Raw genomic sequence first — 56,586 nt, 5'->3', positions numbered from 1 at the left:
GGTCGACCCGGATGCCGCGGACCTTCAACTCGCCGTCCAGCCTTCCCAGGTGGGTCAGCACGCCGTCCGGGGCACGGCTCACCCGGTCGCCGGTACGGAACCAGCGGACGCCGTCGGCGACGGCGAACCGCGCCGCGGTGGCCTCCGGCAACCCGTGGTAGCCGAGCGCCACCGCGGGCCCGCCGACCATCAACTCGTCCTGCTCGCCGATCCGTTCCAGGACGTGCGGCAGGGCGCGGCCGATCGGCACCCGGTCACCGGTCGCCCACGGCCGCACCCGCTCGGCCGCCAACGGCCCGTGCAGGTCGACGGCATGGGTGATCAGCGTGGTCTCGGTGGACCCGTACGTGTTGAGCAGCCGGATCCGGCCGCTGTCCAGCGCGGCCCAGTCGGCGAGCCTGGCCGGCCGGGCCGCCTCGCCCCCGATCACCAGCAGCCGGACGGACGCGGGGAGCGCCTGCCGCTCCTCGGTGAGGTGGAGCACCAGCTCGTTCCAGAAGGCCGTCGGCAGGTTCAGGACGGTGATCCGCTCGCGCTCGACCATCCGCAGGAACCGGGGGAACGAACCGGAGTGCGCCTCGGCGTCGAGCACGAGGGTGGCGCCTGCGGTGAGGGTCGGGAGGATCTCCTCGAAGCAGGTGTCCCAGTTCAGCGAGGCGAACTGCAGCACCCGGTCGTCCGGCGTCAGCCCGAACAGCTCACGCAGGGATGCGACGGCCGCGGAGATCGCCCGACGGGGTGTCACGACGGGTTTCGGCTGCCCGGTCGAACCCGACGTGAAGAGGAGATAGGCCGGCTGCTCCGGCTCGACCCGGTACGGCTCCCCGCCGCCGGGCCCGTCCGGCCGCGGTTCCGCGGCCGGATCCGCGGCCGGATCCGCCGGCTCGGGGACCGCTGATCGCGGCACGCCGACCAGGTCGAGACCCAGGCCCTCCAGGCCCCACCCCGCCGCACCGGGCTGCCCGTCCGGTGCGGCGGTGGCCGTGACGGCCGTGGTGACCGTGGCAGCCGTGGTGGCCAGCCCGGTGCGGCAGCCCACCGCCGCCAGCATCGCCACGCGACGCTGCGGCGGGAAGGCCGGATCGACCGGGCAGTACACGCCCCCGGCCGCCAGCACCCCGAGGAGCCCGACGACCGTCTCCGGCGCATGGATCGCCGGCACGGCGACCACGCCCGGACCGACCCCGAGATGCTCGGCCAACAACCCTGCCATCGCGCCGAGTTGGCGATAGCTCAGGCTGTTCCCGTGGCACTCGATCGCCGGCCGTGCGGAATACCGGCTCACGGTTTCCGTGAACGCGTCAATCAGGTCGGAAGTGGCCCCGTTGATGTTGCGGTAATTTGTCATGCCCGCCCCAAAGAATGCCCTGCGAGCCCTTGTCGGTGCTCGGCGAGCCGGGACTCTACCTTCGAACATGCGTAGCCACAATGGTTGTTGAGGATGTTGCTTCAAGGATGTGTGGTTGACATGTGAACGAGATGGGGCTTGCCCCGGCGGACCCCTGCGACTCCAGTGACTTCGGTGAGCAGTCGGTCGGCCACGCAGAGTTTCCCCTGCGCCGGAGCCCCGGCTTTTGTTGTGTGCATGCGATTGACATGGTCCGACAATTCCCGGAATGCGGGCAGTGATCACCGCTGCGAAGCCACCCCGCAAGTGATACGTACCAAAACGGTGCCCGGGCTCCAAACGATCAAGGCCGGGTGAGTGGACTCCCGGCACCCGCAGGGCGGAAAGGCCGCCGAAATCCCGCACCGAATGCGGCAGTCGGGAGGAATACCGACGGATTCCCGAGGAGCCGGCACCCCACGACCCACGTCTCCCGGCACCCCCGGTCCACCCCGCCGCCCCACCCGCCGGGCCGAACGCCGAGCCGCCCGCCCGCCAGGCCGAACGCCCCGGGCCGAACGCGGGCGGGGGCTCAGGCCCCCTGCGGGGCGGGCAGGCCGGCGCCATAGGCGTCGGCCATGGGGGAGGCGCCGGCGAGGAGGTAGTCGTGGATGCCCGCCAGGTAGGCGGCGCGGTCCACGGCGCCGTCACCGTCGGCGACCAGTGGGTCCCGCCGGTCGCGCCCGGTGGCCGCGGCCGCCCGGTCCACCCGGGCGAGGTGCTCGCCGTCGGAGATCGCGCCGTCGCCGTTCGCGTCCAGCATCGTGAAGATCCGCATCTCCGCCGAGTCCGACATCTCGTCACCTTCCCGTTCCAGCAGGACCGCACGGGCCCGACCCCGGCCAAGCCAATGGTCGGACGTGCACCGACCACGCAGGCACAGCGGCAGGCCGGCCGCGAACGATGCCCGCCCCCGGGGGAGCCGACGGCGACGGAGCCACACCAGGACGACTCCACGGATTCGGACAGAACGTCACATACCTTTTCGGCGAGGGCCGGTGCACGGGCAGGTGTGCGGCAGCCGGCTCCCGGCCGGCACCGCGCGGGCGCCCGGCACCGCCCTCGTCCCCGTCGTCTCGACCCGCGGCCGCGATGCCCGGATCCGGCCCGACCGGATACCTCGACCGGACACGCAGGCCTCCGGCGGGACGGCGATTCCGATCCCCCGAGGAGGCAGTACATCGTGCAGAAGCCCATCCGTCCCGCCCTGGCCGTCGCCACCGCGCTCGCCGCGGCGGCCGTCTGCGCCGCCCCGACCGCGTCCGCCACCGCGCGTGGCGGCGACGAGCACCCCCGCGGCGGCCACCACGCGGTCTTCGTCCAGACCGACGACCCCGCCGGCAACCGGATCATCGCCTACCGCCGCGCGGACGACGGGCAGCTGACCCAGGCGGGCTCCTACGACACGCACGGCCTCGGCGGCGTGCTCGCCGGGTCGGTCGCCGACCATCTCGCCTCCCAGGGGTCGCTCACCTACGACCCGCGCCACGCCCTGCTCTACGCCGTCAACGCCGGCAGCGACACCCTCTCCGTCTTCGCCGTGGACGGCGACCGCGTCGACCTGCGGCAGGTCGTCGGCTCGGGCGGCCGGTTCCCGGTGAGCGTCGCCGTGCACGACGACACCGTGTACGTGCTCAACGCCCTGGACGGCGGCTCGGTCCAGGGCTACACCGTCCACGACGGCCGGCTGGACGAGCGGGCCGACCGGCACCGCTGCCTCGGGCTCGACCCGGACGCCACGCCCCAGTTCACCAACACCCCCGGCCAGGTGGGCTTCACCGGCGACGGCTCCCAGCTCGTCGTGACCACCAAGGCGAACGGCAGCAACCTGCTGGTGTTCAACCTGGACCGCTCCGGATCCCCCGCCGACTCCCCCGTCGTCACGAACCTGCCCGGTGCCGTGCCCTTCGCCTTCGTGCCCAACGGCCGGCACGGGATCTTCCTCGCCGAGGCCGGCACGAACGCCGTCGCGACGTTCGCCGTCCACCCGGACGGCACCGCCTCGCAGGAGGCGATCGCGGCCACCGGCCAGTCCGCCACCTGCTGGATCGTCGCCGTCCGCGACCTGCTCTACGCGTCCAACGCCGGCAGCTCCACCCTCAGCGGCTTCCGCACCGCCGACCACGGCCGCCGGCTGACGGCCCTGGGCAACACGCCCACCGACCCCGGTACCGTCGACGCCGCGGTCTCCTCCGACGGCCACTACCTCTACGCCCAGACGGGGGTCAACGGCATCGTCGACGAGTTCGCGGTCAACGAGGACGGCTCGCTCACCCCGCTGGGCTCCCGGACGGTGCCGGGCGGCGCGGGCGGCGAGGGCATCGTCGCCTTCTGACCGGCCGCACGCCCGGACGTCCTGTCGCGGGCCCGATCGGCCGGCGGCAGGTCCGATCGGCTGGCAGCATCGCGGGGACCGGCGCGCCGGTCCCCGCATGATCGCGGTCCGGCGGCCGACGGGTTAGGTTCGCCCACGTGACCGGCAACGACGCGGTCCTGGCGCTGGTGGTGGCCACCGCGCTGGGTTTCGACTTCACCAATGGATTCCACGACACCGGCAACGCCATGGCGACGTCGATCGTCACCCAGGCACTGCGCCCCCGGGTGGCGGTCGCCGTCTCCGCGGTGCTGAACCTGGTCGGCGCCTTCCTGTCGACCGCCGTGGCGGCGACCATCGCGAGCGGGCTGGTCCAGAGCGGCGACGTGACGCTGGTCGTCGTCTTCGCCGGCCTGGCCGGCAGCATCCTCTGGAACCTCACGACCTGGTACCTCGGCATCCCCTCCAGTTCCTCGCATGCGCTCATCGGCGGGGTGGTCGGGGCCACGATGGCCGCGGCCGGCTCCTCCGCGATCAAGTGGCAGGGCCTGGTCTCCAAGGTGATCGTGCCCGCGACGCTGTCGCCGTTCATCGCCGGCACCGTCGCCGTGGTCGGCACCCACCTCGTGTACCGCTTCACCCGCGGCGTGCCCGACGGCCCGCGCGACCACGGCTTCCGGATCGGCCAGATCGGCTCGGCCTCGATGGTCTCGCTCGCCCACGGGACCAACGACGCCCAGAAGACCATGGGCATCATCACGCTGGCCCTGATCGCCAACGGCACCCTGGAGGCCGGGGCCACCGCCCCGACCTGGGTGATCACCTCCTGCGCGGTGGCGATCGCCCTGGGCACCTACCTCGGCGGCTGGCGGGTCATCCGGACGCTGGGCAAGGGGCTGCTGGAGATCGAGTCGCCGCAGGGCATGGCCAGCGAGTCGGCCTCGGCCGCGGTGATCCTCGCCTCCACCGACTTCGGCTACTCGCTCTCCACCACCCACGTGGCCACCGGGTCGATCGTGGGCGCGGGGGTCGGCAAGAAGGGCGCCGTGGTGCGCTGGAACGTCGCCCGCCGGATGGCGGTGGCCTGGCTGTTCACCCTGCCGGCCTCGGGCGGGGTCGGTGCCGCGGCCTACTGGGCCGCGAACGGGATCGGCGGGACCCTCGGTGTCGTGGTGATCTTCATCCTGGTGCTGCTGGCCTCCACCGCCTTCTACCTCGCCTCCCGCCAGCGACCCGTGACACCGGAGAACGTCAACGCCACCTGGACCGGCTCGGTCGTCCCGGAGCCCGAAGCCAACGAGGCCGCCCTGTGAACAGCTGGATCAACCTGGGCGCGCTGTGGCGGATCCTCGCGGTGGGCCTCCTCGCCGGCGCCGGCCTGCCGGCCCTGTTCGCCCTCGGCCTGCGCGCCCTCAACCCGCCGGTCCGCGCGGGCGGTGCCCCGGCCGGACCGTCGACCGGGCTGCCGGCCTCCGAGCGGCCCACCGCCGGCCTGCTGGGCCGCGTGGTGGCCGGGCTCTGCTTCGCCACGGTGCTGGCCGCGATCGGCTGGGGCATCTCCGTCATCGTCCACCACAGCTGACCGGGCCGCGGCCCGGCGCGGGCGTCAGCCGCTGCGGAGGACCCGGAAGGTCTCCGGCGCCGCCGGGTCACGGTCGACGACCTGGATCGGCGCCCACGCCCACTGCCACACGCCGACGCCCGGCGTGCGGGAGAACCGGATCCGCCCGCGGGTGCCTTCGACCGCCACGTCCGGCCAGGCCCCCGCCGTGCCGGCCCGGTCCGTCCCGTGGGTCCGCAGCACCTCGGCGAGGACGGCGACCGCGTCGTACCCCTCGAACCCGACGAAGGACGGCGCCTCGCCCAGCCGCTCGCGCAGGGCCGCCCCGACCCGCGCACCGAGCGGGCCGAGCCGCTCGGGCAGGTAGCGCAGGAACGGCACCGCGGCGCCGTCGGCGCCCAGCAGCGCCGCCCACTCGGCGAACTCGGGCTGCCCGGCCGGGGCGCCGATCATGACCTCGGCGAGGCGCCCGTCCCGGCGGACGGCGGTGACGATCGGCACCGCCGGCTCCGGGTGGCCGACCAGCAGCAGGAGGGCCGTCGCGCCCCGGCCGACGAGCTCCTCGCACACGGCCTCGGGGGTGAGCGTCCGCACGTCGAGTTCGACGACGGTGCCGCCGCGCGGCGCCAGGTGCTCGCGCAGGATGCGGACCCCGGACGCCCAGTAGACGCTCGGCTGGGTGGCGACGGCGATCCGGCGGTGGCCCGCGCCGAGGAGGAAGTCCGCGTAGAGCCGCCAGCCGCGGGACTGCGGCGGGGCGATCCGCGCGACCCACTCCGTCGGCTGCTCGGTGAGGGCGTCCAGCACCGCCGACGAGCAGAGGAACGGCAGGCCCAGGGCGTCCGCCCGGGCGGCGGCGGCCCGCGCGACCACGCTGTGGTACTCCCCCACCAGCGCGGCCACGCCCAGGCCGGCCAGCTCGTCCACCACCGCCGCGGCCCGCTCCGGATCGGCCGCCGTGTCCCGGACGAGCAGGTCGAGCGGCCGGCCGGAAATCCCGCCGGCCTCGTTGACCTCGCGCACGGCCAGTTCGAGCCCGGCCAGCAGGTGCCGCCCCGCCCCGACCCAGCCGGGCCGGGTCAGCGGGACGAGTGCGCCGATCCGGACGGACGCTCCGCCGGTCCGCTCCGGTCCGACCGACGGCGATGATGGCGTGTTCATGGGTCGGCGTCTCCCCTGCGACGGTTCGCTGGCGGCCTGCCAGGGTCACAGCGTGGCAGAGCCACCGCCGGCCATGCCCGCCAGGGCCGGTCTGCGCAGCCGGGCGGTCGGGGCGGGACCGTCGTCGAACCACTCCTCGTGCACGGCGGCGCGCAGGCCCGGCCCGACAAGCGGGTGGGGCGTCCGACCGGAATCCCTGGTCGGACGCCCCACCACGTCACGGTCTCCGGACGGCGCCGGCCCGAGTGATCAGATCGGCCGGTCCGGGTCGGAGAAGGTCAGGCCGCCGGCCGCGAGCGGGCGCCGGACCGGAGCGGTCTCGGGGACGGCCTCACCGGGCGGCTGGCGGAAGTCGGCGCCCTGCTCCACGGGCAACAGCCGGCGCCCACCACCCTGCGCGGGAACGGGCGCATCGGCGCTGGGCTCGGAAAAGGCGGGCAGCCCGAGGCTGCGACGATCAGGACTCATGCGGGCAAGTCTCGCAGGCCGAACGGGTCGGTGGCGCCAGATTTCCCGCCGACCGCCGTGGCGGTCGGCCGAACGCCCCCGGCGCGGGCCTGCGCCGGGGGCGGTTCAGAAGCCGGCAGTGTCGAGTTCGACGTCCAGCGGGGGCGGCAGCTGGAGCGGGACCCCGAGCGGGTGCGGCCCCTCCACGCCGGGTGTGGCCGAGCCGGCCCGGCCGGGACAGCAGGGTGCAGGTGCGCTCCTGCCGGTCGCCCGACCAGGCGGATCGGCGGTGTTCCGGTGCTCCTCGGCACGGACGTCGTCACCCGGGTGCCGGTCAGGCGGTCAGGCGTTCAGGCGTTCAGGCGGTCAGGCGGTCAGGCGGTCAGGGTGTGCCAGGGGCGGGTGGTGTGCTCGGCGGGGGTGCCGTCGAGGACGTGGGCGGTGCGGGCGGCGGGGTCGAGGAGGACGGTGGCCAGGCTCGCCCAGCGGTGGCCGGCCCGGCCGGCCGGGTCGGGGAGACAGGTCACCGGGGGCTCGCCCGGGCCGGTCACCAGGTGCTCGATCAACTCCTCGGCCCGCTGGGCGGGCCGCCGGGTGAGCCGGTCGTGCAGGAAGGCATAGCGCTCGCCGGAGTCGGGCTGGTAGAGCCAGGTCTTCTCGTGCTCGGCCGGGACGGGGGTGAGGAAGTGGTTGGTGCGCAGGTGGGTGCCCTCGGCCGCCTCGGGGGCTTCGAAGATCCCGGCCGGGCTGAGGTCGAGCAGGAGTGCGCCGTCCCGGTCGAAGAGGGTGAAGGAGCCGGAGGAGGTGAGGGGTGCGTCGTGCAGGATCTCCCGCGCGTGCTCGGCGCTCCCGGCTTCTTCGAGGACGAGCGCGGCAAGGACGTGGACGGGTAGGCCGCCGACGCGGTCGTCGCGGTGGCCGAGGATGTTGAAGTGCAGGGCGAGCCCGGCGCTGTTGACGCCGATCTTGGCGAGGATGCCGTGTTCGGTGAGGCCGACATACCGGTGGGCGCCACCGGCGCTGTCGAGGGTGTGCCAGCAGGCGGCGAGTTCGACGTGCCAGTCCCAGGTCTGCACCCCCAGGTGGGTGGTGGCGCCGTCGGCGGTCCGCAGGCGCCGCACGACGGTCGAGCACTCGCCGGGCGGGACGGCGCGGCTGCGGGCGAGGATCTCGGTGCGGGCGTTGAGTGCGGCGATCTGCCAGGGTTCGACGGCGGCGCCGTGGGCGATGCCCTCGATCTGTTCGCGCAGGGCGGGGCGGAAGGCGCCGACGGCGTCGAGTGCGCGGTCGGCGTCGTCGCGGACGGTCGTCGGTGGGATGCCGGCGAGGGTGAAGAGGCGGTGGTAGGCGTCGAGCGTGGCGTGCAGGCCGTCGGCGAGCTGCCGGCCGCGGGACTCTCCGCAGAGGCGGGGCTCGGCCGCGTCGACGGCCACGTGGCGGCGGTGCTCGGGGCGGGGGAAGGGGGCGGGGGTCACGGGGTGTGCTCCTGGGCGGCGTGGTGGAGGACGGTGCCGTCGACGATCGTGGCGAGGACGGGGTTGGCGGCCTGCTGTTCGGGGGTCAGGTCGAGGGGGTTGCGGGCGAACACGGCGAGGTCGGCGAGGTGGCCCGGCGCGATCCGGCCGAGGTGCCCGGTGGCGCCGGCGGCGACGGCCGGGGCGTGGGTCATCCCGGCGTAGGCCTCCCGGGCGGTGATCCGCTGGGCGGGTTGGACGGGGGCGGTGGCCGGTTGCTCGACGGGGCGGCGGAGTTGGGCGTCGGCGAGGGCGGTCCGCGGGTCGCCGACGCCGATGGGCCAGTCGGATCCGAGAGCGACGACGGCGCCGTGGTCGAGCAGGTCGCGGGTGCGCCAGCCGTGGGCGGCCCGGTGCGGTCCGATCCGGTGGGACCAGTTGTCGCTGTGGTCGGCCCTGGTCATGCGGGTGGCGTGGACGGGCTGGAGGCCGGCGACGACGCCGAGGGCCGCGAAGCGGGGCAGCAGGTCGTCGGGGATCGATTCGAGGTGTTCGATCCGGTGCGGGGCGGACGGGGCGTGGCCGGTCTCCTCGATCACGTCGAGGGCGGTGCGCACCGCCCGGTCGCCGATGGCGTGGGTGGCGGTGGGGATGCCGCGCTCGGTGAAGAACCGGACGGCCTCGCGGTAGCGCTCGACGTTCTTCCACAGCGGGTGGCGGTTCTGTCCGTGGACGTCGGGGTGTTCGAACCAGGCGGAGCCGTTGTCCGCGGTGCCGTCGAGCATGAACTTGGCGCCGGCCACGTGCCAGCGGCGGCCGGCGAGGGTCTGCTGGGCGGCGACGGCCTCCCAGACCTCGCGCGGGGAGTCGGCGGGGACGAGCGGTGAGCAGCGCACCCGCACCGGGAGGTCTCCGGTCCGCTCGATCTCCCGGTAGACGTCCTCGGAGGGGGCGGTGAAGTCCAGGGCGTGCAGACCGGTGAGGCCGGTCGCGGCGAACTCGTGCAGGCGGGCGGCCACGTGTCCGGCCGCGACGGGGAGGGGGACCTCGGGGTAGTGGGCGAGGACGAGGTCCATCGCCTGGAGTTCGACGACGAAGCCGGTGGGCCGGCCGTCCGGGCCGACGGCGATCCGGGAGGCGTCGTCGAAGGTCTCGGTGCCGGTCAGGCCGATGCGGTCGATCACGGCGGGGCTGACGACGAGGGAGTGCGCGTCGCGGGTCATGAGCGAGATCGGCACACCGGGGAAGTGCCGCTCCAGCGGGTGGCCGGTGGGCTCGGCGTCGAAGGCGTTGATGTCGAGGTTGAAGCCGGTGATCCAGACGGCGGGGCCCTGGTCGGCGAGGCGGTCCGCGATCCGTGCGCAGACCGCGTCGAGGGTGTCGAGGTCGGCGAGGTCGAGGCCGCTGCCCACCTCGATCGCTCCCCAGACGGGGTGGGCGTGGGGGTCGGTGAGGCCCGGGGTGAGGGTGGCTCCGGGGAAGTCGAGCACCTGGGTGGCGACGCCCGCCCAGTGGCGGAGGAGCTCGTCGCCGCCGACGGCGACGATCCGGCCGTCGCGGACGGCCACCACGGTGTCGGTGGCCGGGCCGGGGGTGCGGGCAGGGGTGCGGGCCGGGACGGGCGTGCTGGCGGGGGCGCAGGCGGGGCTGCGGGCCGGGACGGGCGCCGGGTCGAAGTTCTCGATCCGGGCGGCGCGCACGATGAGGTCGGCGTTCATGGTCGGTCTTTCAGTGCTGGGCGGTCGAGGGAGGGAGGGTGCCGAAGGCGCGGGAGAGGCCCCAGTAGAGGGCCGCCGCGCCGAGCACGCCGACGGGGACGGCAAGGTTGAGGCCGCCCATGGCCGCGGCGACGGGCCCGGCCCACGTGGTGGAGCCGGCGCAGAGGGTGGCCGCGGTGGCGCCGCCGAGGGTGGCGAGGATGTCCGCCCAGTTGACGCCGCCCCGGTACCAGTTGGGGCCGGTGCGGCTCTGGTCGTGGAGCTGCTCACCGTCGTAGCGGTTGCGCCGCAGCACGATGTCGGTGGCGTAGACGGCCATGCAGGGGCCGGTGACGACCACGACCAGCTCCATCATGGTGTTGACGGCGGTGAGGAAGTCGAAGACCAGGAGGGCGAAGAGCGTCATGGCGGTACCGATGGCGCCGACGACCAGGACGGCGATCACCCGGTGCAGCCGGACGCCGATCGACTGCATGGAGAGCCCGGCGCTGTAGGCGGTGAGGCCGTTGTTGGCCACGGTGTTGACGACCACGGCGGCGACGAAGAGAGGCACGAACCAGGAGGGCATGATGCTCTCCAGCGCGGCCTGCGGGTCGTTCATGTCCAGCGTGGTGGCCGCGAGGGAGCCGATCGCCGTGAACGCCACACTCGGCAGGAAGGCGCCGAACGCCGTCCACAGCGTGATGGCCCGGCCGCCGGTGTCCCGCGGCAGGTAGCGGGAGAGGTCTGGGCTGTTGGCGTACGACAGCGGCGCGGAGGCCACGATGGTGAAGCCGGACGCCAGCACGACGAGGTGGCCGAGGCCGGTGAGGGGTTGGGCCGGCGCGTACGACCAGTCGGCGTGCCCGAGGACCATCGCGCTCAGGGCGACGAACACCAGGGTGAGCAGGGCGGTCAGCGCGGTGTACAGGCGGACGATCGTCGCGTGGCCGAAGATCGCGACGAGGACGGTGGCGCCGGCGATCAGGCAGGCCACCGCGGCGTCCAGGGCCGGGGTTTCCGGCAGGCCGAGCCGGGTCGTCAGGCCGAGCCCGGCGACGGAGGCCGCCGACCAGTTCAGCGCGAGGTAGAGCGAGGAGATCAGCCACCCGGTGAGCGCGACGACGGCCTTGTTGCCGACGACCCCGTACATGGCGCGGGAGACGACGGAGCCGGAGGTGCCCGCGACGGGGCCGCTGACCGCGATGAAGCCGGTGAGCAGCCAGAACAGGTTGCCGGCGACGGTGACGGCCAGTGCCTCGGACAGCGGCAGCCCCATCAGGACGAGGGTGGCGCCGACGACGAAGCTCAGGTAGCTCACGTTGGGTGCGGCCCAGACGGCGAAGAGTTCGCGGGCCGTGCCGTGCCGCTCGGAGTCGGGCACGCAGTCGATGCCGCGGCTCTCGACCGCGCCGGCCCGGTCCTGCCCCGGTGGGGCCGCGAGCGCCGCGGCGGCGGTGGGAGAACGCTCCATGGATGTTCCTTCGTGGGGGGAGGCGGCGGCACCGCCCCGCCGCCGGGGGTCCGGGAGGGTACGGGAGGGCGCGGCCGGAGCGGCCTTCGCTTATTGGTGCCAGCACCAATAAGCCGTGGTGCGTCATCCAATAGGCTGTGGCGCATGACGTCAACCCCCCGGGTCGCACGGACGCGCAAAGCCCCCGAGGAGCGGCGGACCGAGATCCTCCAGACCGCCGCCCGCCTCGCGCTGGAACGCGGACTGGAGCGGGTCACGATGCAGCTCGTCGCGGACGAGCTGGGGGTGCGCCCGGGCCTGATCAGCCACTACTTCCCGAGCGTCGACGACCTGCTGTGCGCGGCGTTCGCCCAGGCCGTCACCGGCGAACGCGACGCCCTGCTCCCGCCGGCCGAGGCCGGCCTGCCGCCGGTCCGGCGGCTGAGCCTGCTGCTGCACCGCCTCGGCGGCGCGGACTTCACCGACCTCGGCAGGCTCTGGCTCAACGCCCGCCACCTCTCGCGCTACCGCCCGAACCTGCGGCGCACCGTCGCCGAGCAGGAGGCGGTCATGCGCGACACCCTGACCGCGGTGATCGAGGACGGCGTCCGGAGCGGGGACTTCTCCCCCGCCGACCCGCTCGGCGCCTGCCTGGTCATCCTGGTGACGATCGACGGGCTCGGCAGCTACGCGAACGACGAGTCGCCGTTCGGCCACCCTGCCCTCGACACGCTCGTCCTCACCACGGCAGAACGCGAACTCGGGCTCCCGGCCGGCACCCTGCGCGACGCCGGCTGACCGGGCCGGCGGCGCGCAGGGCCCCGCCTGCCGGGCCGCCCCGGCAACGACGGCGGGGCCCCGGGTTCGTTCACCCGGAGCCCCGCCGTCGTGCGTACGGGCGGCTACGACCGCAGCCGGACGCCGAAGCGCTCCGGCGCGCGGCCGACCCACTCGCGGCCCAGCGCCAGCAGGCTCAGGCCGAACATCAGCACCCCCAGGGGCACGTGGACCGACGGCACGTGCGCGACGCCCAGCACCACCTGCACCGACGCCAGGACGAGGAAGCCGGACGCGTACAGGACGGGGCGCCCCGGCCCGCCGCCGGGCCGCCACGCCAGGACGGCGGCGAGCACGTACAGCATCGCCGCGCCGTACATCACGCGCGCTCCGACGCTGTGCAGCACCTCGCCGCTGGAGGACGTCAGCAGCAGTCCGGCGGTGGTCGCCTGGAAGAACAGCGCCAGCGTCTGCAGGGCGACCGCCACCTGCCGGAAGCCGGTCCCGCGCCGTTCCGCCGTCGTCCTGGTGGCCATGACGCCGCCCCCTCTTCTGCCTCGCGGCCCTTGATCGATAGTGTCTCGGCAGTCCGACGACGCAGGCCCGCGAAATGTGAGGTGAGGACCGGCCTCACACTCCGGCGCGGTGTTTCGTCGAAGAACCGGGAACGCCGAAGAGCCGGAAACGCCGAAGAGCCGGGAACGGAGCCGGACGAACGAACCGAGGAGCGGTCACCACCATGAGCACCCCGTACGAGGCAGGGCACGACCGGTCCGAGCCGGCCCTGAGCGTGGTCGTCGGCGAGCGGCGCCACCTGATCAATCTCGCCTACCGGCTGCTCGGCTCGGTCGCCGAGGCCGAGGACGCCGTGCAGGAGACCTACGCCCGCTGGTACGCGATGCCGCGGGCGCAGCAGGACGCCGTCGACTCGCCCGGCGCCTGGCTGACGACGGTGGCCGGCCGCATCTGTCTGGACGTGCTCGGCTCGGCGCGGGTCCGGCGCGAGCGCTACGTCGGCGAGTGGATACCCGAGCCGCTGCCCGACCGGGCGGAGTGGTCCGGCGGGCGGCCGGGCGGCGGCCCCGCGGCACCGGCCGACCCCGCCGACCGGGTCACCCTCGACGAGTCGGTGACCATGGCCTTCCTGGTCGTCCTGGAGGCGATGACACCGGCCGAGCGCGTGGCGTTCATCCTGCACGACGTCTTCCGGTACCCGTTCGGCGAGGTCGCCGACATCGTCGGCCGCACCCCCGCGGCCTGCCGGCAGCTGGCCTCCTCGGCCCGCCGGCGCATCCGCGCCGCGCAGCAGCCGGCCGTGCCGACCGCCGGGCAGGCCGGCCTTCTGGTGCGCCGGTTCAAGGAGGCGTGGGAGGCCGGGGACATCCGGACCCTCGTCGGCCTCCTCGACCCCGACGCCACGATGACGGCCGACGGCGGCGGCCTGGTCGGCGCCGTCCTGCGCCCGGTCCGGGGCAGCGAGCGGATCGCCCAGTACCTGATCCACATCGCCGACAAGGCCCCCGGGCTGACGCTCCTGGAGCGGACGGTCAACGGCCGGCCCGGTTTGGTCGCCCAGCACTCCGGCAGCACCGTGACCGTGGCCGCGTTCGACCTCACCGACGACCGCATCACCCGTATCTGGGCGGTCCGCAACCCGGAGAAGCTCCGCTCCTGGACGGCGCACGGACCGGACGCGGCAGCTTCACCGGACCCGGCGGGCTGACCGGACACGGCGGCCCGGGCACACCGCCCGGGCCGGGCCCCACCACGCTCCTCGCCTCAGCGCCCCCGCTGCGCCGTGCGGGTCGCCCCGGCCAGCCAGTCCAGGTACCAGTCGCGGAAGCCGACCCGCCGCGCACCGGCCGTGACCGGCCGCAGGGGCGGGTCCGCGGCATGGCCGTCGACCCACAGGGTGCCGCGCTCCGGCCCGGTGACGACGAGCCAGGTGAAGTAGCCGCACCCCTGGTGGCCGAGACAGACCGCCCCCGCGGTCACCGCCGACCGGTGCTCCTCCCATTCCTCGTCCCAGGCACGGTAGGCCGCCCGGTACGCCTGCTCGTCGGGGAAGTCCGCTTCGGCGGGCTCGCGGGCGTCGAGCTCCTCCCACCCGCGCACCTGCTCCTCGGCGGACGGGAACGCCTGCCCGAGCAGCGGGTTGCTGCCGCGGACCCCCCGGCCCTCGTCCCAGTACCAGCCACGATCGTCCCGCCGGAGCGGAAAGACGCCGTAGTGGGGCCCGGCCCCGCCGGCACCGACGCCGAGGAGGAAGCCGCGGTAATCGGCGGGGAAGGAGACCCCGAGCTCCGTCTCGGCCGCCGCCACCTCGGCCTCGCGGAGCGGCGGCTCCAGCACGAAGTCGTGCCCGAAGCCCGGCTGGCGCGCCCCGAAGACCTCCGCGGCGTTCGGCGCGTCCCGCAGAGCCAGGACCCGCTCCCGCACCCCCGCCCAGCCCGCTGCTGTCCCTGTCCCCGCTCCTGGCCCCGCTGTCGCCGCCACCGGTCGCTCCCCTTCGTCCCCGGGCCGCCGAACCGGCCGCGGACGATCGTGTCAGCCGTGGCGACGGGGATCAACGGGGTTCGGGCGCGCCGGGACGCCCCGGGCGGCCGGGGTGGCGGGGGCCGTGGGCCCGGCGGGAAACCGGACGCGCCGCGCCGGAGCGGCCGGCACCGCCGCGCGGGGTCAGAGCGTGGCCGTGTCGATGACGAAGCGGTAGCGGACGTCGCTCCGGAGCACCCGCTCGTAGGCCTCGTTGATCTCGTCCGCGCGGATCGTCTCGATCTCGGCGGCCACCCGGTGCTCGGCGCAGAAGTCCAGCATCTCCTGCGTCTCGGCGATGCCGCCGATGCCCGAGCTGCTCAGGCTGCGCCGGCGGCCCGACAGCGCCTGGAGTGCGATCTCCACCCGCTCCTCCGGGAGGCCGAGGTTCACCATCGTCCCGTCCGTGCGCAGCAGCGACAGGTAAGCAGCGAAGTCGAGCGGGGCGGAGACGGTGTTGAGAACGAGGTCGTACCGGCCGGCCGCCTTCTCGAAGGTGGCCGGATCGCTGGTGGCGCAGTAGTGGTCGGCGCCCAGCCGCAGGCCGTCGTCCTTCTTCCTCAGCGACTGGGACAGGACGGTCACCTCGGCGCCGAGCGCATGGGCGAGCTGCACGGCCATGTGGCCGAGGCCGCCGAGCCCGATGACGGCGACCCGCTTGCCGGGGCCGGCGTTCCAGTGCCGCAGCGGCGAGTACGTGGTGATGCCGGCGCACAGCAGCGGGGCGGCCACGTCCAGCGCGAGGCCGTCCGGGATGCACACCACGTAGTTCTCGTCGACGACGATCCGCTCCGAGTAGCCGCCCAGGGTGGGCTGCCCGTCCCGGCCCACGGAGTTGTACGTCCAGACCGGGCCCTCGGCGCAGTACTGTTCCAGGCCCGCCCGGCAGTCGTCGCACTCCCGGCAGGTGTCGACCATGCAGCCGACGCCCACCCGGTCGCCCACCCCGAACCGCGTCGCACCGGGGCCCACGGCGGAGACGACGCCCGCGATCTCGTGGCCGGGCACCATCGGGAAGATCGCCTCGCCCCAGCCCGCGCGGACCTGGTGGATGTCGGAGTGGCAGATGCCGACGAAGGCGATGTCGATCAGGACGTCGTGCTCGCCGACGGCGCGGCGCTCGACGGTCGCGCGCTCCAGCGGGGCCTTCGCGGCGGGCGCGGCGTAGGCGGCAACGGTGGTCGTGGCGGTCATGGCGGTCTCCTGGGGAAGGGCGGCGGACGCCACGGGGTGGACGGGGGTCCGGCAGGGGTCCGACGGGGGGTCGGCTGGTCTCCGGGGGCGCCCGCCGTCACGTCCGGGCCCCGCCGGCCCGCAGCGAGCGGGTCAGCAGCACCCCGCCGACGATCAGCGCGATGCCCAGCCAGGCGGGCCCGGCGTCGGCGGCCAGGACGACGATCCCGACCGGCAGCAGGTAGCCGGCGAGCGGCACGAGCAGCGCGCCGGTCGTGGGCACCTCGGCGGGCCGGCCGGCGTCCCGGGCGATGCGCGCGCGGACCACCTCCGGGTACCACTCGGTGAAGCGCAGCGCGAGGATGATCGCGCCGATCTGGATGATCCAGCCGGTCCACAGGTTGTTCGGGTTGTGCAGGACCAAGTCCCCGTAGAGGCCGGCGAGGGCCGCGACGAGGAACGCCAGGCCCCACACGCCGGTGAGGAGGTAGTTGGTGCGGAGGAACTGCGGCGAGTCCCAGTGGGCGCGCGGTACGCGTTCCCGGGCGTACTGGAGGGTGAAGGGCAGCCGGGCGGCCATCGAGCCGAAGGCGATCGTCACCAGGGCGAGGTTGGAGACCTCCCCGGCGTACGTCTCCAGCCAAGTCAGCGTGCCCGCGGAGGCGAGCGCGCCGATCACCGCGAGGGCCGCGAAGAAGACGGCGTCGCAGACCTCCAGGATCTTCCAGGAGCTGCCCGGTGCACGGACCCGGCCGACGACGACCAGGACGACCGTCAGCACGAGGGCCGCGCCGACCGCGATCTCGAACCGGCCGGGGCCGACCAGGACGGAGAACACGATCCAGGGGGCCATCCCGAGGATCGGGCTGTCGAGTAAGCCGGCCGTGCTGCGCCGTTGGCTGGTGTCGGTGGCAGTGTTCACGAGAGTCCTCCCGGGGCCGACGCCCCCGCCCCTCCAGGATCGGCCCGCGGGCCCGGATGCCGCCACCGAGCGGGAGCGTCAGGCCGTCGGCGGCCCCGGCACCGCGCCCTTCCCCCGGCCCGGTGGCGGGCCGTTCCGCGGCCCCTTGCCCGGTGGCGGGCCGTTCCGCGGCCCCTTGCCCGATGGTGGGCCGTTCCGCGACTCCGTCGCCGGCCCCTTCGCAGGCCGCGGGCGGCGCAGCGCGGCGTAGACCGCCCAGACCACCGAGACGGCCGGGACGGCGACCACCGCGCCGATCACTCCGGCCGCGATGCTGCCGGCGAGCACCGAGACGGCGACCACCACCGGGTGCAGGTTGACCGCCCGGCTCATCACCAGCGGGTGCAGCACGTGGCCCTCGATCTGGCCGATCACCACGATCAGCAGCAGCACCACGATGGCGATCACCGGACCACGGGCGGCCAGCGCCACGATCGACGCGGCGAGCATCGCGATCGGCGAGCCGACCAGCGGGACGAAGGACGCGAAGAACTCCAGCACGGTGAGCGGCAGGACGAGCGGCACGCCGAGGAAGAACAGCGCGATGCCGACCATGATCGCGTTGCTCGCCGCGACGATGAAGATGCCCCGGGTGTAGCCCGCGAAGTTCTGCCACGCCACCCGGCCGCCCCGGTCCAGGCGGTCCTGCGCGCCGGCCGGCAGCTGGGCGGTGGTCCAGCGCCACATCTGTTCCCCGGAGTGCAGGAAGAACACCGACATGAACAGGGCGAGCGCCGCGCCCGTCACCACCTCGAACACCCGGCCCGCACCGCTGAGGGCCGTGCTGATCAGCGTCGAGCGGTGCGCGGAGACGAAGTCGGAGACCTTGCGCTGGAGATCGTCGAAGGTGCCCGGCGCGACCCGGAACGGTGCGTTCTCCAGGAACCTCTCCAGCCGGTCCAGGCCGCCCTGGAACTCCCGGCCCAGGCTGGACACGTCGGACGCCACGGTCTCGCCGATCAGCGCGAGCAGCCCGGCGGGCACCAGGATCGCCACGGCCAGGCCGGTCAGCACGGCGAGCGGGCGGGGCAGTACGCGGGCGACCAGATCGACCACCGGCCGGATCACGGAGGTGACCACCAGGGCGAGGAAGCCGGCCAGCGTGATCAGGTGGAACCGCCCCAGCACGATCAGCACCAGGTAGCCGGCCCCGGCGACGACCAGCAGCCGCCACGCGTGGTCCGAGAGCCGGCGCAGCACCGGACCGGCCCCACCGGCGGGCGCCGCGGAGGCCGGCCGACGGGGCCCGGGGCGCCTCACCTGCATGCCGCACCACCGACGCCCGCCGCCCTGCCCGGCGACCTGCCCGGCGCCCCGCCCGCCGGGCGACGTGCCGGGGCACGGTGGTGCGGCCGGGGACTGCTGGGGTTCGTAGGCGCCATGGATCATGGATAGCGGCTGGGAGCCCACCCGGGCTGTTCCCGCGCCGACGGACACCCCGTCGCCACCGCATCGCTCCTGCGACGGAGGACGGCCGCGGTCGGAGAGCGGTGGCGGAACCGCCCCACGGTCCGGGAGCGTCCGGTCGAACACGCCGAGGTCGGCGTCGACCCGTGCTCCGTCCGCCGCCGCGACCCCACCGCCGCGACCCCACCGCCGGCGTCCGCCGGCCGCGGGACGCTGTCACGACCCGCCTCAGGAGGCGGCGCGACGGGGGCGGCCGGCCTCTTCGAGGGCGTGCTGCAGCTCGTCGCGGGTCATGGTGGAGCGGTGGGGGATGTCGAGGTCGGTGGCGCGTTTGTAGAGGTCGGCCTTGGTGAGCCGGGAGAGTTGCTGCTTGCCGGTCGCGCTCTTCCGGTCCGTCGCCGGCCCGGTGGCCGGCGCCTTGGTGGAGGTGTTCTTCCTGCCGCCGGTGGCCTTCGGGGACCGGGACGCGGCCGCGGGGGCCGGCCGCCCGGCGGGCTTGCGCGGTTCCGCCGCGGGCTCGCCCTTGCCGGCGCTGTCGAGGCTGCGGCGGAGGGCGTCCATCAGGTCGATGACGTTGGTGGCCTCGGGGGCGGCGCCGGTGGAGACGGCGATCTCGCGGCCGGCGAGCTTGTCCTCGATGAGCTTCTTGACCTGGTCCTCGTAGGTGTCGTGCCACTCGTCCGGGTCCCAGTCGACGGCGAGCATACCGATGAGCTCCTCGGCCGTCCGCACTTCCTGTGCGGTCGGTGCCACGTCAGTGGGGAGGTCGTCGATCTCGCGACGGGGGTCGCGGACCTCGTCCGCGAAGTGCATGGTGTGCAGCTCCAGCAGGCCGCCCTCGGAGCGGACGGCGGTCAGGTACTCCTTGCCCCGCATCGCGAACATCGCCAGCCCGGCCTTGTTCGCGTGCTCCAGGGCCTGGACGAGCAGGGCGTACACCTTGGCGTACTCCTGGCCCTTCGGACCGAGGTAGTAGGTCTTGTCGAAGAAGATCGGGTCGACGTCGGCGAGGTCGACGAAGCCGGCGATGTCGATGGTGCGGGAGCGGCCGGGCGAGATCCGCTCCAGCTCGTCCGGCTCGACGACGACGTACTCGCCCTCCGCGACCGGGTAGCCCTTCACGATCTCGCCGAAGTCGACCTCCCGGCCGGTGCGCTCGTTGACGCGCTTGTTGCGGACCCGGTCGGAGGTGCCGCGCTGCAGCTGGTGGAAGCGCACGTCGTGGGACTGCGTCGCGGTGTACAGGGCGACGGGCACGGTCACCAGGCCGAAGGTGAGCACGCCGGTCCACACGGGTCTGGCCATGACGGCCTCCCTTCTCGCACCACGCCGGCTCCGGCGCCCGCCGGGCCACGCCCGCGGGCGGCGACGACGTCCTACCTGGCACTTGGGCAGCCGACCGCCCGCCCAAACCCCCGCCGCACGGGTATGACGCGCTGCGATCGGCCGGGTGCCCGCGTCGTGCTCGCCGGCGGCCGCGCGGGCCGCAGCCCGGCCGGCGGTCCCCACCAGTGCTCGCACCCCTGCCCGGGGCCTGTCAGGTCCGGCGGGCGGAGGCGGCGAGCCGGTCGGCGAAGGCGATGACGAGGTCCCGGAGTTCCTCCGGTCGCTCGACGACGAACGGCCGGTCCAGCGAGGCCAGCACCGGGGGCAACCAGTCGAGCCGCTCCGCCCGCACCTCGACGCGGTGCCACTGCTCGGGCTGCGGGTCGGCGGTCGGCGAGGCGGTCGGCGAGGCGGTCGGATCCGCGCCCTCCGCGGGCACGGGCTCCGCCACGCGCGCGACAGCGGCGGGAAGCCGGGCGCGGATCTGCTCGACCGTCCCGTGGATCCGCAGGGTGACCTCGTACCGGTACGCGGCCCCGGCCAGCCCCGCCAGGAGGCGCTCCGCCGGGTCGATCCCGGCGGGCGGCTCGAACGAGCCCGGCAGGGCCCTCGCGTCCGCGATGCGGTCGAGCCGGAAGTTCCGGTCCTCGCCGATGGCAGGGTCACTGCCCGTGACGTACCACCGGCCCGCGTGGGTGACGATCCCGTACGGGTGCAGGGTGCGCTCGCTGCGCCGGCCGTCGCGGTCCGTGTAGCTGATCGAGACGGGCCGGTGCCCGCGCACGGCATCGGCGACGGTGAGCAGGACGCCGGTCTCCGGGGCGGCGGTCCCGCGGGGCGGGGCCGTGAAGGCCAGGGCGGCGAGGACGGCGTCGAGCCGCCGGGCGAGACGCTCGGGCAGCACCCGGCGGATCTTGGCCGCGGCGGTCTCACTGGCCGTGCCCACCGCCGTCAGCACCCCGGCCCGGCGGCCGACGGCGAGGCCGAGCAGCACGGCGAGCGCCTCGTCGTCATTGAGCATGAGCGGGGGCAGGCGGTACCCGGGCGCGAGCCGGTACCCGCCGTAGCGACCCCGCACCGACTCGACGGGCACGTCGAGGTCGATGAGGTGGTCCACGTACCGCCGTACGGTGCGTCCGTCGACGCCCAGGCGGTCGGCGAGTTCGGCCACCGTCCGGATGCCGCCCGACTGCAGGAGTTCCAGGAGTGTGAGCACGCGGCCGGTAGGTCGAGCCATGGACGGATCGTAGCGGGGATACCGGACCGATTCTGTCCCCTATCTCCTCTAGCGTGCGAGAGGCAACGGTTCCACCAGCCCCACCGGCCAAGGAGATCACCATGGACCTCGTCTCGATCCGCATCATCACCGGCGACATCACCCGCCTCGTCGGCTTCTACGAACGCGCCACCGGCGTGCGGGCGACGTGGCCGACCGAGGACTTCGCCGAGCTCCGCACCACCGGCGGCACCCTCGCGATCGGCAGCACCCGCACCGTGGCGCTGTTCGCCCCCGGTGCGGCGCGCCCCGCCGACAACAACACGGTGATCATCGAGTTCCTCGTCGACGACGTCGACGGCGTCCACCGGGGCCTGGCCGGCTTCGTCGCCGACTTCGTCACCGAGCCCACCACGATGCCCTGGGGCAACCGCTCACTCCTGGTCCGCGACCCCGACGGCAACCTCGTGAACTTCTTCACCCCCGTCACCCCGGCGGCCGTCGCGAGGCTCGCCCGCTGACCACGGCGCATTCGAAATAGTAGCCATGGACATAGTAGCCATGTACTCTATTCGCATGAGCAAGGGTTCACCGGGCCCCACGCCCGGCTTCCTGGTATGGCGGCTCGCCAACAAATGGCGCGTCGCGGTCGATCGCGCACTGGCTCCGCTGGGTCTCACCCACGCGCAGTACTCACTGGTCGCGTCGCTGTACGGCATGCAGCGGGACGGCGAGCGGCCCAGCCAGCGCCGCCTCGCCGACCACACCGGACTGGAGGCGCTCTACGTCTCGAAACTGGCGCGCGCCCTGGAGTCGGCCGGCCTGATCGGACGCACCCGTGACCCGCGCGACCCGCGCGCCGTCCAACTGGCCCTCACCGAGCAGGGTCTGACCGTCACGCAGCAGGCCGTCACGGTCGTCCAGGGGCTGCTCCAGCAGTTGCTGGAGCCGCTCGGCGGGCTCGACGACCCGCGGACGCGCGCGTTCACCGACGAACTGACGGCCCTGCTCGACGCACCTCTCGCTCCATCCCAGCCGAACGACGAGAGCACTCAGGGGACAACACCATGACCACCACCGCCACCACCGCGTCCACCACCACCGCCGCGCCCCTCGCCGATGCCCGCATGCTCGGCCTGGCCCACTACGCCGCCCGCGGCGTCCTGGAGCACGTCCTGACCCGGCACGGCATGACGTTCCAGCAGCAGGTCGCGCTGCGCGCCGCCGTCACCGCCGAGGAGCCGCAGACGGCGGACCACCTCGCCGCCCGGATCCAGGACACCCTCAAGACCGGCCCGGCCGACGCCCGCGCCACCCTCGACGAACTGGTCGCCGAGCAGCTGCTCGTGGTGGACGGGGCGCACCTGCGCCCCACCGACGCGGGGCGCGAACTGCTCGCCGCCGTGGGCGCGGACACCGCCCCCGTCACCGCCCGCGTCTGGGGCGGGATACCCGCCGAGGACCTCGCCGCGGCGGGCCGTGTCCTCGCACTGGTCACCGAGCGCGCCAACGCGGAGCTTGCGGCACTGACCGCGTGAACAACTGCCGACCCCCCTCCCGGGCCGCCAAGGAGGGGGGTCGGCGGCCTTGCGGGTTCGTCCTTGGCCCTCTCCCGGACTACGCGCCCTTGGGGACGCCCGGGTACCACTCGGTCCAGCCGTCCCACGGGGTGAGGGTCCGGGACCAGGTCACGTTGTTGCTGTCGACCGAGCTGATGGTGAAGTTGAAGTCGCCCTGGTGGTTGAGGATCTTCACCTGCTTGACGAAGGGGCCGCCGCCCAGAGACCCCCACTTGCCGTTGTCGTCGTTGATCCAGACCGCGTGGTCCATGCCGATCACGAAGCGCGCTTCGCCCTTCGCCGTCTTCATGACGGTCTCGCCGGAGCCGTAGGCGAACCCGCAGTAGAAGAGCCCGCCCAGGTGGGAGCAGGTCTTCCCGACGACGACCGGCTTGTCGGACGCCGCGGCGGCGGGGGCGACGGCCAGGACGGCGGCCAGTGCTGATGCGACGGCAGCCGCACTTCGGATCTTGTTCATGGTTCTCTCTCACGGCAGGGCTGTGCACCGGAATCGGTGATCAGGATGCGAACCACCCTGTCTTCGTTGTCGACGCCCGGTCAAGCTGCGGCCGCCGCCGCGGCGCAAGTCCGGGCAGGCTCTGCCCGATCGTGCAGAGCGACGTGCCCGCACCACGCACCGACCGCCGGGGCAGCCGCCCCAGCTCGGCCAGGGGCCGAGGGCCCCGGCGCCCGGGCCGCGCGGGTGCGCGGGCCCGGGCACCGGGGCGGCCGTCATGCCATTCGGTCGCGCCCCTCGTCAGCCATCCTCAGCCCTCGTCATCCCTCGTCAGCCCTCGTCATCCCTCGTCAGCCCTTGGTGGCCGCCTGGGCGGTCTCGGCGGCGAAGCCCCAACCCGGGGCGGCGTCCCAGGGGATGTCCATCGCGTCGTCGGTGGCGTAGACGTAGCCCGCGCCGCGGGCGAAAGCGGTGTCCAGGGTGGTGCGCATGGCCGCCGTGTCCGGTGCGTCGTACACCAGGTGCCAGAAGGCCGTGCCGCTGGGATCGAGGGAGGCACCGGCGTAGTACCCGGCGGTGGCGTTGAAGACGTTGCCGCCCAGCCAGGCGCCGGTGTAGTCGGCGTACGTCCCCTCGAAGGTCACGAAGACGTCGGCCGTGCGGTGTCCGGGCTCCAGGTAGCAGTCGGCTACCGCGGTGCCCGGGTTGTCCACGACCAGCTCCTGGGCCTGCGGCGAGACGGCGTAGACGGTCTCCTGGACGTACGCGCGCAGCGCCGCGTAGTAGTCCCGGGTGGCGTTGCCGGCCCCGCAGTCCCGGCCGGACTGGTCGAAGAAGATGCCGTCGACGTGCAGCCGGTGGTCGGCGGTCCTCAGGTAGTTGTCGACGGTCGCCCGCACGACGGACTGCGGGAGGGTGCCGTGGGCCGTGTCGACGTAGCCGAGCACCCGGGTGTGCGTGCCGTGCGCGGTGACGGCGGTCCGCAGGGTGTCGGCCTGCGCCTGCCAGCCGGCGTCGAACGGGGCGTAGCCGTTGTAGGGGTTGAGGATGAGGATCGACGGCGCCGGGCGGGTGGTCGGCAGGGCGGCCAGCATGGGGTCGCCCGGGAGCACGTAGGCCGGGACGGCGACCTCCAGGCCCCGCGGTCTCTCGGTGGTCACCGCGGCGGCCCCGCCGGGGGACGCCGACACGGCGGCGGCCAGTGCCGCGCCGGCCAGGAGTACGGGCAGGGTCTTGGTGAACGAACGCATCGTGTCCCTTGATCGGAGAGGGGAGTCGCTCGAGGGAGATCGCGGGGGGGCTCCCCCGTGGTGCCCGGGCACGGCTGTCTCCGCACCCCGCGTCCCCCTCCGCCCGGCCCGGGCGGGCCGAACGCCCCCATTCCTACCGGTCCCGCCCCCTCAGCGGTGGCCAACTTTGAAAGAACAGAAGGAAGTTCGCGCAAGCACAGTTCTCCCGTCGGCCTGCCGGGAGGCATGTGGTCCGGAGCACGCCGGGGCCGACGGACGGGCGCGCCGAGGGGCCGCTTGACCCTGACGCCGCGTCAGGGCGCATCGTGGGTGCCGTGGAAGAGCACCTGACCGTGGGGCGTGTGGCCGAGCTGGCCGGCGTGAGCGTCCGCACGCTGCATCACTACGACCGGATCGGCCTTGTACAGCCGTCCGCCCGGACGGCTGCCGGGTACCGCGCCTACTCGGCGGGCGACGTCGAGCGGCTGCGGGAGGTACTCGGCTACCGGCGGCTGGGCTTCGGACTGCGCGCGATCGCGGATCTGGTGGACGACCCGGCCACCGACGCGGTCGCGCACCTGCGCCGGCTGCGCGGTCTGCTGCAGGGGCAGCGCGACCGCGCGGCGGCCATGGTGCAGGCCATCGACCAGGAACTGGAGGCACGGGCCATGGGAATCAGGACGACACCGGAGGATCAGTTGAAAGTGTTCGGCGCCCAGCTGTACGAAGCCATCGGCTCCGCGTACCCGGCGACGCGGCGCACCGAGCCGCGGATCGCCGCGCGCGTCTGGGAGGCGCTCGGGGACGCCCGGACGGTGCTGAACGTCGGGGCCGGCACCGGCTCCTACGAGCCCCCCGACCGCGACGTCACGGCGGTGGAGCCGTCGGCGGTCATGCGGGCGCAGCGCGCCGCGGACGCGGCGCCGTGCGTGGCCGCCCGCGCGGAGCGCCTGCCGTTCGCCGACCAGTCCTTCGACGCCGCGATGGCGTTCAGCACCGTGCACCACTGGCACGACCCGATCGCCGGACTGCGCGAGATGCGGCGGGTGGCCCGTCGCGTGGTGGTGTTCACGTACGACGCCAGTACGACCGGCTGGCTCCAGCGGTTCTGGCTCACCCGCGACTACCTGCCCGAATTCGCCGACCTCCTGGCCGGCCGGCCTTCACTGGCCGACATGACCCGCGCGATCGGGGGCCGAGCGGAGCCGGTGCCCATCCCGTGGGACTGCGCCGACGGCTTCTTCGAAGCCCACTGGCGCCGGCCCGAGGCGTACCTCGACGAACAGGTGCGCCGTGCGGTGTCGGTGTGGACCAGGGTCGGTCCGCGGGCCGAGCGGCGCGCGGTGGAGAGCCTCCGCGAGGACCTGTCCTCGGGGCGGTGGGCCGAGCTCAACCGGGACCTCGTCGCCCACGACGCGGCGGAGCTGGGTCTGCGCCTGCTCGTCGCCTGAGCCGGGTCGCCCCGGAGGTGACGGCCCACGGCGAGGAACGTCCCCGACTGCCCGGTAGCAGGAAATTCTTCGGCGTGGGCCGCTGAGTAACCCTCACTTCGAGCGGTCCAAACCGAAAAATTTCCTGCCACCGGCGCCGATGACCGGTCAGGGCCGTCAGGGCCGGTCGCCGACCCGCAGTTCGGTGGCGAGCCGGCGGCGCCCGCCGCTCAGGGTCTCGGCCAGGACGGCGCACGTGGCCAGCGCGGCGAGCGCCACGGCCGGCAGGACGGCCGGCCCGGCTGCCGGGTGCAGGCCGGGCGGCACCGGCATGCCGACCAGTGCGGACAGGTCGACGGCCGACCCGAGGAGAGTGACGGCCAGCAGCCCGCCCAGCGCCCCGCCGGCCGCGGCCGTGAGGGTCTGCGGCAGCGTCTCGGCAAGGATGAGCACGAGGCCCTGACGGGGCCGCAGACCCATGGTGCGCAGCCGGGCGAGCACCGTGGCCCGCTCGGGGGCAGCGCGCAGCAGGGTCAGCAGCAGCGCAAGCAGGGCGAGCGCCGCGGCGGCCGCGACCGCCCCGCCGAAGAGCCGGCCGGCGGTGTGCTGGAGCGGGTCCTTGGCGAGTTCGGCGGTGACGGCGGCGCTGCTGCGGCTCACGTAGCCGTTGCGCAGGGCGTCGGGGTCGTTGCCGACCATGGCGGTGGAGGCGGTCGGCCCGGGCGCGGAGCTCCGCGCGTTGGGGTCGGCGAGGGGCGAGGGCGGCAGTCGGCGGACGAGTCCGGCAAGGGCCGGCTCGTCGATCCGGCCGACGGCGAACCAGTCCGTCACGCGGCCCAGCTCCGGCAGCGCGGCGGTGGCCGCCGGGGCCGGCAGGACGACGAACGGCCGGGTGGCGCCGGGCAGCGCGGGGGTCGCCTCGACCGTGCCGGCCCGCACGGTGAGCACCTCGCCGCCGCTGGGCAGGCGCAACCGGTGGCCGCCCGGGCCGAGTTGGCGCGCGAGGGCGCTGCTGAACAGCGCGGGGACGGCCGGCGCACCAGCGGTCGACGCACCAACGGCCTGCGCGGCCGGCGCACCAGCGGTCTGCGCAGCAAGCACCGCCGGGTCGAAGGTGCCCACCCCGACGGTCCGGGCGATCCGCGCGTAGGCCTGCGGCTCGGCGACCACCACCGTCACCTGGGTGGTGTCGGGGTCGACGCCACTGGCGACCCCCGCGACGCGTTCGAGCAGGAACGCCTCGCTCTCCAGCCGGACGGCGGTGGCGGCCGTCACCCCGGGCAGGGCGGCGGCGGCCGGGGCGAAGTCGGCCGGCAGCGTGCGGCCGGCCGGCGCCGCGACGGACGCGTCCGCGCCGACGACGAGCCGGGCCGCCCGCTGCCGGGCGAGGTCGACGCCGCCCAGCACGGTCGCGCCGAACCCGGCGGTGGTGACGGCCAGCACCAGGGCGACCAGTGGCAGCGCGGAGGGGCGGGAGCGGCCGTCGCCGCCCCGGGCGACCCGGGCCAGCCCGAGGAAGGCCACCGCCCCCGCGCCGCGGCCGGTCGTGCGGGCCAGGAGCCCGGCGAGCACGGGCAGCAGCCGGGCCAGCAGCAGCGCAAGGGTGAGGGCGATCAGCAGGGGCGCCGCGACGAGCAGCAGGTCGGGGCCGTCCACGGGCGGCGCGGCGCCGCGCCGCCGGACGCCGGTCACGGCCGCCACGGTGAGCGCCAGGACGAGGAGTTCGGCGATCAGCCGGCCGCGCCGGGCGGCCCTGCCGGGGTGTCGGCGGGCCGGTGGCAGGGCGGCCCGGACGGGGGCGGTGAGCAGCGCGAGCAGGGTGGTGACCAGCGCGGCCGTGACGGCCGCCGTCCAGCGCGGGGAGGGCAGCAGCCACAGAGCAAGTGCGGTGGCCGCCGGCGCGGCGGGCAGCACCGTCACCGCGCCCTCGCCGGACAGTCGCAGCAGGAGGCCGGTGCCCGAGCCTCCCCGGGCGCGGAGCAGGCGGAGTTCGGCGCCGCGCCGTTCGGTGGTGAGGGCGGTGGCCAGGGCGAGCACGATGGCCGCGATCCCGGCGACGGCCGCCGGTCCGATCAGGGCCAGCGGCGCGACGGCGGCCTGCCGGAGCACGCCCCGCTCCAGGTGGCCCGGCAGCCCGGAGGTGATCCGCAGGTCGTGACGGTCGGTGACGTCGATCAGCCGGGCGGCGGTGGGCCCGGTCAGGTAGGAGGCGACGTCCCGCCGGACGTCGGAGAGCCGGTCGGCGCGCAGCGCGCCGGTGTCGACGGGGAGCCGCCAGAAGTCGCGTGCCTGGCGGCCCCAGGTGGCGAGGGAGCGCAGGTCGTCGCCGCCCACCATGCCGGCGGTGTGCCAGTTCCGGACGTTCGGGTCGTCGGGCGAGTGGTGCAGGCAGGCCCGGTCGGTGCAGGAGAGGTCCGCCCAGTACGGGTCGGACGGGTCGGTGACGTCGTAGAGGCCGACCACCCGGACGCTCCGCACGGGCGCGGCGTCGTTGTCGAGGACGGCGCCGACCCGCATGCCCATGGTGTCGGCCGCGGCCCGGCTCACGGCGATCGGGATCGGCTCGCCGGGCGCGGTGGTGCCTCCGGCGGGCCAGGCCCCGGCGACGAGGGTGCTGTGCGCGGTCATGTCGTACAGGTGGAGCAGCTGGAGGGTGGGCGGCGTGCGGCCGTCGGGGCGGTCAAGACCGGGGGTGGTGAGCGCGTGGATCTCGGCGGCGCGGGCGCCGTAGACCGGGCCCGAGGGCGCCAGGGGGAGGCCCGCGCCGGCGCCGGCGACGAGGTCGCCGGCCACCTTCGCCAGGTCGGCCGCAGTCTCGGCGCGGCCGGGGACGGGAGCCGCGGTGACGAGCAGGCTGGTCTCCAGCGGGCCGCGGTCGTGGAGGTAGGCGCGCAGCGCGGCGTCGGCACTGCGGTCCATGGCGCGCGGGAACGCGGCGGCCAGGAACACCAGGGCGAAGGCGAGGGCGGCGGTGAGCAGCGCGGCCGGGGGCTGCGCGCGCAGCCTGGTGCGGACCCACGGGGCGGGCCGGTGGGCGCCGGTGGGCGCGGTGCGGGCCGTTCGGGCAGGCCTGGTGCGGGCAGGGCTGGTCACATGGTCCTCTGTCGGACGGGACGGTGGTCACCGACGGTGCGTCACGGGGTAGCGGACGATGCTGTCAGAGCGGCACCCGGAACAGAAGGGACCGGTGCGAAGTATGTGCCGAAAGGGCAGCGGCGGCCCGGCCGTCGGGGCAACGGCCGGGCCGCCGCTCGGCGGTGACCGGGCCGTCCCTCGGCGGCGACCGGCCCGGGCCGGGCCGGGGCCCGGGTCAGCTCCCGGACGACGGGGCGAAGCGGGCTACCAAGTCCCCCGCGGTGATGCGCTCCAGCGTCTCCGGGGCGGCGTCGACCGGCCCCGGGTAGAGCCGGTAGGCCGTGCCGGAGAGCTGCTCCGGAGCCGGCACGTCCCCGTCCACCAGGGCGACGAGCGCCCGCCGCCCGGCGAGCAGCCGGGTGAGGTGCGCGGGAGGCGCGGCGTAGTCCTCGTCCGGGTCGCGCAGGGCCCGCAGGCGGGCCGCGAAGTCCGCCACCGGCTCGGCGGCGGCGCGGCGCCAGGCCCGGACACCGCCCGCGCCGTCCCGGTCGCGGACCAGGATCTCGTCGGTGGTCGCGGCGGCGAGGGCGCCGGCGAGGTCCCAGAGCGTCGCCCGGCTGCCCGGGGAGAAGTGGGCGAGGACGTCGGCGCTGAGCCGGCCGACCTCCTCGTGGTAGCGCCCGACGCTGTGGAAGCCGCCGTCGGCACCGGTGTTGAGGTCGGTCCAGGTGTACCGGCGGTCGGCCAGGTCGATGATCATGGGGACGCAGACCTTGGCGTCGCCCGCGAGGTCCAGTCGCTGGCGGACGGCCTTCGGGTCGTAGTGCCCGCCGCCCGGACCACCACGGCCACAGCTCCCGTCGCGGTTACCGCTCCCGCTGCCGTTACCGCTGCCGTTGCCGCCGCCGAGCTGGAGGAAGCCGGCGAAGGCGTCGGTGAGCTACTCGAACGCGACGTCGTTGTAGCTGAACACGATCATCACCGTCCCCGGAGTGGACGGCCGCGCGGTCGCCGTGCACCAGGGCGGTGTAGTCGCAGAGACCAGGTCGGCGGGGGCGTTGGCGAGCAGGGCGGCGAGGTCCTCACGGTCCTGCGGGGAGAGCGGCGTGCGGCGCGCCAGCAGCCGGTCGAACTCGGCCGTGGCGGCGGTGAGCCCGTCGTCCTCGATCAGCCGCAGCGGGCGCAGCACCTGCTCGCCGCCGAACGCCTCGGCCGCCCGGTGGCCCTCCCGGTTGTCCTCACCGAGGAAGGGCTCGGCAGCCAGCGGCGTGTCGCAGACCGGGCACCGGCCGCCGCGGCCGGTGGCGGCGAGCCCCTCGTGACAGCCGGCGCAGAGCAGATGGGCACAGGGGGCGAGGGCTCCGATGCCCGCCTCGGCGGCGGCCTTCCCGCAGTGCGCGCACGGCTGGCGGGGCTGGTTGAGCAGGAAAGCCCGGATCTGGCGCGAGTAGAAGACCTGCGCGTGGTCGGGCACCGCGTCCGGGAACCGGCGGAACAGCGCGAGGTGGCGGCGGTCCGCACCGAGCAGGTGGTCGATCCGGGCCAGCAGCCCGTCCCCCACCCGGGCGAGCGGGAGCGGCGCCAGCCTGGCCAGCGCACCCCGGAGCCGGGCTGTCAGCAGGTAGCCGCGCTCGGCGAGGTCGGCGTCGAGGGCCACCAGGCCCCGGACGCTCCAGGGGTCGGCGGCGGGCCGCAGATCGCCGGGCGGGACGCAGACCGCGCCGCGCCGGCGGAGAAGGAAGCACGTCGCGGAGCCGCCCCGCGGTGGCACTCCAGCCGAGCCGCTCCGCGGTGCCCACCGATTAATCGCGGACCACTGCCGGGCGTTCAACTGTGCTTCTGGTCAGGTGAGTTCGGCACAAAGCGGTACGGCGGTACAGGGGTGCGGCGGCACGGAGCACGGCGGACGCAGACGGCGGACGCAGCCGGTGGCGGTGGCGGTGGCGGAGAACCGTTCCCGTGGCGGGTGCGTCCGGAGGGGCATGAGTATCCCAGTTGATGCAAGGTCCGGGCGGGCGCCCGGAGTTCGGGGGCCGGCCTTCCTGCGCGGGGTCGCCGGGGTCGGGGTCGTGGTGCTGGGGCTGGCCGGCGGGTACGGGACCGCGGTGCTGGTGGCCGCGGCGCGGGCCTACTGCGATGCGGCCTGGGAGCCGCAGCACCGGTTCGCGTTCACCCTCGTGGAGTGGCCCGGCCTGGAGGCGCTGTTCCTGGTCGCGGCGGTGGCGGCGTGGGCGGTCTCGCGGCGGCTGACGGCCGGGCTGCCCATCGCCTGGCGGGGGATCGTCCCGGCCGTCCTGGTGCTGCTCACACTCGCGGTGCTGGCGGACGGGTCCTTCGCGCTGATGGGCACACCGAGCGGGTACCACGGCGATTCGGGGCTCTGCCCGAGCAGCAACGTCCCCCCGTGGTGGCCGTCCTGGCTGCCCGCCTGAGCTGCCCCTCCGTACCCGGGCCGGCACCCTGCGTACCGGGCCGTCGGACGGCCCGGCGCCACGAGCCGGGGCCCGGCGGGACGGGTACCGCGCGGACGGGCGAAGGCCGCCACCCCGCTCGTCCGGGGTGGCGGCCTTCTGTCAGGGGAACCCCCGGGACCGGCCGGATAATCCCGAGGCGCCGGAATGTGCCGGCCGCGCCCGCCGTCACCCGCCCTCGACCGGCGACGCCGGCCGCGCCGGCCCGCCCGCGCCGCTCACGGACAGCGATCACGCCGAACACGCCCTGCGACGCCGGTGCCCGTCCGCCCCGGGCGACCCGAGGGCCCCGGACCGCCCGGTCGGCCGACGCGGGCCAGGGCTGCGCGGCAGCACAGCCACGGGACAGCGCAGCACCACGACGGCATCAGCCCGCGGCCCGCTCCGACCGGGTCAGGTTGACCCCGGTGCCCGGGTGGAAGACGTGGATCCGGTCGGTGTCGAGCCACAGCTCCAGGGCGGCGCCCTCGGCGGCCCGGGTGGCGGTGTTCAGCCGGGCGACCACCCGGTGCTCCTGCATCCCGGTGTCGGCCCGGCCGGAGTCGGCGGCGAGCTCGGCCAGCTCCGCCGTCCGGGCGGGGCCGCCCTCCTCGGCGAAGTGGACGTAGACGTCCGAGCCGACGGACTCCCGGACCTCCACGGTGACGCTGCCGGTGATGCCGCCGCCGTGGGCGTCGACCAGGGCGGCGTCCTCGAAGTCCTCCGGGCGGATGCCCACGATGAGCTCGCGCGGCGCGTCCGCCGTCTCCAGGGCCCGCCGCTTCCGGTCGTCCAGCGGGAGGCTGCCGAGCGAGGTGCGCAGCACGTTCTGTTCGAGGGTGGCGGCGAGGAAGTTCATGCCGGGTGAGCCGATGAAGCCCGCCACGAAGAGGTTCACCGGCGCGTCGTACAGGTGCTGGGGGCTGCCGACCTGCTGGACGACGCCGCCGCGCATGACGACCACCCGGTCGCCGAGGGTCATCGCCTCGACCTGGTCGTGGGTGACGTACACCGTGGTGGTGCCCAGCCGGCGCTGGAGGGCGGCGATCTGGGTCCGCATCTGGACGCGGAGTTTGGCGTCGAGGTTGGACAGCGGCTCGTCCATCAGGAACACCTTCGGATCCCGGACGATGGCGCGGCCCATCGCGACGCGCTGGCGCTGGCCGCCGGAGAGGTTGGCGGGCCGGCGGTCGAGGTGCTGGGTGAGGTCGAGGATCCGGGCGGCCTCGTCGACCTTGGCGGCGATGACGGCCTTGTCCACCTTGGCGAGCCGCAGCGCGAAGCCCATGTTCTCGCGCACGCTCATGTGCGGGTAGAGCGCGTAGCTCTGGAAGACCATCGCGATGTCCCGGTCCTTGGGCGCGCGGTCGTTGACCACCTGCCCGCCGATCCGCAGGGTGCCCTCGGTGATGTCCTCCAGCCCGGCGATCATGTTGAGGGTGGTGGACTTGCCGCAGCCGGAGGGGCCGACCAGGATCACGAACTCGCCGTCGGCGATGGTGAGGTCGAGGTCGCGGACGGCGAGCGCGCCGTCCGGGTAGCGCTTGGTGATGCCGTCGAGGACGATCTCGGCCACGGTTCGCCTTCCTGGTCCGCCCGGCGGGGCGGTCTCATCCCTTGACTGCGCCGGCGGTGAGACCGGCGACGATACGGCGCTGGAACAGCAGGACGAAGATCACGATCGGGACGGTGATGACGACGGCGGCCGCGGCGATGGAGCCGGTGGGCTGCTGGAACTGCGAGCTCCCGGTGAAGAAGGCGATCGCCGCCGGCACCGTCCTGGCCGAGGTGGTCGAGGTCAGCGAGATGGCGAACAGGAAGTCGTTCCAGCAGAAGATGAAGACGAGGATGCCGGTGGTGAACACGCCCGGCGCGGCCAGCGGCGCGATGACCAGCCGGAAGGCCTGCCACGGTGTGGCGCCGTCCACCTTCGCCGCCTTCTCCAAGTCCCAGGGGATCTCGCGGAAGAAGGCGGACAGCGTGTAGATCGCGAGGGGGAGCGAGAAGGTCATGTAGGGGATGATCAGACCGGCCCAGGTGTCGAAGATCCCGAGCGCCCGTTCGATGGTGAACAGCGGTGAGACGAGCGAGATCGGCGGGAACATCGCGATCAGGAGCGACACCCCGATCAGCAGCCGCTTGCCGGGGAACCGCAGCCTCGCCACCGCGTAGGCCGCCATGGTGCCGAGCACCACGGCGATGGTGGTGGCGATCACCGAGATCCCGATCGAGTTGATCAGGGCGCGGGTGAACTCCGAGGTCCGGAAGATCCCCCGGTAGTTCTCCCACGTCCACACGCGCGGGACGAAGTCGCCGTCGTCGAGGGTGCTCGGCGCCTTGAAGGAGAGCGCCACGATCCACCAGACCGGGAAGAGCGCGTAGAGGACGACGACCAGGTTGGCGAGGCCCCAGCCGGTCAGCGCGCGGGACCGGCCGCTCATCGGCGCTCCGGTTCGCCGCCCGGCGCCGCGGCGCCGAAGACCCTGATGAAGACGAAGGAGATGATCGCCACGCAGAGGAAGACCAGCACCGAGATCGCCGATCCGATGCCCAGGTTGAGGGCGGTGAAGAGGTTGTCGTAGCCGAGGATCGAGACCGATCCGGTGTCGTTGGAGCCCCCGGTCAGCACGTAGATGTTGTCGAAGATCCGGAAGGCGTCCAGGGTGCGGAAGAGCAGTGCGACCAGGATCGCCGGCTTCATCAGCGGGAGGACCACCAGCCGCATCCGCTGGGCGAACGTCGCGCCGTCCACCATCGCCGCCCGGACGGTCTCCTGGGGCACCAGGGCGAGGCCGGCCAGCAGCAGCAGGGCCATGAAGGGCGTCGTCTTCCACACCTCGGCCAGGATGATCAGGCCGATCGCCTGCCACTGGTCCGTCAGCGGGGCGCTCCCCTCCGGCAGCAGGGCGGCGAGGTAGCCCACGCCCGGCGTCCAGGCGTACTGCCACGAGTAGGCGGCGACCACCGTCACGATGCCGTAGGGGATCAGGACGGCCGTGCGGACGGCGCCGCGCCCGAAGACCGCCCGGTGCATGACCAGGGCCAGCGCCATCCCGAGGACCAGCTCGACCGCCACCGACACCACGGTGATCAGCACGGTGACCCAGAGCGCCTGCCACCAGAACGGCGAGGTGAGCACCGCGCCGTAGTTGGCGAGCCCCACCCAGTGGGCGTCCTGGGGGAACCTCAGGTCGTAGCGCTGCAGCGAGAGGTAGACGGCGTAGGCCACGGGGTAGGCGGTGACGGCCGCCATGACGAAGGCGGCCGGCGCGCAGAGCAGCAGGCCCAGCCGGCGTTCCTGCCGGGCCCCCTCGGACAGCTCCGCGGTCTTCCGCCCGGCGGTGCCGCCGGGCGCGGTGGACGGTCTCACGGGATCAGCCCCTTGGAGCCGAGCGCGTCCTCGATCTGCCCGCGGAGGCCGGCCACGGTGCTCTGCGGCCGGATGTCGGCGGGCGGCGAGAGGGCGTGCGCGATGGCGATGGACACGTTCTGGTAGGCGGGGGTCTGCGGCCGCACGCTCGCGGTGTCGAGGGCCGCCAGCACGTCCGCGGCGAACGGGTAGCTGGCGGTCAGCTCGGCCGCGCCGTAGAGGCTGCGCAGGGACGGCGGCAGTCCGCCCCGGAGTGCGTTGGTGAGCTGGTTCTCGCGGTCCCGCAGGCACAGGGTGGCCTCGAAGGCGAGGTCCGGGTGGTGGCTGTAGGCGCCCACGGCGAGGTCGATCCCGCCGATCGTGACGGTGGCCGGCCGGTCGGGCAGGACGCCGGGGTAGGGCGCCCAGCGGAAGTGCGGGAACAGGTCGGGCCGGTTGGCCTTCATCGACGGGTAGACGAAGGGGTAGTTGAGCTCGAAGGCGGCCGTGCCGGACTCCATCGCCAGCCGGTTCTGGTCCTCCATCTGGTTGGGCAGGGAGGGATCCGCGGCCGCCGACACGGCCGTGTCGTGCATCACCGCGGCGGCCGCGACGGCGGGCGGGCCGAGCGAGGGGGCCTTGGCGTCCGGGGTGAGGATGGACCCCCCGGCACTGGTGACCAGGGTGTTGAACCAGACTGTCAGCCCCTCGTACTGGGCGCCCTGGATCTCGACGTAGTGCGGCTTGCCCTGCTTCGCCAGCGCATCGGCCTGGGAGAGCATCTCCGTCCACGTCCGGGGCGGGGCCGGCACCAGGTCGTCCCGGTACCAGAGGAGTTGGGTGTTCGAGTTGTACGGTGCCGCGTAGAGGCGCTGCTGCCAGGTCGCGGTCCGGACCGCCGCGTCGAGCGTGTCGGCCGTCGCCCGCTCCTTCACCGGTCCGGTCCACTCCCGGATCCACCCGGCCTGGGCGAACTCCGCCGGCCAGGTGACGTCCAGGCCCAGGATGTCCACGCCCGCGTCGTGCGCGGCCATCCGGCGCACGAGCTGCTGGCGCTGACCGTCGGCGCCGCGCGGCAGCTTGTTGTACGCGATGCGGTACCGGCCGCCGGACTGCCCGCCGCAGCGGTCGGCGGCCTCCTGCAGCGCGCCGGAGTCGTCGGGGAAGTTGTACCAGTTCAGCGTGACCGGCCCGGTCTGCGCGCCGCTCCCGCAGCCCGCCGTCCCGCCGACGACCACACAGAGGCCGGCCACGGCGCTCAGCCACCGGGAGCGGAAGCGGCGGACCCTCGGCATCGCTCTCCCGACGTAGGGCTGCACGGACCACCCGACCCTAGCCACGTGCGCACGGCCGACGGGCGCACCACACCCGCCCGCCAGCCGGACGGAGCAACCGCCCGGCGGCGGGACGGCTCCCCCGCGGGTCGGCAGCGTCAGCTCATCGACGGGCCGCCCCCTCGCCCCCGGCTCGACGGGGTGCGGTCGGACCTGGCGGAGAGGTCGGAGAGGTCGAGGCGCCAGTCGTTGCTGCGCATCACGGCACCGCTGCCGGCCGGGTACTCGAAGTCGCAGGCGCCGCGGAGCGTGAAGCCGAGGCGGTGGCAGAGGGCGTTCGAGGGGGCGTTCTGCACCGAGGGAAAGGCGTGCAGGCCGCTGGGGGCGCCGGCCCGGCGGGCGGCCGACCGCACGACAGCGATCAGGGCGGCGCCGGCAGCGGCGGCGATGCCCCGGCCCTGGTGGGGCGGGAGGACGTTCCAGCCGGTCTCGTAGATCTCCTCCCCCTGCCAGTCCCGCCGGTGGTAGGCGATGCTGCCGACCGGCTCGGCGCCGAGCAGAACGGCGAACATGCAGCCGCGGCCGGTCTCCGGCAGTGCGAGGTAACGGCGGTGCCGGGCGAGCAGCTGCTCCTCCGACTCGGGGCCGCCGACGTGGTGGCGCATCTGCGGGGTGTTGATGCTCCGCAGCAGGCCGAGCGCGGACTCCGACCAGGGCTCCAGATGAACGTCCATGCAGCGCAGCCTCTCAGGCCTCGGGGCACCGGGCACCTCCTTTCCGGCCGGTGCCCCCGTGTGACGGCTCCGACCGGCTCCGGGACGCCCTCGCCGCCCGCCTCGCCGATCCGGAGGAGGACGTCCGGGTGGAAGCCGCCGTACGGCTCGCGCTCCGGGACGATCCGCGGGGGGCCGCGGGTGTCCCCGGCTGCTCAGACGGGGGCGGACGGCGACGCGGGCACGGTGCCGGGATCGTCGGGCAGGCCGGTGACGGCGACCCTGGGCAGCGCGTACGGGTGTTCCGCCCGGAGGTAGCCGATGAGCTCCTCGCGGACCCAGCACCGCAGGTCGAAGGCGTCGGAGGCGTCGCGGGCGGTCATCAGCGCCCGGACCACGATCGTGGTCGGCGTGGTGTCGACCACCTGGAGGGCGCAGCCCTTGCCGTCCCAGAGCTCGGTGCGACGCAGCCGTTCCTCGAACTCCTTGCGCAGCTCGGCGACGGGGGTGCTGTGGTCCAGGTGGAGGAGGGCGGTGCCGGTCATGCTCGGGTCGTTGCGGGACCAGTTCTCGAACGGCTTGCCGGCGAAGTAGGAGACGGGCATGACGATGCGCCGCTGGTCCCAGGTGGCGATGACGACGTAGGTCAGGGTGATCTCCTCGACGGTGCCCCAGTCCCCCGCCACCACCACGTTGTCGCCGATCCGGACCATGTCGCCGAACGCCAGCTGGATCCCGGCGAACAGGTTGGCCAGGGTGCTCTGCGCGGCCACGCCCGCCACCAGGCCGATCAGGCCGGCCGATGCCAGCAGGCTGGCGCCGACCGTCCGCACGCCGGGGAAGGTCATCAGCATCGCGGCCAGGGCCATCACGGCGATCGCCGCGCTGGTCACCCGGCGCAGCATGCCGGTCTGGGTACGCGCCCGCCGGACCCGGGCGGGATCGCGCGGCCGGGTGGCGTAGCTGTTGAACGAGGTGTCGATGAGCAGCGCCGCGACCCGCGAGCCCAGCCAGGCCGACCCCCCGATGGCCAGCAGGACGACCAGGTGCCGGGCGGGCTCGCGCCAGTCGCCGGAGAGGCCGATCCCGGGCTCGACGCCCAGCAGCAGGGCCGATCCGAGGGCCAGCAGGAACGGTGGCCGGCACCGGCGGAGCAGCGCCCAGGCCGGGTTGTCGGGGCGCCGGGCCGCGGCCCGGCGGACGAGCACCTCGGCGACGCGGTCGAACAGGAGAGCAGCACCGGCTGTCGCCGCCACCACGGCCAGCGGTCGGATCACGCTCCACCAGTGCACGGGCCGGTCCTCTCGTAGGCGTGTCGTGCTCCGGCCGGACGGCCCGGGCACGGTGGGCCGTCTGCCCCGATCCGGGCGGACGTAACGCCCGTGCGAGCCGGCACGCGGCCGCACCTGCCCCGGCGGATGCGGGTCACACCTGCCCGGGGCGGGTCGGCCCGGTGGGCCGGCCCGCCTCGGGGGGCCGAAGGCGAGCAGGGGTCAGGGGGTCGCTGTGGGCGAGGGCGTGGGTGTCACGACCGGTGGGCCGGTGAGCAGGGTGCCGTCGTCGGCGTACGGCCAGCCGTTCGGCACGCAGCCGTGCAGTCCCTTGATCTGCTGCATCATCACCGGCGCCGGTGCCCCCGGGCCCGGGCACTCGACGTGACCGTGTCCGAGGAAGTGGCCGACCTCGTGGTTGAGGGCGAGCGCGTGGTAGAGCTCCGGCCGGCCGACGTAGAACTCCGACAGCTCGACCCAGCGCTTGAGGTTGATGACGACCTGTTTCCCGGCGGAACAGTTCACCCAGCCGCCCGTCTCCAGCCCGTACTGGCCGCAGATCCGGTCCGTGGACGCCGGGGTGGCCAGGTAGACGGTGAAGTCCACCGGGTCCTCGGCGACGCGCTGGAACGACCACGCCCCTCCGGCGGCCCAGCCGCGCTGCACGTTCCCGAGCACCGCGTCCACCTCGGCCGCGAACTGCCCGGGGCTCTCCTTGAGTCCGTCCTCCGCCCGCACCTTGTAGCGGTAGAGCTGCTCACCGGTGCCGAAGCGGGCGGAGCCGCCGGCGGCCGTCGTGAACGCCAACGGCTTCGGCGGTTCGGCCTTCCACGGGCTCCACCACACCAGACCGGCCGTCACCGCGGCGACCACGACCGCCGCAACCACCCCGTACCCCGCCCGCCACGTCCGGGCCCGGGCCTTCACACCGTCCGCCGGAGGGAGGCACCGCGTATCGCGGCCCGGCGGTGCCGGCCGCCGGTGACCGGCCGGACAGGGGGCAGAACTCGTTCGGACGTGGTGGTCCGGTAACTCCTGGACATAACGGTGCGGCAACTCCTCGAACAGGACCCGATCGACGGACGGGTCGACAGACAGAGCGACAAACAGGTCGACGAACAGGTCGACGAACAGGTCGGGAATAGAAGAAACGGTCGGAACCGTCCCAATGGTTCACAACACCAGAACATCCGCCGCATTCGCCCCCTGTCCAATCCCTGCCCGATCCCTGTCCGGTCTCCCGGAACACCCCGCGGCCCCCGGCCACCGATGCTGTCGGTGCGCCGCGGGACGATGCCGCGGGGCGGGACCACCTCCGACAAGGACGTCGCCATGCAAGCGGGCGGTTGGCTCGACGTGATCCACCTCACCGACGGCCCCGGCCTCGGCGGGCGGAGCGTCAACGTGCGCGTGCAGGGCCGGAGCGCGCCCGGCGCCCTCCTGGGCCTCCGCGGCAAGGGGGCGGCGGTCGCCGGGAAACTCGCTGGCGGGCTCGGTCCGCACGACCGACCATGGCAGCATGAGTGATCAACCTGACCGATGGACCCGGGCGACCGTCTACCCCGACATGTGGCTCGACCCGGACGACGACCCCCGCAACAGCGAAGGGGTCAGCCCCGACGGCGAACTGGCGACGCTTCAGGACTTCCTGACGAACTACCGCCTGACCCTGCGGATGAAGTGCGAGGGCCTGGACGCGGAGCAACTGGCCCGCCGGTCGGTGCCGCCGTCGACGATGTCGCTGCTCGGCCTCGTCCGGCACCTCGCCGAGGTGGAGCGGGACTGGCGCAACTGGATCACCGACGGCGATCCGCTGCCGAAGCTCTACGGCAAGCGGGACGCGGACTTCGACGACGTGGTCGCCGAACAGGCCGCAGTCGACGCCGCGTTCGCCGATCTGGCGCGGGAGCAGGCCGCGACCGACGCCGCGCTGGCCGGGCACCCGGACCTGGGTGTGCGGTTGGGGAAGGACGGGGTCGCGGTGCGGGAGCTGCTGGTGCACCGGATCGACGAGTACGCCCGGCACTGCGGGCACGCCGACCTGTTGCGCGAGTGCATCGACGGACGGGTCGGCCAGTGACGTCCGGCTCGCCCCAGCGGTCGCCGTGAGGCGCGGACGGGGCGGAGGTGCGACGGGCCGGGGGTGGCCGGGTCGGGCGGGGCGGCCGGGTCGGGCCGGACTCCTGCGGAGCGCCCGCCGGCGGTCCGCTTCTCCCGACGTCCCACACCCCCCGGGGGTAGGCCGGGAGAGGCCCCGCCGGACACCCCCCGGGCCGGGCCACGGCCTCCGGGCAGGGGCGGGCCGGCCCGGCGGAAGGGGGCGGCCGGCGTGGCTCCCCGGATTCCGTCGGCGGCCTGCTCTGGTTCGTTCGCGTCCCGATGTGGTGAGATGTGCCCGTCAAGAGGTGAGGGCCGCTGACGGGGGTGCGGGTTGAGGAGTGGACGACGGCTGCGTGCGGTCGGGCTGGACGCGGGTGCGGTGCACCTCGCTGCCGTGGGCCTGGTCCGGCTGGCCACGGACGAGTGCCTGGGCGAGGGGTCCGGTGCACGGCCGGGCGGCGTCCCGGGGTGGGTGTGGCAGATGCGGGCGGTCGCGTTCGCGGACACGTGGCTGGCCTTCGCCGAGTCCACGGCGCCGGGAATGCGGGTGCCCGCGGGGGCGGTCGTGCGGTCGGTCGTGGCCCGGGCGGCGGAGCTGGTGCTCCAGGCCCGCGGCGAGGACGCCCCGGCCGCGCTGGAGTGGCTCGGCCGGCAGTCGGCCGAGGCGCGGGAGCGGGCCCGCCTGGAGGACGTGGCGCATGCGCCCGAGCCCGCCGCGCTCGCCCTGGTCTGGCACGGCGTCCAGGTGGTCGCCGGTGACGGGGATCACGACGACGCGGCCGGGGACTCCCACGACCGGCACATCGCCGAACGCTGCGAGGTGTACGTCCGCGAGCGCCATCGCCGCCAGGACACCCTCGCGCTGCTGCTGAGCTGCGCCCGGATCGCCGCCGCCGCACTGGTGGAGGTGAGCGACGGCGACCCGGCGCGGGCCGGCCGGTGGCTGGAGGAGGAGGCGGCCCGCTGCATGCTGCACAGCGGCCCCGTGCCGCTCTGGGTGCCCGGCCGGCCCGGGCACCCCGCGGACTGAGACCGCCCGGGCGACGGCCCGGCGGGGCCGGGGCGGGCCACCTGGGCCCGGCCCCGGCCGCGCCGCCAACCCTTTCGCGCCGGGCCTGTGGGTCAGCCGGCCGCCGACGCCGGGCCGGCGACCGGGTAGCCGAGGCGGCGGACGGCCGGCGCCGAAACCACCTGGACGGCGCCGGCACCCGGAACGGCGACGTGGACGAATCCGCCCTCGATCGCGAACCGGACACCGGTCAGGCGCTCCCGCAGGGCACCGTCCGCATCGGTGAGGGCGTAGCCGGGAACGAGCTCGACCTCGGCGTCCTCCTGCCAGTGCAGCCGGGCGTTCACCGGACGGCTCCGGCGTCCGCCACCGGCAGGGCCTCCGGATCGACGGCCGGATCGACGGCCGGAAAGTCGAGCTCGGGCTCGGCGAGGTGGTTGAAGTAGTTGGACAGCGTGTTGAGCGCGACGTGCGCCACGATCTCGGCGAGCTCCGCGTCGGTTACCCCGTCCTGCCGGGCCCGGTCCAGCAGCTCGTCGTCGACCCGGCCGCGGCTGCGCACCACCGCCGCGGCGACCCGCAGGACGGCGCGGGCGTGCGGGTCGGCGTCCTCGGCCCGGCGGGTGGCCAGCAGCTCGTCGTCCGTCATCCGCAGCAGCCGGCCGCCGCGCAGCGTGTGCGCGGAGACGCAGTAGGTGCAGCCGTTCTCCTGTGCCACCAGGAGGGCCAGCTGCTCGCGCAGCCGCTCGGTGAGGACGCCGCCGGCCAGCGAGTCGCGCAGGGCCAGGTAGCCACGCAGGGCGGCGGGACCGTTGGCGAGCGAGGCGTAGAGGTTGGGCACCCGGCCCAGTTGCCGGCGGGTCGCTTCCAGCAGGTCGCGCTGCTCGACCCCGGCAGTCTCCGGCGTCAGCTGCGGCATGCGCGTCATGGCGTCCTCCATCGTTGCGTCGTCCATCGGTCGGTCCGTCGTCCGGTCGGTCCGGTCGGTCCGGCCAGTTCGGCCAGTTCGGCCGTCCGCCGAGACGGTACTGGTCGTTCCCGTTGGCAGGACGGTACCGATCGGTTCCGTTAGACGTCAAGGGACTTCCCGAAAGTCGGAACCGATCGGTACCATCACCCCATGGCAACCCAGGCGCGCGCCCGACTCCTCAGCACCGCCGAGGACCTCTTCTACGCCGAAGGCATCCGCGCCGTCGGCGTGGACCGCATCCTGAGCGTCTCGGGTGTCGGCCGGGCCTCGTTCTACCGGCACTTCGCGAGCAAGGACGACCTGGTGGTGGCCGTGCTCCAGGGCCGTGACGACCGCTGGCGCCAGTGGCTGCGCGAATCCGTCGAGGCCCGCATGCTGCCGCCCGAGGCGCGCCCGCTGGCAGTCTTCGACGCCCTCGCCCAGCGGTTCGCCCGCCAGGACTTCCGGGGCTGCGCCTTCATCAACACCATGGTCGAGGCGGCCGACCGGGAGAGCCCCGCCCATCACGCCGCCGCCGCGCACAAGGCCGCCGTGACCGAGTACCTCGACGTGCTGCTCGCCGAGGCCGGACACCAGGACCACACCGAGCTCGCCGGACAACTCGTCCTGCTCGTGGACGGCGCCATCGTGACCGCCGTGCGCGAGGGCACCGCCGAACCCGCGCTGCGCGCCCGCCGCGTCGCCGCAGCCCTCCTCGCCGCGCACCGGGGCTGACTCCGCGGTCGGCCGCACCCACCCCGGGCCGCCCGACGGCTCCTCGGGCGGCGGTCCGCCGGCGGTCCGTCCGCGGTCCGTAGGCGGCGGCCACCCGAGCGTGCTCCGCTCGGTTCACCGGCGCCGCCGTGCTGTTCTTCGCACCGGAACGATCGGCGCGAAAAATCGTGCACTCTCTTGTTTATTATGTGATCACATGTGTGGTGGCTGTGGTGCTCCACGCATCACAGGGGTGGGGTTCGGCCTGTCCGCATGTCAGGCCCAGTTTCGTACAGGAGACATACCATCAACACCGTTGTCCGCAGGGCCGCACGCGGCACTGTACCCGTCGTCGTCACCGCTTCCGTGCTCGCTGCCGGCCTCGCCGCCTGCGGCACCGTCGAGCAGCTTTCCGCTGCTCAGAAGGTTTCCAAGGCCTTCGACAAGCTCGGTGACAGCAAGTCCGCCGGCATCACGGTCTCCGTGGAGGCCTCTCCCGAGCAGATCGTCGCGTTCGGTGACGCCACCGGCGACAAGATCGAGCGGAAGACCGCCGAGGCCCTGTCCGGGCTGAACATCTCCGTCGCGGTGGCCTCCGACAAGCCCCTCAAGGAGCTCGACTCCCTCAAGAGCCTGCAAAGTCCGGACAGCTCCGGGAACGTGACGCCGGACAAGTCGCTGCGGGTTTCCTACGTGCTCGCCGACAAGAAGGGCGCCGCGCTGCTGGAGTACCGCCAGGTCGACGCCAAGGCGTACCTGCGCGCGGATGCCAAGGGCCTGGTGCAGCTGGTCGGCGAGGACCCGGCCGAGGTGGACAAGGCCGCGGCGGACCTCCCCGCCGAGCTGAAGTCGGTCAAGGACGCGCTCGCCGGCAAGTGGGTCTCCCTCGACCTCCAGGAGCTCGCCGAGTCGGCCAAGAAGACCGACGGGACCAAGAAGACCGACGGGACGGCGCCGGGCGCGCCGTCCGGCCGGCCCTCGCTGGACCCGGACACCGCCAAGCAGCTGACCAACTCGCTCAAGGACGTCCTCTCCCGCACCGTCACCTTCGAGGCGAAGGACAAGAAGGACGGCGCCGAGCACGTCCTGATGAGCGCCCCAGCCCGCCAGTTGGTCGACGGGGTGCTGCAGGCCGTCAAGCCGCTGTCGTCGAAGTTCCCCGAGCAGTTCGACAAGCTGCCGTCCACCGCCCCGGCCGACGTGCCGAACCGCAACATCGGTGTCGACCTGTACCTGAAGGGCGGCCGGTTCTCCTCGGCCACCTTCGACTTCGCTCAGCTGGAGCCGAAGGCCGGCCCGGGCGCGGCCTTCCCGGTGAAGCTCGCGTTCAACGAGTCCGCCCCGACCGTTCAGGTACCCGCCGACGCGGTCAAGCTCACCGAGCAGGACCTGCAGAACGCCCTGCTCGGCCTCCTGAGCGCGGGTGACGACGAGGACGCCCCGGACGCAGGCCCCGGCGCAGGCCCCGGCGCAGGCCCCGGCGCCGGCCCCGGCGCAGGCCCCGCGCCCACTGCCGGCGCGCCGCTGACGGCTGCCCAGGCCAAGGAGCTCACCGGGCTCGGCCTGAGCGAGGCACAGATCCAGATCTTCAGCGAGCTCGGCCTGAGCTACGAGGAGATCAAGAGCTTCGCCACGAAGAGCTGAGCTCCTCGCGCCCTCCCGTCGGGGCCCGGGCGGCCGGTTGCCACGGCCGCCCGGGCCCCTTCCTCGTCCGTCCGCTAGTCTTCGGCGGCACACCGATCAAACGATCAACGAGGAACCACCTTGACGACCCCGCAGTCCCCGTCCGTCGGCGACTACCCGACCGCCGACGAACACCTGACCGTCGACCAGCACCCGACCGCCGACGATCACCCGGCCGCCTCCGAGCCGACGGCCGCGGCCGACCGCACCGCCCAGGACCCCACCCAGGAACCCGCCCACGACGACCTCCCCGAGGAGGCCGGGCCGTCGCGCGGCCGGCGGTTCGGCTCGCGCCTGTGGGGGCCGCTCCTCCTCGTCGCGGGGTGCGCGGCCGCGCTGTTCGTGGCCGCCCAGGCAAGCAAGGAGGAGCCGGCGGCCGCGTCGGCGGGCAGCTGCCTGCACGCGCTCGGCACCAGCGCCTCGTCGCGGATGACGGTCGTCGACTGCACGAAGGCGGAGGCGGAGTACAAGGTGATCCAGGTCTTCCGGGACGCCACCCACGCCCACCCGTGCGACTCCGTGCTGGGGCTCGGGGTCTTCGGCTCCTACACGGAGGAGCGGAAGTCCAGCATCGTCACCCTCTGCCTCGGCCTGAACGGCGACCGGCCGGGCGGCCCGATCGACGACATCCCTGTCTGGGCCAAGGAACACTGAGGGGCTGCCGCCGCCCGTTGCCCCGGGCGGCGGCCGACGGCGGCGGGCCGTCCTGCGGTCAGCCGGCGTTGCGGGTCCGGCGGCCGGCGAGTGCGGTCAGCGAGCCGACCGTGAGGCGCGGCGGCTGCCGGAGGTCGCGGTCCGGGCGCAGGCGGGTGCGGAACGCGGCCCAGGTGAGTGCGCCGAGGACGAAACCGTAGCCGGCGACCAGGCCGTGCCCGTTCTCCTGGGCGAACCACATCGCCAGGCCGAGCACCGGCACGCCGAGCGCGAGCAGCCGCTCGGTCCGGACCGGCCGGTGGCCGGTGCCGTCGTCGTCGGTGCCGCCGTGCAGGAACAGGGCCGCGGCGAACGTCGCACCGAGGAAGTAGGTGGCCCCCGAGCTGCCGGCGAAGTTGCGGGGGTCGGTGCTGTGGGAGGTCTGGCCCCACAGGGCGTCGATCCGCTCCGGCAGCAGGATGCCCGCGGCGAACAGCCCGAGCGTCAGCGGCGCACCCCAGAACCAGTCGGCGAAGGCCGCGACGGCGGCCAGGGTGGCGATGTTCCAGGCCGCCCCGCCGAGGCCGCCGTTCTGCATGAAGACCGAGGTGACCACCCGCCACCAGCCGGACTTCGCCGGGTCCGCGTCGAGCGCCCCCATCGCGCCCGACCAGCAGAGCTGGAGCGCCACCCCGGCGAGGGCGATCACGGTCAGGCCGACCGCCGCCCAGGGGATCCGCCGCCGGCCCAGCGTGCCCTGGCCGACCAGGGCCAGCCCGCCCTTGAAGATCAGCACCATCAGTGCCGCCGTGGTCACGTTGAACAGCAGAACGTCCATCGCCGTGCTCCCCCTTCGGTCCCCGTTGCCGGGCCCCGCCCCCAAGCACTGCCCCGAGTACCGCCCGGGAGCACCGCACGCGGGCACCGCCCGTTTTTCGATCATGACAGTAGCGTGACAAGCGGCATTTTCAAACACCGTTCGAACGCTGGTCCCGCTCGCTAGACTGCGCCTGTGAAGCTGACCGCAGACCGGATCGTCGACGCCGGCATGGCCGTGTTCGCCGACGCCGGCTACCACGGCCTGTCCATGCGTCAGGTAGCGGAGCGGCTCGACGTGCACGCCGGCAGCCTCTACTACCACGTGCCCAACCGGGCCGCCCTGCTCCAGCTCATGGCCGACCGGGTGGCCCGGCAGGCCTACGAGGCGGGCACCGCCGCGCTCGCCGCACTGCCCGGACAGGCCGGCTGGCAGGCGCGGGTCAGGGCGCAGGCGGTGGCGCTGCGCCAGAGCATCCGCCGGCACCCCGGCGGGGCGATCATGCTCGCCGGCAGCCCGAAGACGCTCAGCCCGGGCGCACTCGCACTGATGGAGCGTCTGCTCGGCACCCTCGCCGAGGCCGGCGTGCCCGCGGAGGACTGCGGCACCGCGGCCGACACCCTGCTCAGCCACGTCACCGGCTATGTGCTCCAGGAACAGAGCGACCCGCCCGTCGTCCCGGTCACCCCCGAGGACGCCGCCGCCCTCCACCGGCGCTTCCCCCGCACGGTGGCGGCGGCCGGCCACGACCAGGACGAACAGTTCACCCGCAGCCTGGACCTGCTCTGCGCCGGCATCGCCACCCTGCTCGGTGGAAAACGGCTGGCCACGGGGGGTTCGGAGGGGCGAGACTCCACCGGGTGATCACCGAGCCGACGCTGCCCGTACCGCCCCCCGTTCCCGTGCCGGACCCGCGTTCGTCGGGCTGCGCGCCCGACTTCGCGGGTATGCAGGAGGTGGTCGGCGGGCTCGTCGTGCCCGCCCGCGCGCCCCGGCACGTGGCGAGCGCGCTGGAGACGTCCCGTGAGCTGATCCGGCACTCCTACTACCGGTACGAGTTCGGCACCGTCGCCGTCACACACGCGCTGCTCGCACTGGAACGGGCCCTGGCCGATCACTTCGCCGCGCCGGTGGGCGGGCACCGGGCCGAGCACCGGGCGGCCGAGCACCAGCCAGCAGGGCACCAACCGGCCGAACACCGGGCGGCGGGCGAGGAGCCGCTGCGGGGGCTGGTCGAACGGGCCGTCGGCACGGGTCTCGTCGGCACCGAACCGGCCCGGGCACTCGCGGACGCCCTGCTCCTGCGCGACCGGCTGACCCGCGGCGAGGTGACGAGTGCCGCCGTCTCCCCGAGCCGGGCCGCCGCCCTGGTGGGTGCCGTGTTCGACGCCGTGGCCCTGTTCCTCCCCCGGCCGGCCGCACCGCCGGCGTCGCTCGCGGGCCCGGGCGGCGCCCACCCCGACGAGCGGCTCGCCCGGCTGTGGGAGGAGCACCGGAGGGCGGCGTTCCCGGCGAGTTTCCGCGGTGTCCACATCGGGGGTGTGGAGCTGGTCCTCCTCGACGCGGACCTCGCCGCCGTCGTCCTGCGGGAGCTGCGCGGCCGGCTCGACGGCGAGGGCATCGCGACCCTCTGGCGGTGCATCACCGACCTCGGCAAAGTCGCCCCGCTGATCGGCGAGGAGTACTGCGCGGCGTACTTCGCGCGGCTGCGGGTGATCGCCGGCCTCGTCGCCGCAAGGCACACCCCTCGCGCGACGTGAGCGAGGCCGGTGGGCCCGGTCACGCGGGTGCGCGGCCGCCGATCGGGAGCGGCCCCGCACCGGCGAGCCGTCAGAACCCTTTGCTCAATGTTCGCGCAAATGACCATACGCAACGTTGACTTGATGGATCGTCACGCCGTACTTTCGACCACCTGGGCGTTGGCACCATTCGGTCAAGTGGGTGCCTCCCCACCCGACGGAACGGTCCGACCAGGGCCCGGACCGGATCTCTGCAGCGCACACGCAACGTGGGGGAGGGGAACCGTGGGGGACAGCGAGACGACTCCCGGGGCCGGCGAGGGGCCGGCGCCCGACGGGAGAACGCCCGGCCGAAGACCGCCGGCCCGGTTCACCGTCCTCGGACTGCTGGCCATCGCGGACAGCCACGAGACCGTCGTCCTCCAGCCCTCCAAACCCGCCGCCCTGCTGGCCGCCCTGCTCGTCCGGCCGAACAGCGTGGTGTCCGTGGACTCGCTCCAGCGGGTGATCTGGGGCGAGGAGACCCCCGCCACCGCGAAGGCCGCCCTGCAGACCTGCGTCCTGCGGCTGCGCAGGCTGTTCGGCAAGTACGGCATCTCCGGCAACACCATCGAGGCGGTGCCCGGCGGCTACCGGATGGCCGCCGACGCCGGCACTCTCGACCTGCTGGAGTACCGCTCCCTGCTCGGCCGGGCCGCCGCCGCGGAGGCCGACCCCGGCACCGAACTGGAGCTGCTCCGCGCGGCGCTCGCCCTCTGGCAGCTGCCCGTCCTGTCCAACGTCCACTCGGACGCGCTGCACCTGGACGAAGTCCCCCGGCTGACCGAGGAGTGGCTGCGCACCGCCGAGCGGGTCTTCGAGATCCAGCTCGCGCTCGGCCGATGTCGTGAGGCGCTGGCCGAGCTCCGGCCGGTGGCCCACTCGCACCCCCTGCACGAGCGCTTCTGGGAGCAGCTGATCGAGGCGCTGCACCGCACCGGCCGCCGCGCGGAGGCCCTCGCCGAGTACCGCAGGGTCGAGATGCAGCTGCGGTCGGAGCTCGGGGTCGGCCCCGGCCCGGCGCTGCGGGGCCTCGAAGCGGCCCTGCTGAGCGGCGAGCCCTGGCCGCCCGGGCGGTCCCCGGCCCCGTTCGCGGCACCGTCCGCGGCCGAGGCGCAGCGGCTCGGCCCGTCCGGAGCCCCGGCCGGCCGGACGCAGCCCGGTCCGCCGGACCCTACGGGCGTACTCGACCCGACGGACCCGACGGACCTGCTCGACCCGGCGGACCGACCGGACCGGCGGGCGCCCGGCGTCCCACGCTCCGGACTCGGGCCGGACGCCCCCGCGAGCGGCGAACTCGTCCTGGCGAGCCTGGTACGGGCCGGACTGCTGGAGGAATGGCCGCCCGGGCGCTACCGGGTGCACGAACTCCTGCGCACCTTCACCCGGGCCGCCTCGCACGGCCGCTCCCCCGCTGCCCCGGCCCACGGGCCGGACCGCTCCGACCCTCCGGACCGCTCCGACCCGCCGGAGCGTGCGGACCCTCCGGAGCGTACGGACCGGACCGATCGCCCGGAGCGTCCTCGGCGCCCGGAGCCCCCCGCTGTCGCCGGCCGACCCAACGACCGACCCAACGACCGACCCGCCGACCGTCCTGCCGGCCGACCCGTGGAGCGCGCCGCCGCCGCTCCCGGACCGGCCGATTCCCCGCGGCAGCCAGCCGCTCCGCTGCGTACGACAGAGGTGTGAGGCCCATGGCCGCGTACGAGGAGATCGCCGACACCCGCCCACGAGTCCGCCGGGACGTGCTGTTCACCCGGACACCGGAGGGCGTGCTGTTCCACAACGCCCACGGGGGCTTCAGCCTGACCACCAAGGAGGCGTACCGCTTCGCCTCGCTGATCGTGCCGCACCTGAACGGCCGCAACAGCGTGGCCGAGATCTGCCAGGGGCTGGACGACAGCCGGCGGAGCATGGTGGTGGAGCTGGTCCGGGCCCTCTACACGCGCGGGTTCGCCCGGGACGCCGGCCCGGCCGAAGCGCCCGGCGCGCCGGCCCCGGTAGCTGCGGTGGCCGCCCGGTTCGCCGCGCAGATCGACTACGTCGACCACTACGTGGGTGAGGCCGGGAGCCGGTTCCAGCGGTTCCGGGAGAGCCGGGTGGCGGTGCTGGGCGACGATCTGACGGCGCGCTGGTGCGTGCTGAGCCTGGTCCGCAACGGCTGCGCCACCGTGGGCGTGGCGGCGGGCGTCGACCGGCCGGGCAACGGGTTCGCGGAGGTCCGGACGGAGGTCGCGGCCCTGGTGGCCGAGGGCTGCCCGGTCTCGGTCACCCTGCTCGGCGGGCAGGCGGGGCAGGCGGGGCCGGCGGACGGGGGCCGGACGGGCGGCGGGGAGGCTGCGACCGGGCCGGAGCGGCACCGGTCCGGCCCGGGCCGGACCGGCTCGGGCTGGGCCGACCTGGAGGGCTTCGACCTGGTGGTGGTCACGGGCGGCCCGGCCGGCCTCCGGCAACTGGTCGGGCTGCTGGACGCCGGGATCCCGGCCGGAAAGCGGCTGCTGGGCGCCTGGACCATCGGCGACCGCGCCGTGGTCGGGCCGCTGATGACGGCGGACACCCGCGGCTGCTGGGCGTGCGCGGCGCTGCGGCTGGGCGCGAACACCGATCCGGACGCCGCCGCCGACCTGTGGAGCTCGGTCGGCCCGCTCGCGCCGCTCGACCCCGGCGGGCCCCGGATCGGCCGGCCGCTCGCCGCGATGCTCGGCAACCTGCTCGGGTACGAGGTGTTCCGTCTCACCACGGGAGCACTGCCCGCCGAGACCGACGGCCGGCTGATCGTCCAGGACCTGGACTCCCTGGACGTGGTGGCCGAGCCGCTGCTCCCCCACCCGCGCTGCCCGCGCTGCGGCGCGGCCGACCTGACAACCGTCACCGACCTCACAAGCGCCACCGACCTGACGGCCCTGTCCGACGAAACGGGCCTGTCCGCCGAAGCGGGACAGGCCGCCGACGGCGCCGCCGAGGAGGACGCCGCCCGGGCCGCGCTGGCCGAACTCGACGAGCGGGCCGTACTGGTCCGCCCGAACGCCGGGGTCTTCACCGCCTACGCGGACGACGGGTGGAACCAGACCCCGCTGAAGATCGGCACGGTGGCGCTCTCCGTCGGCCACGGCGCGCCCCGCGAGATCTCCGCCTTCGACGTGCACCATGTCGCGGGCGCGCGACTCCGCGCCCTGTACCGGGCGGCCGAGGTCTACGCCGAGCACGTGGTGCCGCCGGCCGGGCGGGTGGAGGCCGCCGAGGCCCTGGCCGGGGCGGCGCACCGGCCGCTGGTGGACCCGCGGTCGCTGGGCATCGGCGCGGGCACCGGGGCCGGCGCCGCCGACGTCCCGCTCTGGGCCGCGGCCACCTCGCTGCTGACCGGCGCTCAGGTGCTGGTACCCGCCGGCGCCCTGCGCACCTTCGGCCCCTACAACCGGGACCGGGCCTTCGAGGCGACCTGCGCCGGGACGGGTGCGGCCGGCACACCCGCCGCGGCGACGGCGCGCGGGCTGCTCTCCGCGCTGGCCCATGACGCCCTGCGCCGGACGCTGCGCGGCGCCCCGGCCGCCCGGGTCGACCCGGGCCTGTTCCAGGACGACCCCGAACTCGTCTTCCTGGCCCGCTCGGCGAAGAACCTGGGCCTGGAGCTGGAGCTGCTCGAACTCGGCTCCGGCCCCGAGCAGTTCGTCCCGGTGGTACTGGCCCGCGCCACCGACCCGGGCACCGGCCGGGACAGCTGGGCGATCGGCAGCGGACTGCGGCTTCGCGGCGCGGTGCTGGAGGCGGCCCGCGACCTGCTCGGCCGGGTACAGCTCGGCCGCGACACCGCGGGCCCGGCGGCGGGCCGCCCGGCCGCCGACCACCCCGACACCGGCGACCCGATGCTGCGCGAACTCGCCACCGCCACCCTGCCGGTGGGCACGGGCACGCCGAGCGACCCGGCTGCCGCCCGTACCCTGCCGGAGGTCACGGCCCGGCTCGGGGCCCTCGGCCGGGACGCGCTGGTGGCCCCGGTCGACGCCGCCGACCTGCGGGCCGGCCGGATCGCCGTCGCCCGGGTGCTGCTCACGGACGGGCCGACCGGTGCTCGGTGAAGTCCTCGCCCGCCCGGCCGCCTCGCCCGGACAGGCCGCGCGGACGGGGCACACCGGCCCGTGGGCGGAGGTCTGCGACGAGCTGGCCGCCCGGCTCACCCAGGCCCTGGCCGACCGGCTGCCGGGCCCGGCGCCCCGGGTGTCGGTGCTCGGCGTCCGGGACGAACTGGCCGTCGCGGCCGACGGGGACGCCCCGGCCACGCCGGTGCACCTGTACGGCCACCACGCGATCATCGGCCCCTACCCCGCGCCGGCACCCGCTGCCGGCGGGGCCGCCGTGAGCCGGGGGCCGGCGCCCTGCGCGCGTTGCCTGGCCCGGCGCTGGCAGGCCGTCCGCTCCGGCCCGCTGCGGGAGGCGCTGGAACTCGGCGGCGGCACCCGGGCGGCGGGCCGTCCGCCCTGGGCGGTGCCGTTCCTCGCCGACGCTCTCGCGGCCCTGGTCACCGCCCGGCGGGAGCGGGCCGCGACGGCCGCGGGCCCGGCGCCGCGGTTCCCCCTGGTCGACCTGCTGGACCTGGAGACCCTGCACGTCAGCGCCTTCCCGCTGGTGCCCGACGCCGAGTGCCCGCAGTGCGGACACCGCGCCGAGGACAGCGCGGACGGCGCCCGGATCGAGCTGCGCAGCCGGCCCAAGCACGCCGCCGGGGTCTTCCGGCTGCGCGGGGCCGACGCCTACGACCTGCCGCTGGAGGCCTTCGTCAACCCCGTCGCCGGGATGCTCGGGCCCTCGGTCGTACCGGACCTGGTCTCCGCGTCCACCTCCGCCACGGTCGGCTGCTTCACCATGCGCTCCGGCGACTACCTGCGCGAATGCTTCTGGGGCGGCCACACCGGCAGCTACCGGGCGAGCACCCGGGTCGGGCTGCTGGAGGGCCTGGAGCGGTTCGCCGGCATGCGCGCCCGCGGCCGGCGCACCACGGTGGTCGCCGCCTTCGACGACCTCGGCGGGCAGGCCCTCGACCCTCGCGACTGCGGCCTCTACTCCGAGGAGTTCCACCGCGCGGAGCCGGGCGTGCGGCCGTTCGCACCGGACCGCGCGATCCCCTGGGTCTGGGGGTGGTCGCTGCGCAACGGGCGTCCGCTGCTGGTACCGGAGATCCTCACCTACTACCACGCGCCCGGCGGGCTGGAGAACCGGTTCGTCCAGGAGAGCTCCAACGGCTGCGCCTCCGGGGGCTGCCTGGAGGAGGCGGTCTACTTCGGCCTGATGGAGGCCGTCGAACGGGACGCCTTCCTGCTCGCCTGGTACGGCCGGCTGGAGCTGCCCGAACTGGACGTCCGCGGCGCCGTCCGGCCCGACATCGCCGCCCTGGTCGACCGGCTGGAGATGTACGGCTACCGGGCCAGGTTCTTCGACACCCGGGCGACCTTCCCCGTCCCGGTGGTGACCGCCGTGGCCGAGCGGATCGACGGCGGCCTCGGGCGGCTCTGCTTCGGGGCGGGCGCGAGCCTCGACCCCGAGGCGGCGGTCTGGGCCGGCCTCTGCGAGATCGCCACCGACGCCGTCAACCTGCGCCGCCGCACCGCCCGTGAGGAGCGGCGACTGCGGGCGATGGCCGAGGACTTCGACCGGATCCAGGTGCTGCACGACCACCCGCTGGTCTACGGGCTGCCCGAAATGGCCCGGTACGCCGACTTCCTGCTGGCGCCGCGCCCGACCGGCGGCGGCCGGGGGCTCGCCGGACTCGACAGCCTGCGCCGGCCGGGCCCCGGCGGCCGGGCGGTGATCGAGCCCGGCGGCGACCTCCGGGACGACCTGCTGGCCTGCGTCGAGGCGGTCACCGGCGCCGGGTTCGATGTCGTCGTGGTCGACCAGACCATGCCCGAGCAGCGGGACCTCGGCCTGCACACCGCGAGCGTGCTGGTGCCCGGGCTGCTCCCGATCGACTTCGGCCGCAGCCGCCAACGGGCCCTGACCATGCCGCGGTTGCGCACCGGGCCACGCGAAGCCGGGTTGCTCACGCGGGACTTGCGCGCGGACGAGTTCAACCCGGCGCCGCACCCGTTCCCATGACCCGCCCGATCCGTGTACCGACCCGAGTACCGACCCGCGCGCCGGGCCGCGCGCCGGGCCCCGGACACCCCGTCCTCGACACCCCGTCCCCGACACCCCGTCCCCGACCGCTTCCGGCCGAGTTCCCGAAAGGACCGACATGGGCTACGCCCACGCGTACGCGAACGCGGTGATGCAGCGGGGCCGAGTCCCCATGGAGCCGGCGGACTTCGTGCCCGACTGGGCCGACCGCCCCAGGAAGGGCAAGTTCTACCCGCGGGCCGAGCACTTCCCGCTGCCCGACAGTGACGCGCCCGCCGGCGCGACCGTCCAGGACGGGCTGTTCGGACCGCCCGGGGACGGCGGGTTCACCCCGGCCCTGCTCGGCGGGATGCTCCAGGACTCCTACGGCCTGACGGGCCGCCGGCTGGCCGTCCACGCCAACTCGGACCTCGGCACCCTGCCGCTCTACACCCATGCCAACTGGTCGCGCGGCACCGCCTCCGGCGGCGGCCTCTACCCGATCGGCATCCACTGGGTCGCCGGGCCGAGCGGCCCGCTCACCCCCGGCGTCTACCACTACGCCACGCCGCACCACTCGATGCAGCGGCTGCTGGCCGGTGACGTCTCGGCGGAGGTCCGCGCCGCGCTCGGCGGCGGGGCGGACCGGGGGCCGGGTGCACCGCCCCACGACCAGGAGACCGATCAGTTCCTGGTACTCGGCGTGAAGTTCTGGCAGAACGCCTTCAAGTACAACAGCTTCGCCTACCACGTGGTCACCATGGACATCGGCGCCCTGCTGGGTACCTGGCGCCTGTGGGCCCGGGCCCGGGGCCTGGAGGTCCGGCCCGTGATGTGGTTCGACGAGGCGCGGATCGGGCAGCTGCTCGGGCTCTCCCCCGAGGAGGAGGGCGTGTTCGCGGTGGTCCCGCTCCGCTGGCAGCGCCCGGCGGCCGAGCCGGGCGAGCCGGGCGAGCCAGTGGCCGGCCCCGGCACCGGAGGCGCCACCGCCCCGGCACCCGCGCCCACCCCCGCCACGGCACCCGCACCCGCACCCGCACCCGCACCCGCACCCGGCCGAGCCGGCGGCGAGGCCCGGGTGCGGCTCAAGGAGCAGGAGAAGTCCCGACGGGTCCTCGGGTTCGAGACCGTCCGGCGGATCCACGCCGCGACCCTCACCGGCGCGGCCGACCGTCCGCCGGCCGACGCCCTGGCCCGGGCGCTGGACCGCCCGGCCGCCCCCGCCGCCCCGGCCGGTGGTGAGCCGGTACCCCTCCCCCGGCCCGACCGGCTGGCGCTCGGCGTGCGCGAGGCCCTGCGGGCCCGCCGCAGCAGCTTCGGCCGGTTCACCGCGACCGTCCCGGTCCGTGCCGGGGAGCTGGCGGCGGCACTCGCGGCCGCCGCGGCCGGCGGCGACCTCGGCAGCGACGCGCAGACCCCCGGCGGGCCGCCGCTCACCAGCCTGTACGTCTTCGTCAACCGGATCGAGGGCGTGCCCGCCGGGACGTACGCCTACGACGGCCCGACCGGCGCGCTGCGGCCGCTGAAGCCGGGCCCGCCGGGTGCCTTCCTGCAGGAGAACTACTTCCTCTCCAACTACAACCTGGAGCAGGCGGGCGCGGTGATCGTCCCGGCCGCACCCACCGCGGCCGTGCTGGACGCGGTCGGCGACCGGGGGCTGCGCCTGGTCAACGCCACCGTCGGGGCGATCTCGCAGGCCGTCTACACCGCCTGCGCAGCGCTCCACCTCGCCTGCGGCGTCGCGCTCGGCTTCGACTGCGTCTCGTACGCCGAGGAGCTCGGGCTCGACGGCCCCGGCGAGACACCACTGCTGATCATGATGATCGGCCACGAGCGGCCGCACCCGGCCGACTTCAGCCATGCGATCGCCTGAACCCGCGGAGGACCGCTTGAACGAGCATGCCCCGGCGGAGGACCGGCCGGACGGGCGCCCACCGGCGGACGAGCCCCGCGCAGCCGCCCTGAGCCCCCGGTTCGTGCTGCGCGCGGCCGGCCTGCCGATCGAGGCCGTGCACGGCCTGCGCGCCCCCGGGACCAGCCGGTGGGCGGACGAACTGCTCGGCGAGGAGGAGCGGTTGGCCGAGCTCGGGGCCCGGCTCAGCGAACCGCTGGCCGCGCTCGTCCGGGCCGCCCCCGACGAACGGTTGCGCCGCCGGGTGCTCGCCGTCCGCCGCGAGGTGTTCAACCACCGGCCGGCCCGGGACGTCGCCGACGTACTGGCCCTGGCCGGCCGCTCGGACGGCCCGGCCCACCGGCTGCTGGCCGACTGGCTGGACGCCCGCCACCGGCTGACCGGCCTTCAGGCCCGGGGCGAAGCCCTACTGGCGGCCGAACTGGGCAGCAGCCGGACCGAGTTGCGGCGGCTTGCCGGCCTCCCGACGCTCCGGCTCGGCCTGCTGCTGGCCTCCCCCGCACTGGACGGCAAGCTGGACGCCTTCATCGCCGGGCCGGCCACCGCCCCGGACAAGCGCGGCCGCAAGATGGAGCGCTCGCTGCTCTCCTACCTCTACCGCACGGCCTGCAAGACCAGCCCGTTCAGCACCCTCACCACCGTCTCCCCCGGCGTCTTCCAGCCGCCGCCGGGCGATCTCCCGGCCGATGACGCCGGTCGACTCCCGGCGATCCCCGACGTGTTGCTGGACGGCGGACCAACCGGCCACGTCCGGCTGAACGTGGTGGTCCTGAGCCGGTTGGCCGAGCTGGTCGCCGCCGACCCCGAGCGCCGCCGCGACCTGCCGCTCACCGTCGCCTCCGGCTGGGCGCTGGACGAGGACCGGGTCCGCTACGTCCGCCGGTCGGTGACGGCCGGGGACGACAGCGCCACCGTCAGCTTCGACGCCGCGCAGGACCGGCTGTTCTTCCTGCGGCTCAGCGGCGCCCTGGAGCAGGTACTGGACCTGCTGCGGACCGGGCCGCTGCTCCGGTACCGGGAGCTGACCGCCCTGCTGGCCGCCGAGACCGGCGCCAGCCCGGACGAGGCCGAGCAGTACCTGACCGCACTGCTGGACCTCGGCATCCTCCAACTCCCCTGGCTGGCCACCGATGTGCACAGTCGCGACCCACTCCGGTCGTTCCAGCGGGCACTGCGCGGCCTGGACCGCCCCTGGGCCGGTGCCCTGGCCGACCGGCTGGACGGG

General features: G+C 74.7%; 53 protein-coding genes (2 of these 53 only partly in view). 24 read left to right on the top strand and 29 right to left on the bottom strand.

Features of this window, described 5'->3' with window-relative positions; translation table 11 throughout:
• Together OH807_RS39915 and OH807_RS39910 are read right to left on the bottom strand one after the other, a co-directional pair.
• Window positions 1–1,348, bottom strand: partial view of an AMP-binding protein gene (locus tag OH807_RS39915; protein ID WP_406209993.1) — the 5' portion only. It extends 350 nt beyond the left edge of the window; 1,348 of the gene's 1,698 nt are visible here — the first part of the coding sequence; its start codon is at window positions 1,346–1,348; its stop codon lies beyond the left edge, outside the window.
• Between the two features lie 571 nt (window positions 1,349–1,919).
• On the bottom strand, window positions 1,920–2,183 hold the full coding sequence (locus OH807_RS39910) for a hypothetical protein (protein ID WP_406209990.1): 264 nt from the start codon (window positions 2,181–2,183) through the stop codon (window positions 1,920–1,922).
• A gap of 387 nt (window positions 2,184–2,570) precedes the next feature.
• Here OH807_RS39910 and OH807_RS39905 point away from each other — a divergent pair, with 387 nt between their 5' ends.
• The 3 genes from OH807_RS39905 (at window position 2,571) to OH807_RS39895 (ending at window position 5,283) form a co-directional block, all read left to right on the top strand.
• Window positions 2,571–3,722 (top strand): lactonase family protein, encoded by a 1,152-nt coding sequence (locus tag OH807_RS39905; RefSeq protein WP_406209987.1) that lies wholly within the window; start codon window positions 2,571–2,573, stop codon window positions 3,720–3,722.
• Between the two features lie 137 nt (window positions 3,723–3,859).
• Window positions 3,860–5,014, top strand: coding sequence for an anion permease (locus tag OH807_RS39900; protein ID WP_406209985.1), 1,155 nt, complete (start codon window positions 3,860–3,862; stop codon window positions 5,012–5,014).
• On the top strand, window positions 5,011–5,283 hold the full coding sequence (locus OH807_RS39895; protein WP_406209982.1) for a hypothetical protein: 273 nt from the start codon (window positions 5,011–5,013) through the stop codon (window positions 5,281–5,283). Before OH807_RS39900 ends, OH807_RS39895 begins: the two co-directional genes overlap by 4 nt.
• 24 nt (window positions 5,284–5,307) lie before the next feature.
• Here OH807_RS39895 and OH807_RS39890 read toward each other — a convergent pair whose 3' ends face one another.
• The 5 genes from OH807_RS39890 to OH807_RS39870 form a co-directional block, all read right to left on the bottom strand.
• Window positions 5,308–6,423 (bottom strand): ABC transporter substrate-binding protein, encoded by a 1,116-nt coding sequence (locus OH807_RS39890; protein ID WP_406209981.1) that lies wholly within the window; start codon window positions 6,421–6,423, stop codon window positions 5,308–5,310.
• Window positions 6,424–6,672: 249 nt separating this feature from the next.
• Window positions 6,673–6,891 carry a hypothetical protein gene (locus OH807_RS39885; RefSeq protein WP_406209978.1) on the bottom strand — a complete coding sequence of 73 codons (219 nt, stop codon included), beginning with the start codon at window positions 6,889–6,891 and terminating at the stop codon, window positions 6,673–6,675.
• Window positions 6,892–7,244: 353 nt separating this feature from the next.
• The gene (locus OH807_RS39880; RefSeq protein WP_406209975.1) at window positions 7,245–8,345 is read right to left on the bottom strand and encodes a C45 family autoproteolytic acyltransferase/hydolase; all 1,101 of its coding nucleotides are present in this window, start codon (window positions 8,343–8,345) and stop codon (window positions 7,245–7,247) included.
• Window positions 8,342–10,042, bottom strand: coding sequence for an amidohydrolase family protein (locus OH807_RS39875; protein WP_406209972.1), 1,701 nt, complete (start codon window positions 10,040–10,042; stop codon window positions 8,342–8,344). The genes OH807_RS39880 and OH807_RS39875 overlap by 4 nt, the downstream gene beginning before the upstream one ends.
• Window positions 10,043–10,052: 10 nt before the next feature.
• Window positions 10,053–11,495, bottom strand: coding sequence for a purine-cytosine permease family protein (locus OH807_RS39870; protein WP_406209969.1), 1,443 nt, complete (start codon window positions 11,493–11,495; stop codon window positions 10,053–10,055).
• Between the two features lie 144 nt (window positions 11,496–11,639).
• Between OH807_RS39870 and OH807_RS39865 the strand changes: the two genes are divergently transcribed.
• Window positions 11,640–12,272, top strand: a complete 633-nt coding sequence (locus OH807_RS39865) for a TetR/AcrR family transcriptional regulator (protein WP_406209966.1) — start codon at window positions 11,640–11,642, stop codon at window positions 12,270–12,272.
• Window positions 12,273–12,376: 104 nt separating this feature from the next.
• Here the strand turns inward: OH807_RS39865 and OH807_RS39860 are convergent, their stop codons facing one another.
• Complete coding sequence (locus tag OH807_RS39860) at window positions 12,377–12,787, bottom strand: hypothetical protein (RefSeq protein ID WP_406209963.1); 411 nt, start codon at window positions 12,785–12,787, stop codon at window positions 12,377–12,379.
• Window positions 12,788–12,990: 203 nt separating this feature from the next.
• On the opposite strand from OH807_RS39860, the gene sigJ reads away from it, so the two are divergent.
• Entirely contained in the window at window positions 12,991–13,974 is a 984-nt protein-coding gene (gene sigJ / locus OH807_RS39855; RefSeq protein ID WP_406209961.1) for an RNA polymerase sigma factor SigJ, read from the top strand.
• Between the two features lie 56 nt (window positions 13,975–14,030).
• Here the strand turns inward: sigJ and OH807_RS39850 are convergent, their stop codons facing one another.
• The 6 genes from OH807_RS39850 to OH807_RS39825 form a co-directional block, all read right to left on the bottom strand.
• Window positions 14,031–14,690 carry an SMI1/KNR4 family protein gene (locus OH807_RS39850; protein WP_406209958.1) on the bottom strand — a complete coding sequence of 220 codons (660 nt, stop codon included), beginning with the start codon at window positions 14,688–14,690 and terminating at the stop codon, window positions 14,031–14,033.
• Window positions 14,691–14,930: 240 nt separating this feature from the next.
• Window positions 14,931–15,980 (bottom strand): NAD(P)-dependent alcohol dehydrogenase, encoded by a 1,050-nt coding sequence (locus tag OH807_RS39845; RefSeq protein WP_406209955.1) that lies wholly within the window; start codon window positions 15,978–15,980, stop codon window positions 14,931–14,933.
• Between the two features lie 97 nt (window positions 15,981–16,077).
• Complete coding sequence (locus OH807_RS39840) at window positions 16,078–16,881, bottom strand: hypothetical protein (protein WP_406209952.1); 804 nt, start codon at window positions 16,879–16,881, stop codon at window positions 16,078–16,080.
• A gap of 78 nt (window positions 16,882–16,959) precedes the next feature.
• Entirely contained in the window at window positions 16,960–18,186 is a 1,227-nt protein-coding gene (locus tag OH807_RS39835) for an AI-2E family transporter (RefSeq protein WP_406209949.1), read from the bottom strand.
• Between the two features lie 369 nt (window positions 18,187–18,555).
• Window positions 18,556–19,632: a Ku protein gene (locus OH807_RS39830; RefSeq protein WP_406209946.1), complete on the bottom strand. Its 1,077-nt coding sequence runs from the start codon at window positions 19,630–19,632 to the stop codon at window positions 18,556–18,558.
• Window positions 19,633–19,864: 232 nt separating this feature from the next.
• Window positions 19,865–20,890, bottom strand: coding sequence for a helix-turn-helix transcriptional regulator (locus OH807_RS39825; protein ID WP_406209943.1), 1,026 nt, complete (start codon window positions 20,888–20,890; stop codon window positions 19,865–19,867).
• A gap of 101 nt (window positions 20,891–20,991) precedes the next feature.
• Here OH807_RS39825 and OH807_RS39820 point away from each other — a divergent pair, with 101 nt between their 5' ends.
• The 3 genes from OH807_RS39820 to OH807_RS39810 are packed head-to-tail and all read left to right on the top strand — an operon-like array spanning window position 20,992 to window position 22,407.
• Window positions 20,992–21,390: a VOC family protein gene (locus tag OH807_RS39820; protein WP_406209940.1), complete on the top strand. Its 399-nt coding sequence runs from the start codon at window positions 20,992–20,994 to the stop codon at window positions 21,388–21,390.
• A 55-nt stretch (window positions 21,391–21,445) separates the two neighbouring features.
• The gene (locus OH807_RS39815) at window positions 21,446–21,940 is read left to right on the top strand and encodes a MarR family winged helix-turn-helix transcriptional regulator (protein ID WP_406209938.1); all 495 of its coding nucleotides are present in this window, start codon (window positions 21,446–21,448) and stop codon (window positions 21,938–21,940) included.
• Window positions 21,937–22,407, top strand: coding sequence for a MarR family transcriptional regulator (locus OH807_RS39810; RefSeq protein ID WP_406209935.1), 471 nt, complete (start codon window positions 21,937–21,939; stop codon window positions 22,405–22,407). The genes OH807_RS39815 and OH807_RS39810 overlap by 4 nt, the downstream gene beginning before the upstream one ends.
• A gap of 79 nt (window positions 22,408–22,486) precedes the next feature.
• Here OH807_RS39810 and OH807_RS39805 read toward each other — a convergent pair whose 3' ends face one another.
• Both OH807_RS39805 and OH807_RS39800 read right to left on the bottom strand, forming a co-directional pair.
• On the bottom strand, window positions 22,487–22,906 hold the full coding sequence (locus OH807_RS39805; protein WP_406209932.1) for a hypothetical protein: 420 nt from the start codon (window positions 22,904–22,906) through the stop codon (window positions 22,487–22,489).
• A 329-nt stretch (window positions 22,907–23,235) separates the two neighbouring features.
• Window positions 23,236–24,135 carry a spherulation-specific family 4 protein gene (locus tag OH807_RS39800; protein ID WP_406209928.1) on the bottom strand — a complete coding sequence of 300 codons (900 nt, stop codon included), beginning with the start codon at window positions 24,133–24,135 and terminating at the stop codon, window positions 23,236–23,238.
• 314 nt (window positions 24,136–24,449) lie between these two features.
• On the opposite strand from OH807_RS39800, the gene OH807_RS39795 reads away from it, so the two are divergent.
• Entirely contained in the window at window positions 24,450–25,565 is a 1,116-nt protein-coding gene (locus OH807_RS39795; protein ID WP_406209925.1) for a MerR family DNA-binding transcriptional regulator, read from the top strand.
• 156 nt (window positions 25,566–25,721) lie between these two features.
• On the opposite strand, the gene OH807_RS39790 is transcribed toward OH807_RS39795, so the two are convergent.
• From OH807_RS39790 to OH807_RS39780, 3 genes are all read right to left on the bottom strand, one after another.
• Complete coding sequence (locus OH807_RS39790; protein ID WP_406209922.1) at window positions 25,722–28,637, bottom strand: FtsX-like permease family protein; 2,916 nt, start codon at window positions 28,635–28,637, stop codon at window positions 25,722–25,724.
• A 217-nt stretch (window positions 28,638–28,854) separates the two neighbouring features.
• The gene (locus OH807_RS39785; RefSeq protein ID WP_406209919.1) at window positions 28,855–29,379 is read right to left on the bottom strand and encodes a hypothetical protein; all 525 of its coding nucleotides are present in this window, start codon (window positions 29,377–29,379) and stop codon (window positions 28,855–28,857) included.
• 180 nt (window positions 29,380–29,559) lie between these two features.
• Complete coding sequence (locus OH807_RS39780; protein ID WP_406209917.1) at window positions 29,560–30,390, bottom strand: hypothetical protein; 831 nt, start codon at window positions 30,388–30,390, stop codon at window positions 29,560–29,562.
• 211 nt (window positions 30,391–30,601) lie between these two features.
• Between OH807_RS39780 and OH807_RS39775 the strand changes: the two genes are divergently transcribed.
• On the top strand, window positions 30,602–31,051 hold the full coding sequence (locus OH807_RS39775) for a hypothetical protein (protein ID WP_406209914.1): 450 nt from the start codon (window positions 30,602–30,604) through the stop codon (window positions 31,049–31,051).
• Between the two features lie 406 nt (window positions 31,052–31,457).
• On the opposite strand, the gene OH807_RS39770 is transcribed toward OH807_RS39775, so the two are convergent.
• From OH807_RS39770 to OH807_RS39740, 7 genes are all read right to left on the bottom strand, one after another.
• Window positions 31,458–32,645, bottom strand: coding sequence for an ABC transporter ATP-binding protein (locus tag OH807_RS39770; protein WP_406209912.1), 1,188 nt, complete (start codon window positions 32,643–32,645; stop codon window positions 31,458–31,460).
• Between the two features lie 34 nt (window positions 32,646–32,679).
• Window positions 32,680–33,510, bottom strand: a complete 831-nt coding sequence (locus OH807_RS39765) for a carbohydrate ABC transporter permease (RefSeq protein ID WP_406209909.1) — start codon at window positions 33,508–33,510, stop codon at window positions 32,680–32,682.
• A complete protein-coding gene (locus tag OH807_RS39760; protein WP_406209906.1) occupies window positions 33,507–34,439 on the bottom strand; it encodes a carbohydrate ABC transporter permease in 933 nt (310 codons plus the stop codon). Before OH807_RS39760 ends, OH807_RS39765 begins: the two co-directional genes overlap by 4 nt.
• Window positions 34,436–35,713, bottom strand: coding sequence for an ABC transporter substrate-binding protein (locus tag OH807_RS39755; RefSeq protein ID WP_406209903.1), 1,278 nt, complete (start codon window positions 35,711–35,713; stop codon window positions 34,436–34,438). The genes OH807_RS39760 and OH807_RS39755 overlap by 4 nt, the downstream gene beginning before the upstream one ends.
• 137 nt (window positions 35,714–35,850) lie before the next feature.
• Complete coding sequence (locus OH807_RS39750) at window positions 35,851–36,426, bottom strand: GNAT family N-acetyltransferase (RefSeq protein ID WP_406209901.1); 576 nt, start codon at window positions 36,424–36,426, stop codon at window positions 35,851–35,853.
• A 194-nt stretch (window positions 36,427–36,620) separates the two neighbouring features.
• Window positions 36,621–37,682 carry a mechanosensitive ion channel family protein gene (locus OH807_RS39745; protein WP_406209898.1) on the bottom strand — a complete coding sequence of 354 codons (1,062 nt, stop codon included), beginning with the start codon at window positions 37,680–37,682 and terminating at the stop codon, window positions 36,621–36,623.
• A gap of 216 nt (window positions 37,683–37,898) precedes the next feature.
• Window positions 37,899–38,564 (bottom strand): DUF3152 domain-containing protein, encoded by a 666-nt coding sequence (locus OH807_RS39740; RefSeq protein ID WP_406209895.1) that lies wholly within the window; start codon window positions 38,562–38,564, stop codon window positions 37,899–37,901.
• A gap of 159 nt (window positions 38,565–38,723) precedes the next feature.
• Between OH807_RS39740 and OH807_RS39735 the strand changes: the two genes are divergently transcribed.
• The 3 genes from OH807_RS39735 (at window position 38,724) to OH807_RS39725 (ending at window position 40,806) form a co-directional block, all read left to right on the top strand.
• Window positions 38,724–39,203: a hypothetical protein gene (locus OH807_RS39735; protein WP_406209892.1), complete on the top strand. Its 480-nt coding sequence runs from the start codon at window positions 38,724–38,726 to the stop codon at window positions 39,201–39,203.
• Entirely contained in the window at window positions 39,196–39,756 is a 561-nt protein-coding gene (locus tag OH807_RS39730) for a DinB family protein (RefSeq protein WP_406209891.1), read from the top strand. Before OH807_RS39735 ends, OH807_RS39730 begins: the two co-directional genes overlap by 8 nt.
• 351 nt (window positions 39,757–40,107) lie before the next feature.
• The gene (locus OH807_RS39725) at window positions 40,108–40,806 is read left to right on the top strand and encodes a hypothetical protein (RefSeq protein WP_406209889.1); all 699 of its coding nucleotides are present in this window, start codon (window positions 40,108–40,110) and stop codon (window positions 40,804–40,806) included.
• 92 nt (window positions 40,807–40,898) lie between these two features.
• On the opposite strand, the gene OH807_RS39720 is transcribed toward OH807_RS39725, so the two are convergent.
• Together OH807_RS39720 and OH807_RS39715 are read right to left on the bottom strand one after the other, a co-directional pair.
• The gene (locus OH807_RS39720) at window positions 40,899–41,132 is read right to left on the bottom strand and encodes a hypothetical protein (protein WP_406209886.1); all 234 of its coding nucleotides are present in this window, start codon (window positions 41,130–41,132) and stop codon (window positions 40,899–40,901) included.
• On the bottom strand, window positions 41,129–41,740 hold the full coding sequence (locus OH807_RS39715) for a carboxymuconolactone decarboxylase family protein (protein WP_406209883.1): 612 nt from the start codon (window positions 41,738–41,740) through the stop codon (window positions 41,129–41,131). The genes OH807_RS39720 and OH807_RS39715 overlap by 4 nt, the downstream gene beginning before the upstream one ends.
• Before the next feature lie 165 nt (window positions 41,741–41,905).
• Here OH807_RS39715 and OH807_RS39710 point away from each other — a divergent pair, with 165 nt between their 5' ends.
• From OH807_RS39710 to OH807_RS39695, 4 genes are all read left to right on the top strand, one after another.
• On the top strand, window positions 41,906–42,469 hold the full coding sequence (locus OH807_RS39710; protein WP_406209880.1) for a TetR/AcrR family transcriptional regulator: 564 nt from the start codon (window positions 41,906–41,908) through the stop codon (window positions 42,467–42,469).
• A gap of 128 nt (window positions 42,470–42,597) precedes the next feature.
• Window positions 42,598–42,903 (top strand): DUF4017 family protein, encoded by a 306-nt coding sequence (locus tag OH807_RS39705; RefSeq protein ID WP_406209877.1) that lies wholly within the window; start codon window positions 42,598–42,600, stop codon window positions 42,901–42,903.
• Window positions 42,815–44,092 carry a hypothetical protein gene (locus OH807_RS39700; protein ID WP_406209874.1) on the top strand — a complete coding sequence of 426 codons (1,278 nt, stop codon included), beginning with the start codon at window positions 42,815–42,817 and terminating at the stop codon, window positions 44,090–44,092. Before OH807_RS39705 ends, OH807_RS39700 begins: the two co-directional genes overlap by 89 nt.
• A 120-nt stretch (window positions 44,093–44,212) precedes the next feature.
• Window positions 44,213–44,785 (top strand): hypothetical protein, encoded by a 573-nt coding sequence (locus OH807_RS39695; protein ID WP_406209871.1) that lies wholly within the window; start codon window positions 44,213–44,215, stop codon window positions 44,783–44,785.
• Between the two features lie 58 nt (window positions 44,786–44,843).
• Here OH807_RS39695 and OH807_RS39690 read toward each other — a convergent pair whose 3' ends face one another.
• Window positions 44,844–45,602 (bottom strand): hypothetical protein, encoded by a 759-nt coding sequence (locus OH807_RS39690; RefSeq protein WP_406209868.1) that lies wholly within the window; start codon window positions 45,600–45,602, stop codon window positions 44,844–44,846.
• Window positions 45,603–45,776: 174 nt separating this feature from the next.
• On the opposite strand from OH807_RS39690, the gene OH807_RS39685 reads away from it, so the two are divergent.
• The 7 genes from OH807_RS39685 to OH807_RS39655 all read left to right on the top strand — a co-directional run.
• Complete coding sequence (locus OH807_RS39685) at window positions 45,777–46,445, top strand: TetR/AcrR family transcriptional regulator (RefSeq protein ID WP_406209865.1); 669 nt, start codon at window positions 45,777–45,779, stop codon at window positions 46,443–46,445.
• Window positions 46,442–47,341: a hypothetical protein gene (locus OH807_RS39680; RefSeq protein WP_406209863.1), complete on the top strand. Its 900-nt coding sequence runs from the start codon at window positions 46,442–46,444 to the stop codon at window positions 47,339–47,341. Before OH807_RS39685 ends, OH807_RS39680 begins: the two co-directional genes overlap by 4 nt.
• Window positions 47,342–47,605: 264 nt before the next feature.
• Window positions 47,606–49,048 carry a BTAD domain-containing putative transcriptional regulator gene (locus OH807_RS39675; RefSeq protein ID WP_406209860.1) on the top strand — a complete coding sequence of 481 codons (1,443 nt, stop codon included), beginning with the start codon at window positions 47,606–47,608 and terminating at the stop codon, window positions 49,046–49,048.
• A 5-nt stretch (window positions 49,049–49,053) separates the two neighbouring features.
• On the top strand, window positions 49,054–51,435 hold the full coding sequence (locus tag OH807_RS39670; RefSeq protein ID WP_406209857.1) for a TOMM precursor leader peptide-binding protein: 2,382 nt from the start codon (window positions 49,054–49,056) through the stop codon (window positions 51,433–51,435).
• Window positions 51,425–53,449 carry a TOMM precursor leader peptide-binding protein gene (locus OH807_RS39665; RefSeq protein WP_406209855.1) on the top strand — a complete coding sequence of 675 codons (2,025 nt, stop codon included), beginning with the start codon at window positions 51,425–51,427 and terminating at the stop codon, window positions 53,447–53,449. The genes OH807_RS39670 and OH807_RS39665 overlap by 11 nt, the downstream gene beginning before the upstream one ends.
• Before the next feature lie 139 nt (window positions 53,450–53,588).
• On the top strand, window positions 53,589–55,322 hold the full coding sequence (locus OH807_RS39660) for a nitroreductase family protein (protein WP_406209852.1): 1,734 nt from the start codon (window positions 53,589–53,591) through the stop codon (window positions 55,320–55,322).
• Window positions 55,323–55,338: 16 nt separating this feature from the next.
• Window positions 55,339–56,586, top strand: partial view of a lantibiotic dehydratase gene (locus tag OH807_RS39655; protein ID WP_406209849.1) — the beginning only. It continues 1,632 nt past the right edge of the window; 1,248 of the gene's 2,880 nt are visible here — the first part of the coding sequence; it begins with the start codon at window positions 55,339–55,341; its stop codon lies beyond the right edge, outside the window.

The sequence above is a fragment of the Kitasatospora sp. NBC_01560 genome, from assembly GCF_045208415.1.
Lineage (GTDB): Bacteria > Actinomycetota > Actinomycetes > Streptomycetales > Streptomycetaceae > Kitasatospora.
Note: the sequence above shows the minus strand (reverse complement) of the source record. Positions and strands in the feature narration are given on the sequence as shown.

Coding starts and splice junctions, on each gene's coding strand:
- OH807_RS39865 (WP_406209966.1), top strand. CDS start 11,640: ATGACGTCAACCCCCCGGGTCGCACGGACGCGCAAAGCCCCCGAGGAG.
- OH807_RS39820 (WP_406209940.1), top strand. CDS start 20,992: ATGGACCTCGTCTCGATCCGCATCATCACCGGCGACATCACCCGCCTC.
- OH807_RS39810 (WP_406209935.1), top strand. CDS start 21,937: ATGACCACCACCGCCACCACCGCGTCCACCACCACCGCCGCGCCCCTC.
- OH807_RS39815 (WP_406209938.1), top strand. CDS start 21,446: ATGAGCAAGGGTTCACCGGGCCCCACGCCCGGCTTCCTGGTATGGCGG.
- sigJ (WP_406209961.1), top strand. CDS start 12,991: ATGAGCACCCCGTACGAGGCAGGGCACGACCGGTCCGAGCCGGCCCTG.
- OH807_RS39835 (WP_406209949.1), bottom strand. CDS start 18,186: ATGCAGGTGAGGCGCCCCGGGCCCCGTCGGCCGGCCTCCGCGGCGCCC.
- OH807_RS39785 (WP_406209919.1), bottom strand. CDS start 29,379: ATGATCATCGACCTGGCCGACCGCCGGTACACCTGGACCGACCTCAAC.
- OH807_RS39805 (WP_406209932.1), bottom strand. CDS start 22,906: ATGAACAAGATCCGAAGTGCGGCTGCCGTCGCATCAGCACTGGCCGCC.
- OH807_RS39755 (WP_406209903.1), bottom strand. CDS start 35,713: ATGCCGAGGGTCCGCCGCTTCCGCTCCCGGTGGCTGAGCGCCGTGGCC.
- OH807_RS39750 (WP_406209901.1), bottom strand. CDS start 36,426: ATGGACGTTCATCTGGAGCCCTGGTCGGAGTCCGCGCTCGGCCTGCTG.
- OH807_RS39860 (WP_406209963.1), bottom strand. CDS start 12,787: ATGGCCACCAGGACGACGGCGGAACGGCGCGGGACCGGCTTCCGGCAG.
- OH807_RS39890 (WP_406209981.1), bottom strand. CDS start 6,423: ATGAACACGCCATCATCGCCGTCGGTCGGACCGGAGCGGACCGGCGGA.
- OH807_RS39715 (WP_406209883.1), bottom strand. CDS start 41,740: ATGGACGACGCAACGATGGAGGACGCCATGACGCGCATGCCGCAGCTG.
- OH807_RS39775 (WP_406209914.1), top strand. CDS start 30,602: ATGAGTATCCCAGTTGATGCAAGGTCCGGGCGGGCGCCCGGAGTTCGG.
- OH807_RS39875 (WP_406209972.1), bottom strand. CDS start 10,042: ATGAACGCCGACCTCATCGTGCGCGCCGCCCGGATCGAGAACTTCGAC.
- OH807_RS39845 (WP_406209955.1), bottom strand. CDS start 15,980: ATGACCGCCACGACCACCGTTGCCGCCTACGCCGCGCCCGCCGCGAAG.
- OH807_RS39825 (WP_406209943.1), bottom strand. CDS start 20,890: ATGGCTCGACCTACCGGCCGCGTGCTCACACTCCTGGAACTCCTGCAG.
- OH807_RS39800 (WP_406209928.1), bottom strand. CDS start 24,135: ATGCGTTCGTTCACCAAGACCCTGCCCGTACTCCTGGCCGGCGCGGCA.
- OH807_RS39730 (WP_406209891.1), top strand. CDS start 39,196: ATGAGTGATCAACCTGACCGATGGACCCGGGCGACCGTCTACCCCGAC.
- OH807_RS39910 (WP_406209990.1), bottom strand. CDS start 2,183: ATGTCGGACTCGGCGGAGATGCGGATCTTCACGATGCTGGACGCGAAC.
- OH807_RS39830 (WP_406209946.1), bottom strand. CDS start 19,632: ATGGCCAGACCCGTGTGGACCGGCGTGCTCACCTTCGGCCTGGTGACC.
- OH807_RS39885 (WP_406209978.1), bottom strand. CDS start 6,891: ATGAGTCCTGATCGTCGCAGCCTCGGGCTGCCCGCCTTTTCCGAGCCC.
- OH807_RS39710 (WP_406209880.1), top strand. CDS start 41,906: ATGGCAACCCAGGCGCGCGCCCGACTCCTCAGCACCGCCGAGGACCTC.
- OH807_RS39690 (WP_406209868.1), bottom strand. CDS start 45,602: ATGGACGTTCTGCTGTTCAACGTGACCACGGCGGCACTGATGGTGCTG.
- OH807_RS39670 (WP_406209857.1), top strand. CDS start 49,054: ATGGCCGCGTACGAGGAGATCGCCGACACCCGCCCACGAGTCCGCCGG.
- OH807_RS39765 (WP_406209909.1), bottom strand. CDS start 33,510: ATGAGCGGCCGGTCCCGCGCGCTGACCGGCTGGGGCCTCGCCAACCTG.
- OH807_RS39870 (WP_406209969.1), bottom strand. CDS start 11,495: ATGGAGCGTTCTCCCACCGCCGCCGCGGCGCTCGCGGCCCCACCGGGG.
- OH807_RS39660 (WP_406209852.1), top strand. CDS start 53,589: ATGGGCTACGCCCACGCGTACGCGAACGCGGTGATGCAGCGGGGCCGA.